The organism is Curtobacterium sp. ISL-83 (assembly GCF_018613895.1).
In the GTDB taxonomy this organism is placed as follows: domain Bacteria; phylum Actinomycetota; class Actinomycetes; order Actinomycetales; family Microbacteriaceae; genus Curtobacterium.
The window spans coordinates 56,163-110,297 of record NZ_JAGGPH010000013.1 but is presented as its reverse complement, the minus strand read 5'-3'; the positions used below and the strand labels follow the sequence as shown (position 1 = coordinate 110,297).

The window sequence follows — 54,135 nt, the reverse complement described above, 5'->3', positions numbered from 1 at the left end:
GCCGAACAGGACACCGAGGGTCTGCATCGCCTCGATGACCTCGTCCGGGTTCGGGGTGGTCACCCGGGTGTACCGGTTCGGGGCCATCTCGATCAGGCCGGCACGGGCGAGCTGACTGAGTGCCTCGCGGATCGGGGTGCGGGAGACGCCGAGCCACGCGATGAGCTCGTCGTCGTTCAGGCGCTCGCCGGGTTCGAGGGTGCCGTCCATGATCGCGTCGTGGATCTTGTGACGGACGGTGTCGCGGAGCAGCTGGTGCTCGGTCGGTGCGGTGCTGGGGACCGGCATGCGGGTTCCTCCGGGATCGTCGCGGACGGGGTGACGGGAGCGGGCGGATCGGCACCGATCAGCGCCGGTGCATGGTTCACCGTACCTGATATACGAGCGGCGTTCCGCCCGCTGCGGTCCGCCGCCAGACCGCGCGCGCTACCGGTCGACCGGTACCGCGCCGGGTACGGGTCAGCCGGGGGCGGTGGTCCTCAGCGCTCGAGACCGAGCAGCCGCAGGGTCGCCGGGTCCTCGGCGGCGTCGAACCAGCGGTCCAGCACCGAGGCGAACGGACCGGGATCGTCGGCGGCGTGGGCGAACAGCGTCATCGAGGAGCGGAGCTTCACGGCGTCGATGCCGCCGAGCAGCTCCTCGACGGAGCGGGCCGGGGCATCCCGGACGACGCCCGCTGCCTCGAGCAGCCGGGGTCCGAGCACCGGGTGGGCCAGGTAGGCGCGCGCCTCGTCGAGTCCGTCGAGGGCGTACCGGACCGCGGTGGCGCTCCGACCGAGGCCGGCTACCTGCGGGAACACGAACCACATCCAGTGCGACGTCTTCCGCCCGCGCCGGAGCTCGGCGAGCGCGTCCTCGTGCACGCGGCGCTGCGCCCGCACGAACCGTTCCAGGTCGTCGGTCACCGGACCACGTCCCCCCAGCCGTACCGGACCGTGGTGCCGTCCACGACGAGCAGCGAGTCGGGTTCCCGGTCGAAGAGCCCCGGCATGCCCACTGCGTCCGGCAGGTCGCCCCCGAGTCGCTCGAGGCGGGCACTCCGGATCGCGAGGGCCTCGTGTTGGCGCTGCCAGAACACGGTCTGCGCCAGGTGACGGGCGTGGATGCCGGCGCGGGTCGTGAGCTCGGTCGCGAGCGGGGAGTCGACCGCCTCGCCCGCGACGACGCGGACCGTGGCGTCGTGGCGGGGCCGCACCGCGCCTCCCGTCCGGCCCACCGATCCCGATGCCGGGCGTGTCCGGGCCCACCGGACCGGGTGCAGCGCGCGACTCGGCCGTCGTACCGAACGGTGCGCGACCGAGTCCCCTCGACGTCGCGAGCGGGCGTACGCGAACGTGTACGGCACGCCGAGGAGCGCGTGGGCGGCGACGATCGCCGGCACGTTCGCCGTGTCGATCGTGCGGTACGCGACTCCGTGACGGCCGCGCGCGTCGACGGTGAGGACCTCGATGGTGACCTCGGTCATCGTCCCGAGCCGACCCGCGGACGGGAACGGCGGGACGCGTGTCTCGCGGAAGACGTAGGCGGACAACCCCGCCCACGCGCTGCCGTCCACGACGTCCGGTCGCGTGCCGCGGGGGACGAGCCGTTCGAGCGAAGCCGGTTCATGCCGCCAGTGGGCGAAGACGACGTCCTCCCAGGCGTGCACGGTGACCGGACGGTGCAGCAGCGGTACGGCTGCCCGGTCGGCGGCCGACGTGGTCACGGCCTCGGAGCGTGCCGACCGACGCGCACGGCCCACCCGACGAGGGGCGCCTGCAGCGGCAGCCGGAGCACGGACACCAGACGCGCGGCGCGACCGGCCCGGGGACTGTCGAGCAGGTCACCGGCCATCTTCACGTTCGCGGGGAACACGGCGAGGAACAGCAGCGCCGCGGCCCACCCGGCCGCACGTCGTGTCGCCGGGACGGTCAGGGCCGCCGCGATGCCGAGCTCGGCAGCGCCGGACACGAGCGTCGTCAACCGGGGTGGCAGCGACCCCGGCACGATGCGGTCGTACCCGCGCGGTCGCAGGAAGTGGGTGACCCCGGCCCCGCCGAGCACCACCGCGAGCAGGGCAGCAGTGCGGTTGGCGCGTCGGGCACGTTCACGTCGTCGCATGCTCCCATCGTGCCCGCCGTCGCCCGGCTGTGCACGGAGCACGCCCAGGACGCGGGACCCGGACCGTCGACTCCGGCCGGTGCGCTCGCGTCAGCGCGAACTCAGGTGAGCGCGGTCGCGACCAGGTCGAGGACCGCCGCCGCCACCTCGGCCTTGCTGCCCGAGGTCTCCCGCACCACCTCGCCACCGGGGACCAGGACCTCGATGGCGTTCTCCTCGCGCTCGAAGCCGTGCGTCCAGCCGACGTGGTTCACGACCAGCAGGTCCGCTGGCTTCCGGGCGATCTTCGCGCGACCGAGCTCGATCCGGGCATCCCGGTCCGGCTCGGTCTCGGCGGCGAACCCGACGATGATCTGCCCGGTGCGTCGGGCGGCGACGAGCTCGGCGAGCACGTCCGGGTTGCGGACGAGTTCGAGCGTCATCGTCTCGCCCTGCGCATCCTTCTTCAGCTTCTCGGCGTGCACCTCCGCCGGCCGGTAGTCGGCGATGGCGGCGGTCATCACGACCACGTCGGCGTCGACGGCGGCCGCGTGCACGGCCTCGGCGAGTTCGAGGGCCGACCCCACCGGCACGACGGTCGCGTCGAGTCCGGCGGTGCTCGCGGCGTCGAGGTTCGCCGCGACGACGGTGACCCGGGCACCGCGGCGCACCGCGTCAGCGGCGATCGCGAGCCCCTGCCGTCCGCTCGAGCGGTTCCCGACGAACCGGACGGGGTCCACCGGTTCGCGGGTCCCGCCGGTGCTCACGACGACATGCACCCCCGCCAGGTCGCCCTGCTCCCCCCGTGCGCCGGATCCGGACGGGAGGCGCTGCTCACCTGCTGCGCGCCGGTCACGGCCCGCCGTCGGGTCGGCTCCGGCGGACCCGGGCTGGTGGCCCGGCGAGTCCAGGACCGACAGGGCTGCTTCGACGATCTCCTCGGGCTCCGCCATCCGTCCGATCCCGGCGTCGTCGCCCGTCAGCGCACCGACCACGGGGCCGACGAACCGGACGCCCCGCTGCCGGAGCGTCGCGACGTTGGCGCGGGTGGCCGGGTGCTCCCACATCTGCGGGTGCATCGCGGGCGCCACGACCACGGGCGCCTCGGTCGCGAGCAGGGTCGTGCCGAGCAGGTCACCGGCGAGGCCCGCGGCCATCTTCGCGATCGAGTCTGCGGTGGCCGGGGCGACGACCACCAGGTCCGCGCGCCGTCCGAGCGCGACGTGCCGGACCTCGGCGACGTCCTCGAACACGCTCGTCGTGACCGGGTTCCGGCTGAGCGCCTCGAGCGTTGGCAGCCCCACGAAGCGCAGGGCGCCCTCGGTCGGGACGACGTGCACGTCGTGGCCGCGCTTGACGAGGTCACGGACGACCCCCACCGCCTTGTACGCGGCGATGCCCCCGGTGATCCCGACGACGATGGTCAGACGGCGTTCTGGTGCTCGGTTCACGCCGGTCACGCTACCCGTGGCGCCGTGCGAGGATCGACGCATGTGCACCGTCGTGGTCCGCGTCGACCCCGGGGCCGAGTGGCCCGTCACCGTCCTGGCCCTCCGCGACGAGTCGCCCGAGCGTCCGTGGGACCCGCCGGCCGCGTGGTGGCCCGACCGGGACCCGACGCTCCGCGGGGTGCGTGACCGCTCGGCCGGGGGTGCGTGGCTGGCCGCGTCGGATCGTGCTGGGCTCGCCGTCGTGCTGAACCGGAGCGAGCCGGTGGCCGCACCGGACGGGACCTGGACCACGCGGGGCGTGCTGCCCCTCGACGCGGTGGCCGACGGTGTCCTGCCGAACGATGCCGCCCGGCCGACCACCCGGGGGTTCAACCTCGTGCGTGCGACGGCCGAGGGCGCGACGGTCGTGACGTGGGATGGAACAGAGGTCCGGACGACACCGCTCGGTCCCGGCGTGCACATGGTCACGCACGGTGAGCCGGACGACCCCGCTGCGCCCCGTGTCGACCGGTGGCTCGGGGCCTTCCGCGCCGTGGACGCCCCGACCGGACCGCCCGAGCTCGGCCCCTTCGACGAACTCCGGGCCGCGGACGCGGGGGACGACACCGGCGACGGGTGGAGCGGGTGGTTCGGGCTGCTCGCCGAGTCGGCCGCGCTGCCCTCCGATCACCCGGACGCGATCCTCCGCGACGCCCAGGAGGCCGAGGGACACGTCGCGACGCTGTCGATCGTCGCCGCGGCGATCGGCCCGGACCGCACGGTCCTGCAGCACGCGCGACTCACCGAACCCGGGCGCCTCGACGGCTCCGTCGAACTCCACCGGGCCTGACTGTCCGCTTTGCACCCCGAGCTGACAGCGGGGTCATAGACCCCGGACGTACGTTCGGCGTGTGAGGACGACCGCGCGGACCCTGCTGGCCTCGGCCCTGGCCGTGTGCACGGCGCTCGCCGTCGCGTCGTGCGCCGGCACCGACGCCAGCGCAGCCTCCGCTGCGGGGACCGGATCAGCGCCGAGGCCCACCGCCACGGCACGCCCCTGGGACCACGCCCGGGGAGCACGCGTCGCCCTGATCGGCGACTCGATCACCGGCGGGCACGGCCTGACGATCCAGCAGGCGTGGCCGTCCCTGCTCGCCGACGCCCAGCACTGGCAGCTGTCGAACCTGTCGTGCAACGGCGCCGGGGTCCTGACCCAGGGAGACGCCGACGACTGTGCCGGCACCTACGACGACCTGGCCGATCGCACGGTCGCGTTGCACCCCCGGGTGATCATCGTGCAGGCGAGCTCGAACGACCTCGGACAGGACGACGACGCCCTGCCCGGCGCGGTCGAGCAGCTGGTGGTCACGCTCCACCGGCAGCTGCCGCACGCCCGGATCATCGGGCTCAGTGCGATCTGGAACGAGAGCGCACCGCCCGCGCAGCTCGCGCGGATCTCCAGCGACCTGCGCTCGGCCGTCCGCCAGATCGGCGGCACCTACGTGGACATCGGGGAGCCCCTGCGCGATCACCCGACCTGGATGCAGGCGGACGACGTGCACCCGACCGCACGCGGGCAGCGTGCGATCGAGACGTCCGTGGCTGCGGCGTTCGCGCGCGACGACGTCACGTTCTGACGCGGCGCGTCCCGCGCACGCACACGCGTCCCGTGCTGACGCGACCACGTCGCGACGGGCCGCTCGTGCCGGACGCCCGCCGTGCCTCCAGGCCGACGGCCGTGCCCGGCGGCGCAGCCGGTCAGGCCGGGAGCTGCGTCCCCGTCAGGTCCTCCGCGACCGCCCAGAGCGACCGCGCCAGGTCCGCGCTGCGTGCCGACCGCGGGATCGAGGTGAGCGTCGTCGGGCCGGTCAGCCCGAACAACCCGGACGGCCCGTAGTAGGCCCCGCCCTGCGCGTTCGGACCCACGGCCGCGTACAGCAGCGGCTCCGTGCCCTGTTCGACCGCCTGGGTCCACGGCATCGCCCGCTGGTTCGCCGCGACCGGCGTCGACCGGCCGAGTGAGCGTCCGGCCGACTGCAGGTTCGTCCGCGTGTACCCCGGGTGCGCAGCCGTGCTCATGAGCGGCAGGTCGAGCTCGACGGTCAGGCGGTGCAGGTGCAGGGCGAACAGCAGGTCGGCGAGCTTCGACTGCGAGTAGGCGCGCCATGGGTTGTAGCCGTGCTCCCACTGCAGGTCGTCGAAGCGGATCCGACCGGGGACAGCCGCGATGCTCGACATCGTCGCGACGCGCGGCGTCGGCGCCTTCAGGAGCGCGGGCAGCAGCAGGTTCGTCAGGGCGAACGGGCCGAGGAAGTTCGTGCCGAACTGCAGCTCGAAGCCGTCAGCGGTCTCGAAGCGCTTCGGTGGCACCATGACGCCCGCGTTGTTCACGAGCACGTCGAGCGGCCGGTCGTCCGCGAGCACGCCGTCGGCGAAGCGGTGGACGCTCGACAGGTCGGCGAGGTCGAGCGTGCGGACCTCGACGTCGGCACCCGGGTGGGCTGCTCGGATCTCGGCTGCGGCGTCCTCGCCCTTGGCGGGCGTGCGGACGGCGAGGACCACGGAGGCGCCGGCGGCGGCCAGGCGCGTCGCCGCCTCTTTCCCGGTCCCGCTGTTGGCTCCCGTGACGACGATGCGGCGTCCGGTCTGGTCGGGGATCTTCGGCATGCGACGGACCGTACACGATCCGTCTGGTCGTGCTATATTGATGCAAACGCATGGAAATGCGATGAGCTGGAGGCACAGGATGAGCAACGCATTCGGCACCGACCGTCCCTCGGACGTCCCGCCGCCCGCACCCGAGCGCATCGGGCCGGTGCAGCTCGGACTCGACACGTTCGGCGACGTCACCGAGCGCGCCGACGGGTCGCTCCGCACCCAGGCGCAGAGCATCCGCGACATCATCGACGAAGCCGTGCTGGCCGACCAGGTGGGCATCGACTTCATCGGCATCGGCGAGCACCACCGCGCCGACTACGCCGTCACTGCTCCCGAGGTGGTGCTCGCCGCCATCGCCGCCCGCACCGAGCGCATCCGGATGGGCTCCGCGGTGACCGTGCTGTCCTCCGACGACCCGGTCCGCGTGTACGAGCGGTTCGCCAGCGTCGACGCCATCTCGAACGGGCGCGCCGAGGTCATCCTCGGTCGCGGCTCGTTCACCGAGTCCTTCCCGCTCTTCGGCTACGACCTCGCCGACTACGAGGTCCTGTTCGAGGAGAAGCTCCAGCTCTGGAACGCCCTGCGCGCCGGTGACGCCGTGACCTGGTCGGGCACGAAGCGCGCGTCGCTCATCGGCCAGGACGTCTTCCCGAAGCTCGAACACGGCGCGATCCCGACGTGGATCGGCGTCGGCGGCTCCCCGCAGTCGGTCATCCGCGCCGCGTCCTACGGGCTGCCGCTCTTCCTGGCGATCATCGGTGGCCAGCCGGCCCAGTTCGCGCCGTTCTCGCGGCTCTACCGCCAGGCGCTGACGCAGCTCGACCTCCCGCAGCAGCCGATCGCCATGCACTCGCCCGGCTTCGTCGCCGCTACCGACGAGGAAGCGGCCGAGCGCTACTGGCCGTACCACAAGGCCGTCACCGACCAGCTCGGCCGTGAGCGCGGGTGGCCGCCCCTGGACCAGGCGGGGTACCGCGCCGGGCTCTCCGCCGGCGGCTCGCTCTACGTCGGCTCGCCGGAGACCGTCGCACGGAAGATCGCGCGCAACATGCGGATCCTCGGCGTCTCGCGGTTCGACATGCGCTACGCCACCGGCCGACTGCCGCACGAGGACATGATGCGGTCGATCGAGCTGTACGGCACCGAGGTCGCGCCGCGCGTGCGCGAGCTCGTGGCGGAGCGGGTCCCGACGCCGTGACCCGGTCGGCCGGGAGGCGCGACTCGCCTTCCTGCCGTCGGCTCACGGGTGTCCCGGGTACGGTCGACGCCATGCTCCGACCGACCTCGACGACGGAACGACGCTTCCGCGGCAAGATCCTCGGCGTCGGCACGACCTCCGGGGTGCGGATCGTCGTCGGCATGTGGGAACGATCGCCCTTCGGCCCGTTCACCGACGTGTTCCTCGAGCAGCCGGACGGCACTAGTGTCCTGCTCGCACCCGACGAACTCGTCGCCGCGTACGTGTCCGGCACCTACCGGTTCGACTCCGTGGCGGTCGTCGACGTGCATGCCCGACGCACCGCCCGCGGACTGGAGCTCGACGCCGGACCGCTGCGTGCCTCCATCGCGGTCGGCGACATCTCGCCCCTCGGGCGCATCCTGCGCATCGTCCCGAAGCCCATCGCCCGGGACCCGCGCTGGTTGGCCGCCATCGACCCGGTCGCGCGGATCCTGGCACCCGGGTCGGGGACGGCCGGTTCGGCCGGGAACGGACGCCGCGAGTACTACGGCGTGACCGGGGCGCACGACGTCACGGGCGTCAGTGGCACCTGGGCGGGGGAGTCGCTCGGGTCGATCGCGCCGCTCGACCCGCCGGTCGCGTTCGGCTTCGCGTCGATGCCGCGCATCCCGCAGGTGGTCGACGTCGAGACCACGATCCGCGAACCCGCCTGAGCCGCTCACCCGCCTGACCCGCTGACCCACCCCGCCCGCGAACCCGCCCGACCCGCTGACCCGGACTCGCCAGCCCCGCGAGCCCGTCCGGCGCAGGTCCGTTCGTCCACGCCGGTCGAGCGGCCCGGACGTGCCGAGGCTGCCGGACGTGCCCAGGCTGCTGGACGCGCCCAGGCTGGAAGGGCAGACTGGCGCGAACGGTACGGCCCCGCGGGCCGCGCGTCGGTACCGGACCGCTCGTCGGTCCCCGTGGACCGCACGTCGCTGCTCGGGGGCGCAGGACGCAAAGGAGCATCATGACCGACACACTCGCCGACCAGCGCGCCGCCATCTCGGACATCGTCCACGGCGCACACACGGCACTGCTCACCACGGTGAGCGAAGACGGGCACCTGCACGCCCGGCCGCTCGCGGTGCAGGACAAGGCGTTCCACGGGACCCTCCGGTTCCTGGTGCAGGACGGTAGCGAGAAGGTCGACGACATCGCGCGCAACCCGCACGTGAACGTCGCGATCGAGTCGCAGGGCGGTTACCTGTCGATCGCGGGCACCGCCACGGTGTCGAAGGACGACAGCGTCATCGACGAGCTGTGGTCCCCGTTCGCCGAAGCGTGGTTCCCCGAGGGCCGCAGTGACCCGTCGATCCGCCTGCTCACCGTCGAGGGGGAGTCGGTCGAGTACTGGACGCAGGACACCGGCCCGGTCGGCAGCCTCGTGCAGACGCTGAAGGCCGCGATCGGCAAGCAGAGCCAGCCGGACACCGGCGACCACGGGACGCTGCAGCTGTAGGGACACCACCGGACGACACCGCGCCCGGGGACCGCCGCGATCGGCGGGACCCGGGCGCGCGTGCGACCAGGGGCCCGGTAGGGGCGTCAGGTCACGGAGGCCCGAGCAGCCACAGCACCGCGACGAGCACCGGCTGCCCGAGCACGGCGGCGGTCACGAAGACCCACCGCACCCGCGGTCGTGCCACGAGTTCCGGCGACCCGAACAGCGGCGCCAACGGCATGAGCAGGCGCGGGGTGGACGCCATCGGCAGGGACACCGCGAAGACGTAGAGCGCGTACGCGGCAGAGAACACGACGGTGGTGAACCCGAGCCGCTTCGTGGATCGCCGGAGCAGCCACACCGGGAAGGCCACGAGCATGAACAGGACGATGAGCACGCCGCCGATGCCGAGCCAGCGGCTGGCGATGAGGAACCACGGCGTCAGGGGCATGAAGTCGACCCGTCCGATGAAGTTCACCCACCAGGACATCTCGGTCTCGAGGTACGCGTTGGCGTCCCCGGTCGTGTGCGCGGCGATCAGCGGCCACGCGACACCCGCCAGGGTCATCACCGCGCCGGCGCCGAGGACGACGAGCTGTTCCCGGAGCGGGAAGACGTCCAGCGTCCGCTCGTTGCCGCGTCGGGCCCGGACCCAGCGGACCGCGGCCACCACACCGAGCACGAGGGGGATCGCGAGCGCCCCGGGGCGGGTGAAGGCCGCTGCCACCCCGAGCAGCGTCAGCAGGCCGTAGCGCCGCCGCTCGAGGGCGAGGAGTGCGCCGAACGTCAGCGCCAGGAACATGCTCTCGGCGTACCCGACCTCGAGCAGGAACGACAGCGGCCCGCACGTGAAGAAGAACACGGCCCACATCGCCGCGGCGTTGCCGGCGTGGTCGCGGACGAGCCGGTGCAGGAGGAACGCGGCGACCAGGCCGGCGAGCAGTGCGACGACCGGCGCGCCGATGTCGAACGGCAAGCCCGTGGAGACGGTGAGCATCCGGATCGTGAACGGGAACGCCGGCAGGAACGCCCAGGCGTTCTGCGCGACGTGCCCAGCGGCGTCGAGGGGCAGGACCGACGGGTAGCCGTGCAGCGAGATCTGCTCGTAGTACTGGCCGTCCCACGCCGTCAGGAAGTCGAAGAAGCCGTGGCCGTTCCCCCAGATCGCGTTGGCGGGCTGGGTGCGACCGACCAGCGGGTAGGCCAGGGCGAGCCAGAACGTCGAGACGACGCGACCGCCGGTCCAGATGAGCAGGACGGCAGCCCAAGCGGGCAGGGTCGTGACGGTGTCGAGGACACGCCGACGCCCGGTCGCGAGCGACTCGGTCAGCGTGCCGTCGAGACGGGTCACGTGAGCGCTCCGCGCAGTTCGGGTTGGGCAGACGGCACATCCCGAGGGTAGACGAGCGCGCCTGGAAACGGGCGAGGACGACCGGACGGGAGGCGCGTGCCGCGTTCTGCAGTGCACCACCGGTCCGCATCGTGGCCGGTTCCGTCCTCCGGACCCCGCCTAGCCTGGGAACCGACCACCGCCGCGACCACCACCACCCCGAGGAGCCATCTCGTGCCGAAGACCGCGATCGTCACCGACCACGCCCCGAAGCCCGCGGGCCCGTACAGCCAGGGCATCGTCGCGAACGGCTTCCTCTACACGGCGGGGTTCGGCCCGCAGGACCCCGCGACCGGCGCCATGGCCGCGGACGTCGCCGGGCAGACAGCGCAGGTCCTGGCGAACGTCGCGGCCGTCCTCGCTGAGCACGGCGCGACGCTGGACGACGTGGTCAAGTCGACCGTGCACCTCGAGCACTCGGACCGCGACTTCGCCGCGTTCAACGCCGAGTACGCGAAGCACTTCTCGGAGCCGTACCCGGTCCGCACCACCGTGCAGTCGCACCTGGCGGGGATCCTCGTCGAGATCGACGTGGTCGCGGTCCTCCCCAGCGCGTCCTGACCACTCGCACACACCGCCCGCGCGTCTGAGTGCTCCCTCAGTCCAACCGGACCGACCGACTGGTCGGCCGACGCTCGCGCCGGAGTCCGGTGCCCGGCGTCGCACCCGTCAGGGCGCCGTCACGCAGGACCGGGACACCGGCGACCAGGACGTCGTCGATCCCCACCGCCAGGCGCATGGGCGCGCGGTACGTCGATCGGGCGGCGACCGCCTCCGGGTCGACCACCACGAGGTCCGCGACGGCTCCCCGCCCGTCGAGCACGGTGCCACGGGCGCCCAGAGCGAAGCGCTCGGCGGCGTTCGTCGCCAGGTGCTCCTGCGCCTCCAGCCAGGACAACCGGCCGCCCCGCACGTACTCCTCCAGGTACCGCGCGAAGGTCCCGAACGCACGAGGGTGCGGGTGGGTGCCGACGAAGATGCCGTCCGACCCCGCCGTGTGCCCCGGGTGGCGGAACAGCGGGGCGAGCTCGTCGGCCGTCCGGGGCCGTGGGACCCGCATGATCGCCGTGACCTGCAGGTCCGAGTCGAGCAGGACGTCCAGCGCCAGGTCGACCGGGTCGGTGCCGGTCGCGGCGGCAGCGTCGGCGAGGGTCCGGCCCTGCAGCGCGTGGAACTCCGGCGCCGGCACGTGTGACAGCGTGATCTGGTCCGCCCAGCCCGTCCCGAGGTCGGCGCGCGCGAGCACCCGGTCGAGGACGGCACCCCGGACCCGCGCTCGACCCTCGTCGTCCTGCACCGCCCGCGCGAGGTCGCGGGTACCTGGGCGCGCGAGGGCGGCGGGCAGCAGCAGCATCGACAGGACGGTGCACCCGCGGGAGTACGGGTACGCGTCGAACGACAGCGGCACACCGGCGTCCCGCGCCCGGTCGAGTTCGGCGAGCGCCAGGTCGACCGGGGCGTGCAGGTGGGACACATGGGCTCGGACACCGGTCGCGCGACTGATCCGGATGATCTCGTCGATGCCCTCGGCGATGTTCGTCTCGTAGCCGCCGCGCATGTGCGAGACGTACCAGCCGCCGGCCGCGGCCACCTCGGCGCAGAGGGCCGCGAGTTCAGCGGTGTCCGCGTGCAGTCCCGGGACGTAGTCGAGCCCGGTCGCGAGCCCGACTGCTCCGTCGTCGAGCCCCTGCCGGACGAGGGCCCGCATCGCGGCGAGCTGCTCGACGGTCGCGGGCCCGGGTCCGTCGCCCATCACCTCGTGGCGCACCGTTCCCGCGGGGACCAGCGTCGCGACGTTGAGGGGTGTCGTGCCGTCGTAGGTCGCCAGCAGTGCGGCGATGCCACCGCCCCGGAACGTCGGGTGCGGGCCGTCGATCGCCGCGAACCCCGTCGCCGCGGAGGATCCGTCGCCGGGCGCAGGCCCGACGCCGTCCTGCCCGGTGATGATCGTCGTGACGCCCTGCCGCAGGAGGGCGAGCTGGACGTCCTCGTCGAACACGAGTGACCCGGCGTGCGAGTGCGCGTCGACGAACCCGGGCAGGACGAGGCGCTCGCCGCAGTCGACCACGAGCGCGTCCGCCGGGCGGTCAGTCACCCGTCCGACCGCCAGGATCGTCCCCTGGCCGACCAGGACGTCGGCCCGGACCGGCTCACCGTCCGCACCGATGACCGAGCCACCGCGGAGCACCACCGGGGGAGTCCCGGTTCCGTGCGTCGGGACGGTGGTCACGAGAGTGCGGTGACGAGGCGCGCAGCCCGGGACCGCAGGGCATCGAGGTCGCCCGAGGTGAGCGCGTCCCCGACGAGTGGTGACCCGAGTCCCACCGCGATCGCTCCGGCCGCGAGGTAGTCGGTGGCGTCGTCGATCCCGATGCCGCCGGTCGGGATCACGTCCACGAAGTCGAGCGGGGCGAGGACCTGTCGGAGGAACCCCGGGCCGCCGAGCTGCGCGGCGGGGAACACCTTCACGGCGCGGGCACCGAGTCGCCACGCGTGCACGATCTCGGTCGGGGTCGCCGCACCCGGGTACCAACCGAGACTGCGTTCGTGCGCACGTTCGCCGATCTCGGGGTCGAGGTGCGGACTCACCGCGAACGTCGCTCCCGCCGCGGCGGCCTCGTCGAGCTGCCGCGGTTCGAGCACCGTGCCGACACCCACGGTGGCGGCGGTCCCGTACCGTTCCGTCGCCCACGCGATGCCCTCCCGCCACCTCGGCGTGTTCGTGGTGATCTCGATGGCACGGACACCGGCGTCCACCAGGGTCGCGATGACGTCCTCGACGTGCGCCCCCGTCCCGCCGCGGAGGATCGCGATCGCGGGACCGGCCGCGTGCCGGTGGCGGATGGCCCCCGGGGTCGACGACGGGCCGGACGTCCGCTCGGATGCGTCGGTCGTGCCAGGAGACGCCGGGTCGGTCGAGATCGTGTGGTTCGTCATCGTGCGCTTCCTCGTGCTCGTGCTCGTGATCGGGAGGGCGGTCAGCGGTCGACGCGGTCGTGCACCGCGTGGTCGACCCGTTCCGCGTGGTCGACCCGCTCCGGGCTGTCGGTGCCGGACAGCCCCGCGGGGTCGGGGCGGTGCCAGTCGCTCGGGACCGTGCAGGCGAGGGCCCCGGCATCGGCGGCCCGGTCCAGTGCCAGCGTCGGCGCCGCCCCCGCCAGCGCGGCGGCGAGCCAGCCGGCGACGAAGGCGTCCCCGGCCCCCACGGGGTCGACGACCCGGACGGGGGTGGCTGACCGACGGAACAGGACGCCGTCGATGGAGGCGACCGCCCCCCGCGAGCCGAGCTTCACGACCGCGCGGCCCCGGGCCATCGCCGCCAACGCGTGTGCGAGGACGTCGGCGTCGTCCTCGTCGTCGCCCGGTTCGTCGCGGCCGAGCACCAGACGCGCCTCGTCGTCGCCGGCGAACACGATGTCGGAACGCCGGACCACGTCGCGGTACCGCGCGCGTGCGGTCTCCGCGTCGATGAGCTTCGGCCGGTGGTTCACGTCGAAGGACACCGGGACACCCGACTGCTCGGCGCGGTCGAGCACGGCGGTCACGGTGTCGGCGGCGCTGTCGGACAGGGCGAGCGTGATGCCGGTGACGTGCACGAGGGCCGCCGTCTCGACGACGCTCGCCGGGACGTCCTCGGGGGTGAACGCCGAGGCCGCCGATCCCCGCCGGTGGTACGTCACCCGGGTCCGGCCGTCGTCGAGCCGCTCCTTCATCATGATCCCGGTCGACCGCTCCGCATCGCGCACGGCGATGACGTCCACGCCCTCCCGCGCGACGTCGTCGAGCACCCGGTCGCCTGCCGGGTCCGTCCCGACGCGGCCCACCCAGGTGACGGGGACCCCGGCGCGGGCCAGGCCGATCGCGACGTTGCTCTCGGCGCCGCCGGTGTCGACCGTCACGGCCTCGAGGTCGGAGACCGCGCCGACCCCCTGCCCGGTGAGGAGCAGCATGGTCTCACCGATCGTCAGGACCCGCCCCGTCACCGGACGCTCCTGGCGAGGGCGAGCTGCGCCGAGGACGACCCGAGGGCGACGGAGATCTCCTGGGCGGTCCGGACGACCCCGAGCCCGAGTTCCCGCACCGCAGCCGCGGGGAACCGTGTCGCCAGGCCGGAGATGCTCATCGCGCCGACGACCTGGTTGGCGTGGTCGAGGACGGGCGCGGCGACGCACCGGATGTCAGGCTCGTTCTCACGGTCGTCGATGCCGTACCCGCGGCCGTGGGTCCGTTCGACCTCGTCCCGCCAGCGGTCGTCGTCGGTGATCGAGTGCTCCGTCATCGCGGTGGCCGGTTCGGCGAGCACGCGGTCGAGGAGCTCGGGTTCCCCGAACGCCACGATCGCTTTGCCCGACGCGGTGTTCCGCATCGGCAGGCGGTTGCCGATCCGCGACCCCATCCGGACCGTACCGCGGGTCTCGACCTTGTCGACGTACACGATGTCGGTGCCGTCCGGCACCACGAGGTGGCACGTCAGGCCGGTGCGTTCGGCGGTGCGGCGGAGGAACGGTGCGGCGGCCGAGCGGAGGTCGATGCCCTCGAGGTAGCTCTGTCCGAGCAGGAGCGCGCCGAGCCCGAGCGTGAAGCCCGCGTCCGGGGTCCGGCGCAGCAGGTCGTTCTCGACCATCGGGGCGGTGAGTCGCAGGACCGTCGACTTCGACGTGCCGAGGTCCGCCGCCAGCTCGCCGAGGGACACCGAGGGCTCGCCGTTGCGCGTGCGGTCGGCGATGCGGTCGAGCAACCGGAGCCCGCGGCGGAGGGACAGCGCGGCGTTGCGTGCCGGCATGTCCCCGGGTTCGGAGGCCGGCAGCGTCGCGCGCATCAGAACCACGTCGCGATCGTCTCGAGGACGGTGTCGTCGTCGTCGATGACGTGGACCGCCCGCCACTTGTCGAACACCGTGCAGGGGTGCGAGATCCCGAACACGACGACGTCTCCGGGCGTCAGACCGACCCGTTCCTCGTCGACCGCCAGGTAGCAGTGCTGGTCGTCCAACCGGGTGACGGTGACCGCCCCGGGCGGTGGGACGGACCCGGGGACCGGTGCCGAGCCTCCCGGCCCCGGGTCCGGCGTGTGCGCCGCCCGGCGGATCGAGCGCACGACGGGGAGTCCCTCGTCGAAGGAGATGTCCCGCTTGCCGACCGCGACCAGGGCGAGTCCGGGTTCCGGGCAGGAGGTGACGCGCCCCCAGACCTCGATCGCGGGCAGCAGTGCGCCTTCGGCCGGTCGTCGGCCGAAGGGCGTCCGTTCCGCGTAGAAGCCGTCGTCGTGGGTGAGGGAGGCGCCGGACCGCAGCACGACGTCCAGGTCGTCGGTGCGGGCGGAGACGGCGTCGGCCACGGCGTCGAACCACGCGCTGCCGCCCATGCTGAGGAGTGCACGCGGCCCGGGCACGAGCGGCCGGACGGCCACGGCGACCCGGAGCACGCCGGCCACGTAGTCCCGTGCGGCGTCCACGCCGGGCAGCCCGCCCTCGTACCCGGACACCCCGCGGAGCACGAGGCCCGCGTCGGACGCGGCCCGGGCGAGGGCTTCGGCCTGCTCGGGCGTGCGGACCCCGGTGCGCCCGCCGGGGAACCCGACCTCGACGAGCACGTGCAGGGCGCCGCCCACCGCCTGCTGTGCGGCGACGGCGGCCTCGACCCCGGCCACGGAGTCGATCCAGCACACCACGTCGGCGTCCGGGTCGAGACCGCGGCGGGTGGCGAGCCACGCGAGTCCGGCGGGGTCGAGGAGCTCGTTCGCGACGATGATCCGGTGCATGCCGTGCTCCCACGCGACCATCGCCTGCTGGACCGAGGCGACGGTCACACCCCACGCACCGGCGTCGATCTGGCGTCGGGCGAGCGCGGGGGCCATGTGCGTCTTCATGTGCGGCGCGAACAGGAAGCCCTGGCGGTCGACGTAGGCCTGCATGACCGCCGTGTTGTTCTCGAGCGCGGACTGCCGCAGCGTCATCACCGGCAGGTGCGCGTGGTCGAGCACGTGGTGCGGCGTCGGCGCGGACGGGTCCCAGGCACCCTTCGTCGTCACCGTGCCGGGAACCGCAGCGGGCACAGCGCCAGACGCGGGCACAGGGGCAGCCGCGCTCGTGCGGGTGGTCGTCATCGATCCTCCAGTCGTCGTCGCGGTGCCCCCACGTTCCCCGCCCGGGGTGTCGCGGGGCAATGCCACGGTGGCGGTCATTCTGCACTGCAGAAGCGCTGCGCGGACAGTCGTCGTCACGCGCCAGCCTCCGTCGTCGGGCGGGCATAGCATCTCCGCTGATGACGGCGACGATGACGACGAGACGACGGAGCAGCACCGCGGTGGCCGTGCTCGTCGCGGGCACCTACTTCATGGAGCTCCTGGACGGCACGATCCTGGCGACCGCCGCCCCCGCGATGGGACGGGACCTCGGCGTCGACCCGGCGGCCGTCGGCGTCACGATCACCGCGTACCTCGTCACCCTGGCCGTGTTCATCCCGGTCAGCGGCTGGCTGACCGACCGCATCGGTTCGCGGACCGTGTTCGCATCCGCGATCGCGCTGTTCACCGTGGCGTCCGCGCTGTGCGCGCTCTCCACCGGGCTCGTCGACCTGACGATCTGGCGCATCGTGCAGGGGCTCGGCGGGGCGTTGATGGTGCCCGTCGGCCGCCTCGTCGTCCTCCGGAGCGCCGGGCGCGACCAGCTCGTGACCGCCATCGCGATCCTCACCTGGCCGGCCCTCGCGGCGCCGATCATCGCGCCCTTCGTCGGCGGGGTGCTCGTCGACACCGTCGGCTGGCACTGGATCTTCCTGATCAACCTCCCGCTCGGGGTCGTCGCCTTCGTCGCCGCGCTCGTGCTCGTCCCGCAGGAGCGGGCACCGGAGCGCGTGCCGTTCGACTGGTTCGGCTCGGTGCTCGCGTGCCTCGGCCTCGGCGCGCTCGTGGTGATGGCGTCACTGCTGGCGCTCGACCGCGTCCCGATCGTCGCGGTCGTCGTCGCCGGGGTCGTCGGCGCGGTGTGCTGCTGGTCGGCCGTCCGGCACTTCCGGCGAGCCGCACACCCGATCATGGGGCTCGACGCGTTCCGGCTCGAGACCTTCCGGATCTCGCACGCCGGGGGCAGCCTGTTCCGGCTCGCCGTCTCCGCGGTGCCCTTCGTCCTGCCGCTGCTCTTCCAGGACGCCTGGGGGTGGAGCGCCGTGCTCGCTGGCTCGGCGGTGCTCTGGGTCTTCGTCGGCAACCTCGGCATCAAGCCGATGACCACGCCGTTCCTGCGGTGGTTCGGGTACCGCGCGGTCATCATCGTCGCCACGTCCGTCGCGGCACTGACGGTGGTCGCGATGGCGTTCATGACCGAGGACACCCCGTTCTGGCTGCTCGCCGTGCTGCTCGTGGTCAGCGGCGCCGCACGCTCGGTGGGGTTCACGGCCTACAACACGATCGCCTTCGCCGACGTCGAGCAGCAGGACATGACCCCGGCGAACACGCTCTCGTCGACGCTGCAGCAGACGGCCGCGGGGTTCGGCGTCGCGGTCGCCGCCGTCGTCCTGCGTGCAGCCGCCGGGCTCGGGGCGAGCGGGCCGTACCAGGTGACGTTCTGGGTGATCGCCGTGCTGCTCGCCGTCGCCTGCCTGGAAGGTCTCCTGATGAGCCGCACCGCGGGGGAGACCGTCAGACCCGCCCGACGCGTCCGCGCCTGACCGCAGCACGGCAGACCGTTCCCGCGCCCGTCACGCGCCCGAAACCCGGCGGACGCTACAGTCTCAGCAACTGCTTGCCGTGCCCGAGTACGGTTACCGCGGCAGGGTGAGCAGCAGACCAGGACGGAAGGCAGCATGGCGGTGCCAGAGCAGCACGAGACCTCCGCAGCGGACACCGCTGCACCACCGATCCCCCTCCGCGTCGTCAGCTACAACCTGCGTGAACACGCCGCGAACAGCGAGCTCGCCGCGCTGGTCGAAGCGAGCGACGCGGACGTCCTGTGCGTCCAGGAGTGCGACAGCAACGACCTCGCGCAGTCGATCGCCGGGTTGTCCCTGGCCGCCTCGACGAAGGCGAACCGACTCGGGCTCGCGATCTACAAGCGCGACGACCGCTTCGACGTGCAGGACTTCAGCATCCACTCGCTGCAGAAGTCGCTGCACGACCGTGTGCTGGCGCCCGCGCACGAGCGCCTCATCGCGATGCACCTCCATGACCACCAGGCCGACGCCGAGGTCATCGTCGCCTCGTTCCACGCCTCCCCGCTGACCGCCACCAACTCCCTGCGTCGCAAGCAGATCGAGGCCGCGCACCAGTTCGTCCGCGACCTGTCGACCGAGGCCCCCGCGATCATGGTCGGCGACTTCAACTACCCCTGGTTCCAGACGAACCTGCGGCGGAAGATCGAGCAGCACGGCTTCGCGCTGTCGCTCTCCGACCAGCCCACCTACCTGCGGTACCGGAAGTTCACCGGGCACTTCGACTTCGCGACGAGCGTCGGACTGCACATCGCCGGCGTCGAGACCCTGCCCGCGGGCATCTCCGACCACCGGCCGATCCTGGTGCGCGCGCACTACGAGCACCCGGGCGCGACCGGCGCCGTCGAGACCGTGGACGTGCCCGCCGCCTGACCTCGCGTCCCCGACGCGCCAGGGCGACCGACTGGAGGCCCGGTGCCGGTCCCGTGGACCGGCACCGGGCCTCCCGTGCGTCGCAGACTGCACCACGTGCGTCAGCGACGGAGCGTCGCCCTGGCGAGTCGGTTGCCGATGAACTGGCCGAGCTGCACGATGACGACGATCACGGCGACCGAGACGTACACGATCCACCAGTCGTAGCGCTGCGACCCGTAGGTGATCGCGTACTCGCCCAGGCCGCCGCCACCGATCAGCGCGCCCTGTGCGGTCATGTCGACGATGCCGACGTAGATGAACGTGTAGCCGAGGATGAGCGGACCGAGGCCCTCGGGGATGAGCACCGTGAGCAGGATGCCCATCGGGTGCGCACCCGACGCCCGTGCCGCCTCGACCACACCGGGGTCGACCGAGAGCAGGTTCTGCTCGACGATCCTCGCGACCGCGAAGGACGCGGCCAGCGAGATCGCGAACGTCACCGCCGGGACGCCGATCGTCGTCTGCACGACCACCCGTGACAGCGGGGCGATCGCGGCCAGGAAGATCACGAACGGGATCGGGCGGACAAGGTTCACGACGACGTTCAGGATCGTGTACCCGGTCCGGCTGCCGAGCAGGTTGCCCGGACGGGTCGCGTAGAGCGCGAGGCCGAGCGCGAGCCCGATGACCCCTGCGATCACGAGGGAGACGAGCGACATCACGATGGTGTCGCGGATCGAGGAGACGAAGACGTCGAACGTGTCGATCACGCTCTGGAAGGTGTTGTTCACGCGGCGGCCTCCTCGTCCACGGTGATGCCGGCGGTCCGGAGCGCCACGAGCGCGCGGTCGATCGACGGACCGTCCGCGGCCGTGAGCTCGTAGGTGAGCGAACCGATGCGGCGTTCCCGGATCTCGCCGACACCGCCGAACACCAGCTCGGCGGCGATGTCGTGATCTCGCCAGACCCGGTCGATGCGGTTCTGCAGGCCCTGCTCGTCGGTGATCTGCACGGTGACGATCCGTCCGGGGTGGTGCTCACGGAGTCGGGAGAGCTGTTCGGCGGACGGGCGATCGTGCAGCGCGGTCCGGACGAAGCGTTGGGCGGCGTCGGTCTGCGGGGCGGAGAAGACCTCGTAGACGCCACCCACCTCGACGACCCGGCCCTGCTCCATCACGGCCACACGGTCGGCGATCTGCCGGACGGCGTCCATCTCGTGGGTGATCACGACGATGGTGACGCCGAGTTCGCGGTTGACGCGGCGGAGGAGCGCGAGCACCTCGGCGGTCGTGTCCGGGTCGAGCGCACTGGTCGCCTCGTCGGCGAGCAGCAGCTCCGGGTTCGTCGCGAGGGCACGCGCGATCCCGACGCGCTGCTTCTGGCCACCGGAGAGCTGCTCCGGGTAGGCGTGGGCACGCTCGAGCAGGCCGACGAAGTCCAGGAGTTCCGCCACGCGGCGGTCCCGTTCGTCCTTCGGGACACCAGCGACCTTGAGCGGGTACGCCACGTTGCCGGCGATCGTCCGCGACCGGAACAGGTTGAACTGCTGGAAGATCATGCCGATCTTCCGACGCGCCTGACGGCGATCCCGCTCGGGGATCGCCGTCAGGTCCTGGCCGGCGACCGTCACGTTGCCGGAGCTCGGGAGCTCCAGGGCGTTGACGAGCCGGACCAGGGTGGACTTGCCGGCACCGGAGTACCCGATGACCCCGAGGACCTCGCCACGGTGCACGTCCAGGGAGACGTCCTCGACGGCCACCACGGTCTCGCCGGTGTCGGCGCGGCGGTAGTGCTTCGAGACGCCGCGGAGTTCGACGAGGGCGCTCACGCCTTCTTGGCCGCCTTCGCGTCCTGCTCGACCTTCGCGAGCTCGCTCTGCAGCGTCGACGCGCTCACGTTGCGGGACACCGCCTGCGGGAGGTCCTTCTTGAAGACCTTCTGGACCGAGGAGTCCTGGAAGAGCTTGGCGAGGGCCAGGTACGTCGTGTTGTCCTTGTCCGCCTTGCGGACGGCGAACACATTGACGTAGGGGGCTGCGCTCGCGCTCGCGGGGTCGTCCTGGTAGATCGCGTCCGAGATCGGCAGGCCGGCGGCGGTGGCGAAGTTGTTGTTCACGACGGCGGCGTCGACCGAGCCCTGCTGCAGGGCGTTCGCGGTCTGGGAGGCGTCGAGCGGCTGGACGTCGACCTTGTGCGTGACGATGTCGTCCGTCGTGGCGAACGCCGAGCCACCGTCCTTCAGGGTGACCAGCTTCGCCGCCTGCAGGATGAGCAGCGCGCGGGCCTCGTTGATCGCGTCGTTCGGGACCGCGACCTTCGCGCCGCTCGGCAGCGCGGAGGTCTTGTGGTACTTCGTCGAGTAGAGCGGCAGCGGGTAGACCGCCGTCGACCCGATCGGCTGCAGGGAGTCACCCGCGGTGACGTTGTAGTCGGCGAGGTACTGGATGTGCTGGAACTGGTTGATGTCCAGCGTGCCGTCCTTGAGTGCCGGGTTCGGCAGCGAGTAGTCCGAGAAGTTCGTCAGCTTGACGGTGACGTTGAGCTTCTCCTTCGCGAGCTTCGTGTACGTGGCCCAGTACGACAGGGACTTGTCCGCGACGCCGATCGTGACCGTCTTCGGGCTGCCGCTGCCGGCGCCGGGAGCAGCGCCGTCCGAGCTGCCGGAGCGGACCGCCCCGACGATGACGGCGACGACGATCGCCACGACGACGACCGCGGCGGCGATGATCCAGCCGATCGGACGCTTGCCCTTCGGCTTCTCGGGCAGTGCGGGTGCTGCGGACATGGTGGAACTCCTCGGGACCGTGCTGTGCTGTGGGGCACCGCGGTCGTCCGCGGCGTGGAGTCGAGTGTGTCGGGCCACCCGACACGGTGCGAGTTGCGTTCCGCCGTGTTACATCGGTCGCACGGCACCGCTTGGTTGACTCGGGTGGTGCGCAGCATCGAACTCGTCCTCGACCCAGCGTCGGACGCCGCGGTCCGGTCGGCCTGGTCCGCCCTGGTCGACGCGGACCTGCCGAGTCTCGGCCGATCGGGGACGAACAGCCCGCACGTGACGCTCGCCGCCGGGCCGGAGCTGCCCGTGCCGGCGGCGACCCCGGTGCTGTTGCCGTCGACCATCCGGCTCGGCGGGGTCCTGCTGTTCGACGCCGGAGCCGGGCGGCACGTCCTGGTCCGCGCCGTGGTCGTCGACCGGGCGCTCGCCGCCTTCCACGAGGCCGTGCACGCGGTGGCTCCGGGAGGACTCGAGACCTCGCTGCCCGGCCGGTGGTCACCGCACGTGACGCTCGCCCGCCGGGTCCGCGACGAGGACCTGCCCCGAGCGCTCGCGGCGCTCGCCGTCGCACCGCTGCCCGAACTGCTCGCCGTCGGCGGGGTGCGCCACTGGGACGGGGAGACGAAGACCGTCACTGCGCTCGCGTGACCGGTCTGTGGGAGGGGAGGCGTGCCTCCAATCCGGACCGTCCGTCTGGCTCCGTCGGCCCGCACCGGTCCTGGTCAGACGCCGAGGACGCGCTCGCCGAAGGCGGACGCGAACTTCCGCTCCGGGTCGCGGCGTGCGACCAGCGCGCGGAACGCGGGCAGCTCCGGGTAGAGCGCGTCGATCGCCCCGACGTCGAGCGAGCTCATCTTGCCCCAGTGGGGGCGGCCGCCGAAGGGAGCGAGTCGGGCTTCGAGGTCGGGCAGGAGTGCCGCGACCTCGACCGGGTGCTTCCGCCACGTGAAGGCGATGCAGAGGACGTCCTCGCCCTGGGTGGGGCTGAGCCAGAACGGGTCCGCGGCCATGGTCCGGAGCTCGGACACGTGCAGGTGCGGCTGGATCCGGTCGGCCATCCCGCGGAGCGCGTCGAGCGCCGCCGCAGCGTGCCGGAGCGGGACGAAGTGCTCGCTCTGCACCTCGGAGCCGACGGAGGGCGTGCCACCGATGGGGAAGTGCGGCAGCCGGTCCCACCACGGCCCGACCGAGCCGTCACGCGCGGTGTGGTGGTGGTCTCCCGGGACGCCGGGGAGCCGCGGTGCCCCGAGCACGTCGTCCGGCACGTCCACGTCCGCAGCTCCGTCCGGGACGCGCGACTTGACGAGGACCTCGCGGACGGTGTCGCCGAAGTCGGTGAAGGCCCCCACGGAGTACCCGGCGGCGAAGGCCGTCGCCGCGTCGTCAGCGAACCTGCGCCACGGGATCGGCCCGTAGCTGTCCTGCCGCATCCGGTACGACGGCTGGACGTCGACCGTGACCCGGGTGACGATGCCGAGCAGCCCGAGGTGCAGGACCGCCCCGAGGTGGTCGGCATCGCCACGCCGGATCGTGGACGTCTCGCCGTCCGGGCCGAGTACCTCGAGCGCGGTGACGGCGGTGCTCAACGAGCCCAGGGCCGTGCCGGAGCCGTGGGTCCCCGTGGCGATCGCACCACCGATGGAGATGTGCGGCAGGGAGCCCGTGTTGTGCAGGGCGACCCCGGCGGCGTCGAGGTCCGGGGCCACCAGGCCGTAGCGGGTCCCCGCGCCCATGGTCGCGGTGCGCCGGTCATCGGCCACCACGAGGTCCGTGGGGATCCCCGTCAGGTCGAGCAGGACGCCGGGGGTGTCGGCGACGTCGTTGAAGGAGTGCCGGGTGCCGAGGCCGTGCACGCGGGGGGAATGGGCGACGAGGTCGGCGGCCTCGTCGATCGACCGGGGGCGGACGACCTGCTCGGCGGTGTACGTGACGGTGCCGGACCAGTTCAGTTCGCTCTCCGTCGATCGCATGGGGCCCACGATGCCACGTTCGGGTGACCGCTAGTCGTCGGTGTGGAGGTCTGCTCCTCGGAGCCCAGCGACGGCTTGGATCGCGAGTCGTGTGCCGGCGACGCCGATGACCGCGGCGAGGACGAGCGCGAGGGCCGGGTCAAGCCAGAAGGTGCCGCCCGTGACGCAGATGAGGATCCCGGCGACGAGCACCCCAGCTGCCGCCGCGGCGTCTCCGAGGGTGTCGACGAGGACGGACTTCATGTGGAGGTCCTCGCGATGCGCCGACAGCCCGAGCACGAGGGCGCCAGCGACCATCACGACCACGGTGATCAGCGCGATCACGGCCATCGGCAGTCCGAGCACCGCTGGAGCGCCGCGTCGGAGCCGCAGGAACGCTTCGACCGCGACGGTGACGGCCACGGCGATGAGCAGGGTGGCGTTGAGCAGGGCGACGACCGCGATCGGGCGCTTCGCGCCCGGCCGGTGAGGGTCGCGGTCACGGAGGCTCACCGCGATCAGCCCGAGGACCAGGGCGACCGAGTCGGCGAGGGTGTCCCCGGCCGCTGCCAGGACGCCCACCGAGTCGGCAGTGATCCCGACGGTGACGAGGCCCCCGATCAGGGCGAGGTTCATGGCGAGCACGACCGCCAACCGGCGACGCTGGCTGTGGCGCGGAGGCGCCGAGGACGTGTGCTCCGCGGTTTCACGATCGGTGGGGCGCACCGCGGATCAGTGACGCGTGGATCGGGCGTCGCTCGTCGGGGTGTCGCTCGGCTGGGCGTCTGGTTTCCCGAACCGGAGGCGGAGGGCACGGCCCTTCTGCACGGCGGCCCGTTCCTGCTCGTGTCGCTTCACCGTGGCACGGTCGTCGCGCACGGGCAGCTGGAGTTGCTCCTCGGCAGCGATGCCCGACTGCAGCTCTCGTCCCCGCTCGGCCTCGGAGTCGAACTCCGCACCGAACAGGACGGCCAGGTTGATGATCCACAACCACAGGAGGCCGACGATCACCCCACCGATCGCACCGTACGTCTTGTTGTAGTGCGAGAAGTTCGCCACGTAGAAGCTGAACGCGAGCGAGGCGAGTGCCATCAGGACCAGGGCGATGACCGCGCCGAGGCTGATCCAACTGAACTTCGGCAGCTTCACGTTGGGCGTCGCGTAGTACAGCAGCGCGAGCATCACGACGGCCAGCACGACGAGGACGGGCCAGCGGGCGATGTTCCACACCGTCACCGCCTGGTGGCCGAGGCCGATCGCACCGCCGATCGTCTCTGCGATGGGTCCCGCCACGACGAGGAGCAGGCCCATGAGCGCGACGAGGACCAGGAGGCACACCGTGGTGATGAGCATGATCGGGAAGTAGGTCCAGATCGGGCGGCCCTCTTCGACCTCGTAGATCCGGTTCATCGCCCGGGAGAGCGCGCGCACGTACCCCGACGCCGACCACACCGCGACGGCGAGCCCCACGATCAGGGCGATCCCCGCGCTCGGCGACGCGACGAGTGTCTCGATCGGACCCTTCAGCGTCGCGTCGGCCCCGGGCGCCACCGTGTCGGCGATGTTGAGGAGCGCCGAGGTCGTGCTCTTCGCCTGCCCGACCAGGCCCAGGAGCGCGACGAGGGCCAGCAGCGCGGGGAACACCGACAACACCGCGTGGTACGTCAGGACGGCCGCGAGGTCGGTGCACGTGTCCCAGATGAACTCCTTCCACGCCTTCCCGAGCGTGTACCGCCAGGTGGGGCGTTTGAGGTCGGTCGGGCTCTCGACCGCGCCGTCGTCGCCGGGGCCGTTCCCGCCCGCGCGCGCTGGTGTCGTGGTGCTCACGACCGGTCACCCGTGGTTCGGCACGCTCGGCCGGGCCGGAGTCGTTTTGTCCGCATGAGAGGTTCATACACACTCGGCGAACCCAGGGCACACAGATGTCCGCAGGAGGACCGGTTGCCCCCAGCCCCGGTCGGACGCGGACCGAGACAGCCCGGTCAGGCCTGCGAGGTGAACTCGATCTCAGGAGGTGCACCATCGGCGAGGAGGAAGTAGCCCAGGAACACGACGTCCTCAGCCGAGGTGTCGAACTTCGACACGACGACCCCGGCGGGCTCGTAGAACACGTCGCCTGCGCGGAGCGTGGTCGCTGTCCCGTCGCCGATCTGGAACGTGACCGATCCCTTCTCGATCGTCCCGAAGACCGGCCCGTTGTGGATGTGCGCGCCGCCCGTGGTGCCGGCCGCGATCGAGATTCGTCGCACCTCGACGTGTGCGACGTCCATGCCGCCACCGAGCGGTTGATCGAGAAGCGTCGAACGCGTGATCGGCGATGCAGTCATCTCCGCAGCCTGCCATGGTCGACCAACCTTCCGCGGGACCGCTGCGACGCGAAGCGGGCGCAGCGGACGTGACCGTCCGATGCAGCGTCGGGGTCAGATCACGTGTCGAGCCAGGTCTGGAGCTGTTCGCGGATCCGGCTGAGGTCCGCATTGGTGGGGCCGATCAACGGCGACTGCTGCGGATCGAAGGCGTTGACGAGCGTCTCACGAGGGATCCCGTCCGAGTCCCGCCAGTCGATCGACGGGAATCGGTGGACCGTCATGATGCGGTGGCGCGGGATCCGCGTCGAGAAGAGGTAGTCCCGCACGACCAAGGCATCGCCCCACAGCTCGATGCGCGCACGCACCCCGCGAACCAAGACGAGCACCGCGGTGGCCACCAACGCCGCACTCACTGGCCAGAGGGTTCGGGCCGCGAGGAGCACTGTGACAGCGACCGCAACTGCGACCGCCGAGGCGACCTGCAGCAGGAGCCGAGCACGGGGCGGAACCAGGATGATCTGGGGACGCGGGACATCGGTCACGGAGACAACCATGCAGGACGGAGCAGCAGCACGCACATCTCAGCGGCCGCGTTCGGGAGGCAGGCGGGGTATCGAGCAGCGCCGGGTGCCGGGACCGTCCCTTGGCAGATCGGCCACCGGCCTGTTGCGCTGCTTGCGCCCGGCCGCTCTACCGCAGGCCCTGGGGCGGCGCTGTTGCGCCGTCCTTCGGGGCGGTGCTCCGCCGCGCAGCTCGGCGCAGCACGGTGATCGCAGCGCCTCCGGCGAGCGTGGTGACCACCCCGAGCGCCATCCCGCTGGTCGAGCCCGCCCCGTAGTTCGACCACGGCAAGCCCAGCGCCCACTGGGCCACGGGGCCGAGGACGAGAAGCACGCCGGCCGGGCCGGCCACGACCAGCAGTGCCCGCGAAGCGCTCCAGGTGGGGTGCAGCAACACGACGATCCCGGCCACGGCTGCGACCGCCAACGCGCCGTAGATCCATGACGAGCCCGACATCCTCCAGCCGTCATGCGCGAACCAGTCCTGGACCCCGCGAACAGTCCGTGCCCACGCGTGGCGCCCCGAGCTGTTGTGCGTCGAGGAGATGATCGGCAACGGCCACCCGATGACGGCGAGGAGACCGGCTACCGCACCCACGACTCCGAGCAGCACCATCCACACGCGCGGCCCGACGACGGGCTCCACGTCGAAGTCCGAAATGCTCATCTGGCGCAGGTTACCGGGCGGGGGAACGAAGCGTCACGGCACCTCGGCCCGACGCAGAGGGAACGCTGTCCCGATGACCGATCGTCCACCGGAGACGAGCGACTCCACAGCGGCGATTGGTGCTCGAGGTGGCGGGGCGGGAGCGTTAGCGTTCCGGCATGAATTGGACGCAGGAGCGTTGGTCGGGTCGGACGCAGTGGCCGCTTGCTGTCGCCGCGACGGCGTTCCTCGCCGCGTACGCGGTCGAGGTGCTCGCAGATCCACGGGGTGGGTTGCTGCTGGTGTGTGAGTTGGTGATCAACATCACGTGGGTGATGTTCATCGTCGACTACGTCGTCATGCTCATGCTCGCGGAGCAGCGTGGGCGGTGGTTCGTGCGGCACCTCTTGGACCTCGCCGCGATCGCGCTGCCGTTCCTCCGTCCGTTGCGGTTGCTTCGTCTCGTGCAGCTGTTCCAGGCCTTGCATCGCAGTGGCGGCGCCGCGGTGCGTGGTCGGGTGTCGGTGTACGTGGTGGTCACGACGGTGTTGCTGGTGTTCGTGTCGGCGCTTGCGATGTACGACGTCGAACGGCACGCGCCGGGAGCGACGATCGTGTCCTTCGGGGACGCCCTCTGGTGGGCGCTCGTCACGATCACCACCGTCGGCTACGGCGACCTCACACCCGTCAGTGTGGAGGGGCGATTCATCGCCGCGGGCGTGATGATCAGCGGGATCGCGCTGCTCGGTGTGGTGACGGCGACGATCGCGAGTTGGATCATCGACCAGGTCGGTCGCCGTGAGGACGACGCGCAGACCGCGACACGACGCGAGCTCCGAGAACTCACTGCCGAGATCCACGCGCTCCGCGATGAACTCGAACGCCGCTCCGTGCGCGAGGACTGACCCGATCGCGAACTCACGCAGCAAGCTCGTGTCTGGTCGAGAGTGGATCGCCGATCGCGATGCTTCGCTGTGATACTTGGACATGCTCGAGTTGGTGAGACCGCAGGTCGGGATGTACGAGGCGTGGTCCGAAGCCCACGAAGAGTGGGGGCCGGGCCCGCACGAGGACGGGTTCGGGATCACCGAAAACGACGACCTCGGCAACGAGGACGATTTCCGAATCTGGGTGGGCCGGCTGAACGCCCGGCCGGGGGCGCTCTGGTGGGTCGTCGAGGACGGGCGCGTCCTCGGTGGGATCGCACTTCGCGCGCCGGGCGATGCGAGCGTGCAGCGGTTTGGTCACGTCGGGTACGGGATTCGTCCATCCGCACGCGGTCGTGGCGTGGCGACGTGGGCGCTCGGCCAGGTGCTTGCGCACGCATCCCGCGTCGGCATCGACCCGGTCCTGGTTGTCTGCCGCGATGACAACGCCCCCTCGATCGCGACGTTGGAGCACTACGACGCCACCCTCCTGTCGACCGAGCTCCGCGGGGGCGTTGAGCTGCGCCGATACGGCATCTCCAAGTCGCATCGGCGTCCCGGAGAGCGATAGGCCATACAGATGCTCCTTGGACACGTACCAGGCCGAGAAGACCACCTCGACGAGCCCGACCCCGACCAGCGCCCAGAGCTCAGAGCTCAGGGGCGTTCTCGTCCGTGGCTCGTCCCGTTAGGGTCCAGTCATGACCCGGCGTGACCATCTGACCTCTCGACTCGTGCTGGCCGCTGCCCTGGCAGTGATGGTCGTCGGCATCGTCATCCTCGCTGTTGCTGCGTCACGACCTGTGTCCTCCGGATGGTTCGCCTACGCGCCTCTTTCCGGCACGACCTTCACGGCAGCGGGTGTGCACGTCCTCTCGACCGCGAGCCTCGTCGGCGCAGGAGTGGTCGTCGTCGGATTGCTCTTGCTGGCGGGTTGGCTCGGGTATCGACAGGGTGCGCGCCGGAGGTCCTGAGGGCCGCTCCTGGAGGCGATCGCCCCTGCACAGCGATGCGCCGGGAGCGAGCATGTCCTTGTGTTCAGCGGTGCGTGCCGGCCGTGGGTTGCGCTACTTCTGCGAAGTCGCGGAGGACATCGTCCAGCCGATCCCGGCCCATGAGCGTGATCCCGCCGAATCGCCTCCGGAGCGCAAACCGAAGTTGATGTCCCTCCCCGAGGTTGAGGACCGCCACGGCGATGACTGCTCGTCCTTGCGGCATCAGGTCGGTGGAGGTCGAGACCACTCGCTCCCACGGAACGGTGAGCACCGGGACGACCGATTGCGGCTGCCACAACTCCATGCCGTGCTCGTCGACTGCCCAGACGACTGATCGTGGTGTCGGGGCGGACGGGCTGAGCGCACGAAGGCTCCGCAGGAGCGTGTGGTTGCTGACCGCGCCAGGGAGTGCAAGTGCGCGTGGTCGGTGCGTCTGGACGAGCGCGAGCGTTGCTCGGTCACGGCGGGCGATGCCGATGATCAGCGGCGCTCCGATGCACCCTGCGACTCCAGCGGTGATGCCGTACATCAGGCAGATCACAGCCCAGTCCGGGATGTCGTTCGGGCCTGGTCCGGTGAATGCGCCCCACGCTCCTGCCAGCAATGCAGCCACCCCGGTCACCGCGAGCACCACGAACACGACGTCCGTGTGCACCGCCCTGCTCGGCACGATGGCCCCGCCCCGTTGCTGTGTCATTGCCCCTCCCAGTGCCGTCGGAAGTCTCGCACATGGTTTCGCGCGCAAGGCGCGACGGTCGGGCCGATGGTCGGCCTCTCGCGTGCTCTGTGCCGCTGCACTTCCCTCGTCGGCGACCACGAGGAGCGGTCAGAGCGACGCGAGCTCGTCGAACGCCGCACGAGTCTCGGCGCCGAGATGCTCGGGACTCGTCGCCCGACGTCGGGCTGTCTGGTAGCAGGCCAGCGCGACCTGGCTGGCGAACACGGCCGTGGACGCTGTCGTTCCCCGTTCCACGAGGAGCATCGTGAACCGCTCGGCGATCAGCTGCGTCTTGAAGGCATCGTGGGCGCGCAGTTCGGGGTGCTTGTCCACCAACTCGTAGTGGAGGGCGTAACCGGCGATGTCGGCAGCCGCGTGGTCGCAAAGGGCGACGACGATGGTTCGGAGCTGCGCGACGGCCTCGGCTGCGGTACCGGCCGCGCCGACGGGCTCGTCCGCCGCCACTCGGGTGATCCGGTCGAGCATCTCCTCCTCGTGGGCGAAGACGACCTCGGCCTTGTCGCCGAAGTACCGGAAGAACGTGGTGCGCCCAACGTCAGCTCGAGCGGCGATGTCCGTGACGGAGACGTCGTCGTAGCCCTTCGCGGCGAACAGCTCGTCAGCGGCGTCGATGATGCGCTGCTGGACGAGACGTCGCTTCCGCTCTCGGAGCGTCTCACCATCCGGAATGCTCTGCGACACGGACTGAGCCTACCGCTGTCGGAACTCCGCCCCGACTGGTACTGAGTGTGTTACGGTACCGAGTACCAAAACCGAGAGGGACAGCGCATGCTCACCACCCAGGACCGTCTCGACATCAGCGAGACTCTTGCGCTCTACGCTGCCATCGTGGACACGAACCAGCTCGATCGGCTGGACGACCTGTTCGAAGCGGATGCGGTCTACGACATGACCGCCACCGCGAGCGGCATCGGAGCCATCGAGGGGATCGAGGCGATCCGCGCCGCAGCGGGGCGGCTGGCGGCAAGTGAGCACGCACCACTTGCCCACTTCGTCACGAACATCATCGCGACGAGCGACGGTGACGCTCGTGCGACGGCACAGTCCCGAGGGCTGATGATCATGGCCGACGGCTCGATCCAGGCCGTGTCCCACGATGACGAGCTTCGACGCCGTGACGGGCGGTGGCGCATCGGTCGTCGGGTCATCACGCCACTCGGAGTGCCCACAGCCGGAGCGGTGGACCACCGGTGACCTCGTCGACGCCCACGCTGACTGCCCACCGAGGAACGGAACCGTCATGACCGAGGCACTCGCCGTCACCCGCGTCACGCACAGCTGTCACCTGATCGAGATCGGAGGACTCATGGTCCTCACCGACCCGTGGTTCTCGGAGAAGGCCTTCTACCACCCAGGTGAACCGATCGCCTTCCGACCAGAGGACCTGCCACACCTCGACGCCGTCGTGATCAGCCACGAGCACTACGACCACTGCGACCTCGATGCGTTCCAGCGGTACCCCGACAAGGACGTCCCGATGATCGTCGCGGGCCCCGTCGTCGAGAAGGCGCGGAAGGCCGGCTTCACGAACGTAACCCCGCTCGAGGCGTGGGAGGCCACGCGTGTCGGAGACCTTACGTTCCACGCTGCCCCCGGTGAACACGGCGTGCACGAGGTCACGTACGTCATCGCGGGCGGCGGTCGCAGCGTGTACTTCGCCGGCGACACGCTCCTCACCCCGGAGCTGCGAACGCTGACCGATCGATTCGGTCCCCTCGACCTGACACTGCTGCCGGTGAACGGCCTCCACATCCGCGTGGCGGGGAACAAGCAGGTCGTCATGAACGCCGAGGAGGCCGCGGAGCTCACGGCGGTCCTCCGCCCGAAGCTGGCGATCCCGCAGCACTACGCGTTCACGGCCGGTCCGATCGGTGACCGCTTCATCCTGAAGAGCGACCGGGACCCGACGATCTACGTCGAGGCGGCTCGGCGGCTCGTCCCGGAGGTCCCCGTCCGCGTGATCGCACCGGGAGAGCGCGTGGTCATTCCCGTCTGAACGCCCACGGCCCCCTGAACCGTCGCGGCCTGGCACGAGCCGAGCCGAGTCGTCCGGTGCCGAGCCTTGCCGTCCCGACCGGGGGCGGGTCAGCCGAGCTGTGCGACGAGGGCGACGGTGAAGAGCACGAACCCGACACCGGCCGCCGTGGAGCGGAGCACGTCGATCCGTTCCCACTTCCGGACGGTCTGCTTCCAGTTCGCCGGCGGCGCGGCCGGGTCCCAGTCGTTGACGCCGATGTTGATCGGCACCGTCCCGAGGAACGACGCCAGGACGAACACCACCAGGGAGACCATCCCCCCGATCCGCCACGGCGACCAGTCGGCCACGACGACCGCGATCGAGGCCAGGACGGCGGAGACGATGAGGATCGGGACGACGACCTTGAGGGTCTTGACCAGCGCGATCCGCGTCCGGACGTGCACGTCGTCGGGCAGTCTCGAGATGGCCCGCTGGACGCCCCACCGGACGATGAACTCCTCGCCTGCCAGCAGCCCGACCAGGACAAGCTGGACGACGAGCAACACGTTCATCGCGCGGCTCGGACTTCGCGGACGAGCGCGCGGGCCGCGCGGTGGGCAGCGGCGACGATGTGGGCGTCCGCGGCGTCCCCGGAGTCCCCGGCGTCCGGGGCGTGCGCAGCGGCCTGGACCGCGGCGTTGATGCTCAGGATCGCCATCCGCACCAGCAGTGCGTCCTCGGGGCCGAGGGCCGGCGGCAGTCCCACGAGCTCGTCCGCGAACGCCCGCAGCGAGCCACCGATCCGGTTCCCGTTCGCGTCGGAGAGCGTCCGGGTGAGCAGGGGGTTGGCGTTCATGAAGCGCGTTGCTCGGAGCTTCTCGACGGTGAAGGTCCCGACCCACCGCAGCACCGCGTCCTCGAGCAGCTCCGGCGTCTGCGGTTGCTCCCGGAGCCAGGCGAGCAGGTGCTCGACCTCGGTCCCACGGTCGTCGAACAACGACTGCAGGATCGCTTCCTTGCTCGGGAAGTAGTAGTAGAGCGAGGCCTTGTTGATGCCGACCGCTTCCGCGATCTCGCGCAGCGACGTCGCCTCGTACCCCTGCCTGGTGAACAGGTCGAGTGCGACCTGTTGGACGCGCTCCCGTGTTGCGGTCCCTCGCTGCGTCATTCCGTGCCTCCTGCGATCGTCGGTCGAGAGGCAGTCTACCTACCGTTTGGTAGGTAACGCGAGAGGTCTCGCGGATCTCCCTACCGAGCGGGACCAGTCGGCGCGACGAAGATGCAGAACGGGTGCCCTGCAGGGTCCCGGAAGACGACGAGCGGTTCGTCCTCGTCGTCCGAGCGGTCCAGCAGCTCCTCCGCGCCGAGATCCCGGGCGCGCGCTCGCTGCCGCTCGAGCGCAGCGGCGGACTCGACGGTCAGGTCAAGGTGGAGCATCTGCGGCGGGGTACCGGTCGGCCACCGCGGTTCCGGCATGTCGGGTGCGAGCTGGAACGCCAGGCGCCGGGTGCCGTCGTCATCGGTGAGGACCAGCCAGTCGGGTTCCGCCACCTCGGTCGGATCGGGCGCATCGCCGTCCCGGTACCGGAGGCCCAGGAGCCTCCGGTAGAACTCCGCGAGCGCTCGCGGCGCTGGTGTGTCCAGGACGGTCTGCAGCAGACGCGGGACGTCAGGGGATGCGGGCATGCCCTTGTCTACCGCCCGAGGAGTCGTGCCGCCGAGGGGTCCAGCCGTGGTGCGTCAGTGCATCGAGGGCGCGGCCGCGCCCTCTGGTGCGTCGGGGCGGCGCACCATCGACGACGCGACGATCCCGAAGAGCGAGATCACCGCGCCCCACAGGAACGCCGAGTGCACGCCGGCTGCGGTCGCGGCGGCCACACTGGAGGCGCGCCCACCGGTGGCAGCGGCGGTCGCGCCGATCGTCAGGAGCGTGACGAACAGGGCGGTGCCGGCAGCGCCGGCGAGCTGCTGCGCCGTCCCGAGGACCGCGCTGCCGTGCGAGTACAGCCGAGGTGGCAGGCCGCCGAGTGCCGCGGTGAACAGCGGGGTGAAGGTGAGCGCGAGCCCGATGCTCAGCACGACGTGGGCGACGAGTACGAACCACACGCTCGTGTGGACGGTGATCGTGGAGAGCGCCCAGAGCACGGCGCTGACGAGGATCGAGCCCGGGATGAGCAGCAGGCGTGGCCCGCGGCGGTCGTAGATCCGGCCGACGACCGGGGACAGCAGGCCCATGATCAGGCCACCGGGCAGCAACAGCAGCCCGACGTTCAGGACTTCCAGCCCGAGGACCCGCTCCAGGTAGATCGGCAACAGGATGAGCGTGCCGAACATGGCCATGAAGCTGATGCCCATGGCGACGATCGGGATCGTGAAGCCGCGGGTCTGGAACGTGCGGAGGTCGAGCAGTGCCCGATCGCCCCGCTGCAGTCGGGTCTGCCGGACGATGAACACGGCGAGGGCGACCACGCCGACGACGAGCGAGGTCACCGGGACGGCCGGTCCGGTCGTGGCGATCTCGGCGATGCTCGACAGGCCGTAGACGATCCCGCCGAACGCGAAGGCGGAGAGCACCACGGACAGCACGTCGATCGGCGCCTTCCGCGGCGTCGAGACGTTGCGGACCTTCACCATGCCGAGCACCAGCGCGGCCAGTGCGATGGGCAGCACGAACCCGAACAACCAGCGCCACGAGAACGCGTTGAGGATGAGACCTGAGATCGTCGGGCCGATCGCGGGTGCGACCGAGATGACGATCGAGATGTTGCCCATGATGCGGCCGCGGTGCGCGGGCTCGATCAGCGTCAGGACGGTGGTCATCAGCAGCGGCATCATGATCGCCGTGCCGCTGGCCTGCACGATCCGGCCGACGAGCAGCACGATGAAGCCCGGCGCGAGCACGGCGATCAGTGTGCCGGCGGAGAACAGGCTCATGGCCCAGACGAACACCGGCCGGGTGTTGAACCGCTGCAGCAGGAACCCGGTGATCGGGATGACCACGGCCATGGTCAGCAGGAAGCCGGTGGTGAGCCACTGCCCGGTGGCCGCGCTGATGTGCAGGTCGTCCATCAGCCGGGGCAGCGCGACGCCCATGATCGTCTCGTTGAGGATCACGACGAACGCGGAGACGAGCAGGAGCCCGATCACCAGTCGTGTCTCGGCGGGGGAGGGCTGGGTCGCGCTCCCGGTCCGGGGTGCGGCGGCGACGGACTGGGTCATGGGGGCTCCCGGGAGGTGGCGACGTGCTCGGAGGTCTGGTGCGCGGGACCCGCGGACACTGAGGTGTGCGGAGCGCATCCAGGGCAACGGCCTGAGTGGATTCGATTATTCCGCCCCGCCCGGACAACGCGCCAGAGTCGGCTCAGTGCAGGATCGCGAACCCCTCGACGTCCCCGTGCGGCACGACCGGTCGCATCGAGACGTCCGTGACCGTCGCCGAGGGCGGCCCCGTGCGGATGAACTCCATGAGCGCGTCGACCGCGGCGGAGGGGCCCTCGGCCTCCACCTCGACGGTGCCGTCGAACAGGTTGCGTGCGTACCCCGTGAGCTCCAGCCCGTCGGCCTTCCTGGCGGTCCAGTACCGGAAGCCGACCCCCTGGACCGTTCCCGACACGACGGCGTGCATCCTCGTCACCGTTGTCATGTCGCTCAATGTAGGCGCGGCCCGCACCGGCCAGTTTTCGGCGCTGTTTCCGTCTCGTGAAACCCGGTGATAGTGTCATCCCAACCCGAACACTTCGAGTCACCATGACACTTACTGACGAACTCCCCATCCGCGTCGCGGTCTCCACCGTGATCGTCGCGCTGCGCCCGCACCCGGACACCGGTGCGCCCGCGCTGTGGATGCCCCTGGTCCGACGGGTCGCCGAGCCGTACGAGGGATCGTGGGCGCTGCCCGGCGGGTGGGTCCGCCCGGACGAGGGGCTCGAGGACTCGGCGGCCGCCCGACTGCTCGAGACGACGAACGTCCAGCCGCGCTACCTCGAGCAGTTGTACGCGTTCGGGGACGTCGACCGCTCCTCGACCCGGGTCGTCTCGATCGTCTACTGGGCCCTCGTTCACCCGGACGAAGCCAGCTCGGTCCCCGACGACTGGAACGTCCGCTGGTTCCTCGCCGACGAGCACCCGCCCCTGGCCTTCGACCACGACCGCATCGTCGAGTACGCGCTCTGGCGCCTGCGCAACAAGATGTCGTACTCCCGCATCGCCCAGGCGTTCCTGGGGGACCGCTTCACCCTCGCCGAACTCCGCGGCGTGTACGAGGCCGTGCTGGGCCGCACGCTCGACCCGGCGAACTTCCGACGGCAGATCGCACAGTCCGACGCCGTCCTGCCCACCGACGAGACCACGAGCGGGGACCGCCACCGGCCGGCCCGGCTCTACCGCTCGAACCCCGACCTGGCGTACGCCGACAACGGCCCGCTCACCCCCGCCCACCCCGCGTCCGGCGCGGGCCTGCCCACCCGATAGGAACCACCGTGTCCATCGCGACGACCATCGAGCTCATCTCCAACGGCGCTGCCGCCGGCAGCACCTGCACGCCGGACCTCGCCGTGCCCACCTGGGACTTCGACGCCCGCCCCGGCTACGGCCCCGGCTCGTCCATGTCGGACGTCATCCCGACGAGTGCCCCGCGGCAGGGCGTGCTCCCCGACGAGTACAAGACGGCTTCGGTGGACGAGCTCCACGCGCGCATCGAACGGGCGAAGGCGACGCTGGGGGACCGCGTGGTCGTCCTCGGGCACTTCTACCAGCGCGACGAGGTCGTCCGGCACGCCGACTTCCTCGGCGACTCGTTCCAGCTCGCCAACGCCGCCCTCACGAAGCCCGACGCCGAGGCGATCGTGTTCTGCGGCGTCCACTTCATGGCCGAGACCGCTGACATCCTGGCGCGTGACGAGCAACGGGTCATCCTGCCGAACCTGGCCGCCGGGTGCTCGATGGCCGACATGGCGGACATCGACAGCGTCGAGGCGGCCTGGGCCGAACTCGCCGCGCTCTACGGCACCGAGCCGGACGCCGACGGCCGCGTCCCGGTCATCCCCGTGACCTACATGAACTCCGCCGCCGACCTCAAGGCGTTCTGCGGGCGGAACGGCGGGATCGTCTGCACGTCGTCGAACGCGGCCACCGTCCTCGAGTGGGCGTTCGAGCGCGGGCAGCGCGTGCTGTTCTTCCCCGACCAGCACCTCGGTCGGAACACCGCGAAGGCCATGGGCATCAGCACGGACCTGATGCCGATGTGGAACCCGCGGCTGGCCGGGGGCGGCAACACCGCCGCGGAACTCGGCGCTGCCAAGGTCATCCTGTGGAACGGGTTCTGCTCGGTGCACCGCCGCTTCACCGTCGACCAGATCGAGCAGGCCCGCCGCGAGCACCCCGGCGTGCAGGTCATCGTGCACCCCGAGTGCCCGATGGCCGTGGTGGACGCCGCTGACGTGGCGGGGAGCACCGACCTGATCCGGAAGACCATCGCCGCCGCGACCGAACCGACGACCTTCGCGATCGGCACCGAGATCAACATGGTCAACCGGCTCGCCGCCGAGTACCCGCAGCACACGATCTTCTGCCTGGACCCCGTCGTCTGCCCGTGCTCCACGATGTACCGGATCCACCCGGGCTACCTCGCGTGGGTGCTCGAGGCCCTGGTGCAGGGGGAGGTCCTCAACGAGATCGTCGTGCCCGCCGACGTGCAGGCCGACGCCAAGGTCGCCCTCGAGCGCATGCTCGCCGCGAAGCCCCGGCCGCTCGCAGCCACCGGCCGCTGATGCACGTCGTCGTCGTGGGGTCCGGGATCGCCGGGCTGACCGCCGCCATCCGCGCGAGCGCCCGGCACGACGTCACGCTGGTGACGAAGGGGGCGCTCGCCGACGGGGCGACCCGGTACGCCCAGGGCGGGATCGCCGTCGCGCTCGGGGCCGACGACAGCGCCGCACTGCACGTCGCCGACACCCACGTCGCCGGGGCCGGGAGCGCCGACGCCCGAGCGGTGGAGCTCCTCTGCACGGACGGCCCGGCGCGGGTGCGGGACCTGCTCGCGCTCGGCGTCCCGTTCGACCGCACCACCGACCCGCGCAGCATCGACCAGTACGGCGACGACCTCGCCCGTGGTCGCGAGGCCGCGCACAGCCGGTGGCGTGTCGTGCACGCCGCGGGGGACGCCACGGGAGCCGCGATCGAGCGCACCCTCGTCGACGCCCTGCACCGCCGGCACGTGACGATCCTCGAGCGCACCTGCCTGACCGACCTCGTCGTCCGGGACGGGGCGGTCGTGGGGGTCGACGTGCTCGACCTGCTCGGCGAACCGCAGCGCATCGACGCGGACGCGGTGCTCCTCGCATCGGGGGGCGCCGGACACTTGTACCGCGAGACGACGAACCCCCTGGTCGCGACCGGTGACGGTGCGGCCGCGGCCTGGCGAGCGGGTGCCGTCCTGGCCGACCTGGAGTTCGTGCAGTTCCACCCGACGCGTCTGGCCGTCCCCGGTGGCGGGCTGCTGTCCGAGGCGGTCCGCGGCGAGGGAGCCGTGCTCCGTGACCGACTCGGCCGCCGGTTCATGCCGGCCGTACACCCCGACGCCGAGCTCGCACCGCGGGACGTCGTCGCCCGGGGGATCGCGCGCGCGATGCGGGAACAGGACGGCGAGCCGGTGCTCCTCGACGCCACCGGACTCGACCCGGCGTTCCTGGTCGGCCGGTTTCCGGGGCTGACCCGGGCGACGCGGGCCGCCGGCTTCGACTGGACCCGTGAGGGCGTCCCCGTCGCCCCGGCCGCGCACTACACGATGGGTGGGGTCGCGACCGACGCGGAGGGGCGGGCCAGCCTGCCCGGGCTGTTCGCCATCGGGGAGGCCGCGTGCACCGGCGTCCACGGCGCGAACCGGCTGGCGTCGAACTCGCTGCTCGAGGGGCTCGTCTTCGCGATCCGCGCAGCGGACGCGCTGGACACGCCCCGGCCGGCCCGCCTGCGGCTGCGCGGTGACGTGGACCTCGCCGTGACGGCGGTGCCGGTCCCCGGGGAGCCGGGTCGTGCCTCCAGGCCGCCCGTCGCGACGAACGCGACCCACCAGGCGGACCGGCCGGGAGGCGCGGATCACCGCACCCGGACCTCGCCCGTCCGCCAGGCGGTCCAGTCCGTCATGACCGACCGGGTGGGCCTGCTGCGCGACGCCACGGGCCTGGCGGACGCCCGACGGGCCCTCGACGCACTCGCCGTGCCCGAGCCGCACACCGTGCACGACCACGAGGACCGCGCCCTGTTCGACCTGGCCCGGCTGGTCGTCCTCGCCGCCGACACCCGCACGGAGTCCCGTGGCGCCCACGCTCGCACCGACCACCCGACCACCGACCCCGGAGCACCCGCCTCCTACGCGTGGGTCGCCCAGCACGCCCCCGTCTCCCAGGAGGTACCCGCATGACCACCGATCCCGGAACCATCCCGCCGCACGCCCTCCGCCGCGTGATCGAGACCGCGCTCGAGGAGGACGCGCCCTGGGGCGACGTCACGAGCGAGACGCTCATCCCCGCCGAGGCGACGGCCACCGCCACGCTGACCGCCCGCGAGGCCGGTGTGCTCAGCGGCGTCGACGTCTTCGTCGCGGCCATGCACGCCGTGGACGCGTCGATCGGCGCCGTCGTGCACGTCGCCGACGGCAGCCGGTTCGAGCCGGGCGAGGTCCTCGCGACGGTGACCGGCCCCGCCCGGTCGGTGCTCCGTGCCGAGCGCGTCGGCCTCAACCTCGTGCAGCGCCTGTCGGGCATCGCGACGGCCGCCGCCCGCTACGTCGCCGCGGTCGACGGCACCGCGGCCCGCATCGTCGACACGCGGAAGACCACCCCGGGTCTCCGTGCGCTCGAGCGGTACGCCGTGCGGTGCGGCGGCGGTCACAACCACCGGAACTCGTTGTCCGACGCGGTCCTCGCCAAGGACAACCACCTCGCGGTCCTCCTCGCGGCCGGGGTCCCGATCGGCACCGCGATCCGCGACGCCCGTGACCGACTCGGTCACACCGTGCACGTCGAGGTCGAGGTGGACCGCATCGACCAGATCGAACCGGTCGTGTCCGCCGGCGTCGACACGATCATGCTCGACAACTTCACCCCGGAGCAGCTGGTCGAAGGGGTCCGCGTGGTGGCCGGCCGGGCGCTGGTCGAGGCCTCGGGCGGCGTGTCCCTCGAGACCGTGGCCGCGATCGCCGCGACGGGCGTGGACGTCATCTCCGTCGGGGCGCTGACCCACTCGGCCCGGGCCCTCGACCTCGGACTCGACATCGACGTCGCGGTCTGAGCCCGTGTTCTACCTCGACCGCGCGGCGACGACGCCGGTCCGCCGCGAGGTTCTCGAGGCGATGTGGCCGTACCTGACCGGCACGTTCGGCAACCCCTCGTCGACGCACGGGGTGGGGGACGCGGCCGCGCGGGGCCTCACCGCTGCACGGGCCGACGTGGCGCGGGCGCTCGGGTGCCGCCCGGGTGAGGTCGTGTTCACCGCCGGGGGCACCGAGGGCGCGAACACCGCCGTCAAGGGCATCGCGCTCGCCGCACCCCGCGGTCGCCACGTCGTGACGAGCGCGATCGAGCACGAGGCCGTGCTCGAGAGCTGCCGGTACCTCGAGCGGTTCCACGGGTTCACGGTCACGGTGCTCCCGGTCGACGCCGAAGGACGGATCGCGCCCGAGGTCCTCGCGGACGCGCTCCGGCCGGACACGACCCTGGTGTCGATCGCGCACGCGGACAACGAGATCGGGACCGTGCAGGACATCCCCGCGCTCGCGGCCGTCGCGCACGCGGTCGGCGCACGGTTCCACACCGACGCGGTGCAGTCGGCTCCGTGGCTGCCCGTCGGGCTCGACGTGCTCGGGGTCGACGCGGTGTCGTTGTCCGGGCACAAGGCCGGCGCCCCGAAGGGGACCGGCGTGCTGGCCGTCCGCTCAGGTGTGCCGCTCGAACCACTGGTCCACGGCGGCGGGCAGGAACGCGGTCGGCGATCGGGGACCGAGGACGTCGCCGGAGCGGTGGCGGTCGCGACGGCCCTGGTGCTGTCGGCCCGGGACCGTCCTGCTGCCGCGGCGGCCGCGACGGCGACGCGCGACGCCGTGCTCGACGGGGTGCTCGCGGCGGTCCCCGGCGCGGTCGTGACGGGGTCCCGCGCCCACCGGCTGCCCGGGCACGCGTCGTTCTGCTTCCCGGGCGTGCACGGCGAGACCGTGCTGCTCGAACTCGAACAGCGGGACGTCGTGTCCTCGTCGGGGAGCGCGTGCGCGGCGGGGAGCACCGAGGCATCGCACGTCCTCACCGCGCTCGGACTGTCGCCGGAGGTCGCTGCGTCCGCGGTGCGCCTGACCTTCGACGCCTCGTTGGAGCCCGCGGACGTGCCCCTCGTCGTCCGCTCCGTGGCGGACGCGGTGGCGACGGTCGTGCGGCTCGGGAGCGCCTGACACGACTGTTTCCCGGGGGACGGGGTGTACTAGACGTTCTACTCCATGAGTGGGGGCGTGTCCCCCCTTTTGCGGACCAGCGTCGTCCGGAAGAGTGTCCACATGGCAAACGTGATGACGACCCGGATCCGACAGGAGGACCGGTTCCGTGCGGTCCAGCTCCTGCCGGCCCCCGCGACCGTCCTCGCGCTCGTCCTGGCCGCGCAGCACGACCTCGGCTCCGCCCCCCTCGGGCTGATCGCCGTCGTCGGAGCACTCGCGACGATCGGGAGCGCCCTGCTCCCGATGGTCCACCCGGCGGCCGACCGAGCACCGTTGCGCGCCACCGACTCCCCGTCGATGCCCGCGCCGGCTGAATCGGACCGGTACCGAGAGGACACCGAACACCCTTGAGGACCAGCACCGCCGACTCCGACCCCACGGAGACGCGGTGCGCTCAGCCGGATGCCTCCCTGAATCGGCATCCGGCTGCGGGACACGATGTTCCCCTGTCGTCGTGTTCCGCAGAACCCGCGATCCGTCGTGGGCGCGGACCCCGCTACCCCTGAGCGGTGTCCAACCCCTGGTGCCCACGACGGACCGCGGCCTGCGTGACCCCTGGACCGCGGCCTGTGTCACCCGCGGACGGTGAGCTGCGTCACTCTCCGGTGGCCCGGCGTTCCACGAGCGCGGACCGGTAGAGCTCGCGGAGTGCGCCCCGCCCGCCGGTCCGGACGGCCTGCCGCTGTCGTTGCGCGCCCGTGCCCTCGAGCCGGATCCGCGCGACCACCCGGTGCACGGCCTCCCGGTCACCGTTCGCGGTGAGGGCGTCGTCGACCGCGGCGAGGAGCGCGTCCACCACGTCGTCGGCGGGGTGCATCAGTCCGTCGCGCGGGTCGAGCAGCGTCCCGCCGACCCCGTCCCGGGCCGCGTGCCAGAGCGCGGCGTCGAGCAGTTCGGGCGGGACCTCGAGCGGTGCCCGTCCGTCCCGGGCGTCCTGCACCGCCGTGTCCACCAGCGCGCGGACGAGTGCGGCGTACAGGAGCGTCGAGTCGACGTCGAGCTGCGCGTCGGCCAGGCGCACCTCGACGGTCGGGTGGAACTCCGCCAGGCGCGCGACCCACCACACCATCTTCGTGTCGGAGATGCCCCCGATCCCGACGAGCCGGTCGATCCGGTCGCGGTAGTCGCCGGCGTCCCGGAAGACCGGCGGTGCACCCACCGTCGTCCACCGACGCATGTGCACGGCCCGCCACGAGGCGAACCCGGTGTCGGCACCGCGCCAGTACGGCGAGTTCCCGAGGAGTGCGAGCAGCGGCGGCAACCATGCCCGGAGGCCGTTCAACGCGATGATCCCCTCGTCGGGGGAGTCGATGCCGACATGCACGTGGGTCCCGCTGATCAGGTGGTCGGTCACCAGCCCGCGGAAGTCGTCCTGCACCCGGTGGTACCGGGGATCGGACGTGATCGCGGGCCAGCCGTCGGTCATGAACGGTGTCCCCACGGACGCCACGACCACGCCGTGCGCCTCGGCCGCCCGTGCCAACCGCGACCGGAAGGTGGCGAGGTCCGCCGCCGCTTCGGACAGGCGGCGGAACACCGGCGTCGAACGCTCGATCTGCGCCTCGAGGAACTCGTGCGCGACGAACGCGCTGGTCCGCCCGACCCCGGCGAACTCGTCACGGACGCGCGCGCCGACGGGAGCCGGTGTCAGGGCATCACCGTGCAGGAAGAAGTACTCCTCCTCGACCCCGAAGGTCCGGGGACCGGCGGTCATCCGGCCGACCCCGCGGGAGCGGCGGACGGGGCGGCGGTGCCGGGCCAGACGTAGTCCAGGTCGTCGGGGACGTCCGGGAAGAGCGGCCGGTAGTGCTCTGGTGCCTTCTGCACGAGCTTCGACCGGTGCGAGCGGTGCACCGCCTCGTCGTGGTTCCACGCGGGCACCGGGAAGTCACCGCGCTCGTAGGCCGCGAGGTCCTCGGGGACCCGGCCGAGGTCGAGCAGGGTCTTCGCCAGGCACGTGTCCGCGTACCCGCGGGCGGTCCACGCCCGACAGGTCGCGTCCTGGTACGCCATCAGCGCCGCCCGGTAGCCGCGCCACATCGCGACCACCGGATGGTGCTGCCAGCCGTAGTCGGGCAGGGTCAGGGCGCGCATCACCTGGAGCGTCTCGACACGTTGCTTCCCGAGTCGCCGGTCGTCGAGGACCTCGGCGGAGGCGCGGAAGTCCGCGTACGGCAGGAACGTCTGCATGCGCCGGACGGTACCCGGAAGCGCTGGACGGCGGACACCGGCCCCTCCACGCGCACGGAGCGCCCGACACAAGTCGTCACAACCCGGCGGCCGGTCCGAGCCGCGTGTGAGCATCGTCGGCATGAGCGGAGAACTCGTCGTCGGTGTCAGTGGCAGCCCGTCCGACCCGTCGCGGACGTCCACCCTCGTCGCCGCGACCGTCGCCCGGCTGGCGGAGGACCTGCCCGGCGCGCGCACCGAGACGGTCGAGATCGGGCCGCTCTTGGCCGACCTCGGTGCCGCACCGACCCGCGAGCAGATGTCCGACCGCACCCGACGCGCCCTCGAGACCGTCGAGGCCGCGGACGTGCTCGTCGTCGGGAGCCCCGCGTTCCGTGCCGCGTACTCCGGTGCCTTCAAGCTCTTCTTCGACTGGGTCGGGCAGTACGACCTCGTCGACACCCCGGTGCTGCTGACGGCGACCGGGGGGAGCGACCGGCACGCGCTGCTCGTCGAGCACCAGATGCGGCCGCTGTTCGGGTTCTTCCAGTCGACCACGCTGCCCCTCGGCGTCTTCGGGAACGAGCGCGACTTCACCAAGCACGACGGCGGGTACGACATCGCCAGCGTCGACCTCGAACTCCGCATCGACCAGGCGGTCCGACGCGCCATCCCGCTCATCCGCGGCGGGTTCGCGACGGCCGATGCGGCCGACGTCCGCCGTCCTGCGGACTTCTGAGCCGACCACACGGCGGACGGGAGGCGCGGTGCGAGTCCGCCCCGCGCCTCCCGTCCGTGTCGGGCCGGGTGCTGGCGCTGCGGCTGACGCTGGACGGTGCGGGCGCTGGTGCTGGTGGGTCAGGCGACCAGGGTCGCGACGTGTGCGACGGCGAGTCGGTAGCCGTCGGCGCCCGCGCCGGCGATCACCGCGGTGGCGGCCGTGGCGACGTGGTCGACGTGGCGGAACGGTTCGCGCTTCCACGTGTTCGAGAGGTGCACCTCGACCACGGGGACCGTCAGCGCCTCGACGGCGTCGTGCAGCGCGACGGAGGTGTGCGCGTAGGCCGCGGGGTTGATCACGACTGCCGCGAAGTCGTCGAGCGCCTCGTGCAGCCACTCGACGAGCTCGCCCTCGCGGTTCGTCTGCCGGAAGTCGACGCCGAGCCCGTGCACCGCCGCCTCGGCACGGACGACCTCCTCGACACCGGCCAGCGTCACGGTGCCGTACTGGGCCGGGTCGCGACGGCCGAGGATGTCCAGGTTCGGGCCGTTGAGGACGAGGATGCGCGGCTGCTCGGTCATGCGCCAGAGCCTATCGGCGGTGACGACGACCACCGCCGACGGGGCCGTCCGGGTCCCCGCCGACGACGATGCATGTCGACGCTATGTGAACGGTCACAATAGGCGAACCTGCCGATCAGCGCAAAAGTTGCAGAATGCACGCTGAGGTGTAGTGTCCCCCGTTGGACCGGGCACCGATGCCCGGAGCAACCCGACACGCAGGGTCCGGTCCGACACGATCGGCCGCGCCCTGTGCGGGGCAGCGATGCCCCGCACGCGCATCACACCGACGTGGAGTTGACATGGTTCTCGCGGCAGCGAACAACGGGATCCGGCTCGATCTGGGCTGGGTCGACTACTTGATGATCATCGTGTACTTCGCGGTGGTCATCGGCATCGGGTTCACCGCCCGACGGCAGGTCCGGACGAGCATGGACTTCTTCCTGTCCGGCCGGTCGATGCCGGCGTGGATCACGGGCCTGGCGTTCGTGTCCGCGAACCTCGGCGCGACCGAGATCCTCGGCATGGCGGCGAACGGTGCCCAGATCGGCATGGCGACGCTGCACTACTACCTCATCGGTGCCGTGCCGGCGATGGTGTTCCTCGGCCTCGTGATGATGCCCTTCTACTACGGGGCGAAGGTCCGGAGCGTCCCAGAGTTCATGCTCCGTCGGTTCGGGAAGGCGCCGCACCTGGTGAACTCCCTGGCGTTCGCGGTGTCGAACGTGCTCATCGCGGGCATCAACCTCTACGCGATGGCCATCGTCATCGAGGCGATGCTCGGCTGGCCGGAGTGGCTCGCGATCATCGTCTCCGCCGGCTTCGTGCTCGCCTACATCACCCTCGGCGGCCTCTCCAGCGCCATCTACAACGAGGTCATGCAGTTCTTCGTGATCATCGCCGGCCTCGTCCCGCTGACCATCGTCGGGCTCCACCGCGTCGGCGGCTGGGGCGGACTCACCGACGCGATCAAGAAGACCCAGGGCGTGCAGCACCTGCAGGCCTGGGCCGGCACCGGGATCGGCCACGTCACGAACCCGATCGGCGCGAACTGGCTGGCCATCGTGCTCGGCCTCGGCTTCGTGCTCTCGTTCGGCTACTGGACGACCAACTTCACCGAGGTGCAGCGCGCGTTCTCGGCCAAGAACATGTCCGCCGCCCGCCGCACCCCGCTCATCGCCGCGATCCCGAAGCTCTTCATCCCGTTCATCGTCGTCATCCCCGGTCTGATCGCCGCGGCCGTGGTGGGCAACCAGTTCGCCTCGGGTGCGCTCGACTACAACGACGCCATCCCGAAGCTCATCCAGATGTACCTGCCGACCGGTGTGCTCGGCGTCGCGGTCACCGGGCTCCTCGCCTCGTTCATGGCGGGCATGGCGGCCAACGTCTCGAGCTTCAACACCGTCTTCACGTACGACATCTGGCAGCGCTACGTGAAGCCGAACATGCCCGACCTGCACTACCTGAAGACCGGCCGGTGGGTCACCGTCGTCGGCGTCGTGATCGGCGTCGGCACGGCGTTCCTCGCCGCCCAGGCCGGCAACATCATGACCTACATGCAGACGCTGTTCTCGTTCTTCAACGCGCCGCTGTTCGCCGTGTTCATCCTCGGACTGCTCTGGAAGCGGATGACCACCCAGGGTGCGCTCTGGGGGTACGTCCTCGGCATCATCGCGCCGACGGTGACCTGGATCAGCTACCTCGTCAACCCGAAGCTGTTCTCGACCGCCACGGCCGAGACGATGTACGGCGCGATCATCTCGTTCGTCACCGTGCTCGTCGTGGGCGTCGTCGTGTCGATGTTCACCACGCCGAAGGACGTGAAGGAGCTCGGCGGCCTGGTCTACGGCGTCGGCAAGATCGACATGCACGCCGGAGCCGTCGCCACGGACACCGCCTGGTACCGCTCGCCGGCGCTGCTCGGGACGGTGGCCCTCGTGCTGTGCGTCGCCCTGTACCTGCCGTTCCTCTGATCGAGCACCTGAGAAGGAGAAGAACCATGCGTGACATCACCAACCCGGGCTCGACGGACTCCGGCCCCACGACCTCCGGCCCCACGGCCTCCGGCCGCACGGCCTCCGGCCCCACGACCTCCGGCACGATGACCGAGGAGCAGAAGGCAGCACTCGTCCGGTCCACCCGCCGACTCGACCTGCGCCGGATCCTCGGTGGCCTGTTCGTGGTCTACGGCATCATCACGACGATCGTCGGGATCGTGCACTGGGACACCGACCCGCAGAAGACCGGCGGCATCCACATCAACCTGTGGGTGGGGCTCTCGATGCTCGCCGCGGGCCTGCTGTTCTTCCTCTGGGACCGGCTCAACCCGGTCCCGGCCGAGGACATCATCGGCCAGGCCGAGGCGCAGGAGCAGCAGCGCGCAGCCGGTGAGGGCCGCGACCTCGCCTGAATCGTGCTGATGGACGGGAGGCTCCGGCTGGGGAGCCTCCCGTCCGTTCTGCGTTGACCGCAACATGCGGGCATGGCTTCCGTCAGTGCACGGGTCGAGCCAGTTGACGCTGCTGCCGAAGCCGTCTAACATTGATATGTCGATCAGGTGCTCTTGGTCGGAAGTGATCCCCGGATGTCCTGCAGCCAGCGCGGGCCCGGGGATTTGCGCGTCTCGACCACTCTCACGAGACGAGGACCGGGTGATCGAGCCCGAAGGTCGTCGGGATGCCTGCGACGTGCGCACCGCAAGCGATGTCGGCGAGGGCGAGCAGCGGTTCGTCCGACGCCGCATGGTGTTCGAAGCGGACGAGGCGCCCGATCCCTCGGTCGCGGAGCGCGTTGAACATCGCTCGGTCATCGCGATCGCGGGCGGAGCCGCGGGTCTCGAGGACGACGTGGTGGACGTCGCGCAGCTCGAGTTCGTGCACGAGTCGTTCGAGGCAGCGGCGGCGTCGCCGCTCGCATCGGCAGGGAGCGCCCTCGTAGCGGATCACGAGGACGGACGCCGCGTGGCGGAGCAGGTCGAGCCAGGAGAGCCGCTGACTCGGCAGCGCTTCGTACCAGTGGAGCTTCCGCATGCGTCGGGGCGTCGCGGATCGGATCTCGTCACGCGCGGATTCACGAACCGCATCGCGGACCACGACGGCGGCCAGGACGTAGACGGTGGTGTCGCGTCCGCCCCCGGGTTCTGACTCGTCGATGTAGGCGCGGTGCACCATGTCAGCATATTGCGTGTCAGCCGCGGGAACGAGCGCTGGTTGCGCTCGCGCCCAGGAGCGGCCAGGTTGGTCACGACGAAAGGACCCCGCTCATGGACACGATGGTCTTCATCAACCTGCCCGTCACCGACCTCGACCGGTCGAAGGCGTTCTACGAGGCGCTCGGCTACTCGATCAACCCGGCGTTCACCGACGAGACCGCCGCGTGCGTCGTGATCAGCGACACGATCTCCCTCATGATCCTGACCCGACCGAAGTTCGCCGAGTTCACGGACAAGGCGATCGCGGACGTCGGCACGATCGAGGTGATCAACTCCCTGGGCGTCGCGTCGAAGGACGAGGTGCACCGTCTCGCGGACGCCGCCGTCGCCGCGGGCGCCACCGAGGACCGCGAGCCGGTCGACCTCGGGTTCATGTTCCAGCGCGCCTTCGACGACCCGGACGGGCACCGCTGGGAGCTCGTGTGGATGGACCCGCAGGCTGCTCAGGACGGGCCACCGGCCGAGTAGTGCCCGACGGTGCCACGTGCAGTGGTGTCGGAAGGAGCGGTGTCGGCCGCGGACGGCAGGATGGAGACATGAGCGCTGAGCCCGCCGTACCGCCGACCGACCTCGTGGTGGGGGAGGACGGGCTGCCGCGTCCGGTGTGGGCCTCGACCGACGCGATGCTCCGCGATTACTACGACACCGAGTGGGGCATGCCGGTCCGCGACGAGCGCGGCGTGTTCGAACGGTTGTCGCTCGAGGCGTTCCAGTCCGGGCTGTCCTGGCGCACGATCCTCGCCAAGCGGCCGGCGTTCCGTGCGGCCTTCGCGGACTTCGACCCGGACACGGTCGCCGCCTTCGGCGACGACGACGTCGCGCGGCTGATGGCCGACGCCGGGATCGTCCGGAACCGGGCCAAGATCCTTGCGACGATCACGAACGCGAACGCGACGATCGCGCTCCGGGCGGACGGCGGCCTGGCGTCCTTCGTGTGGTCGTTCCGGCCGACCGCGACGCCGGCGCCGGTGACGGCGGCCGACGTGCCCACGACGTCGGACGAGTCGATCGCGCTGTCGAAGGCGCTCCGGAAGCGGGGCTTCGCGTTCGTGGGCCCGACCACGATGCACGCTCTGATGGAGGCGCTCGGCATCGTCGACACCCACCTGGTCGGCAGTCACCGTCGCGGGACCTCCGGCGTCTGGAACTGACGATCCGGGCCGATCGCCGTGGGTGCCATCCGCCCGCGGTCACGGCAAGTGTCGCGGCGACCGCGGCGCCGGGGCTATCGTCGCGGCATGAGCACGGAGAACCCGCGGGTCATGCCGGTCCATCCCGTGGACGCGCAGGTGGTCGAGGTCCCGGTGACGAGCGACCGCCCGGAACCTGAGGCACGCGTCGAGGATGCCGCGCTGCCGCAGCACGACCCGGGCGAGTTCCGGATCGCCTTCCTGCTGTTCCCCGACCTGACCCTGCTCGACCTCACCGGTCCGGCGCAGGTTCTCACCCGGGTGCCGGGAGCACGGGTGGAGTACGTCGCCGCGACGCTCGACCCCGTGCCGGACGACTGCGGGCTCGACGTCGTCCCGACCACCACGATCGCCGATGCGACCCCGGCGGACGTGCTCGTCGTGCCCGGGGGAGACGGGGCGTTCGACGCGATGCTCGACCCGGAGGTGATCGCCTTCGTCCGTCGCGAGGCTGCTCGGGCAACGTGGGTCACGTCGGTGTGCACCGGGGCGTTCGTGCTCGGTGCGGCCGGGCTGCTCGCGGGCAAACGGGCGACCACGCACTGGGCGTCCCGGCCGATGCTCGCCGCGTTCGGAGCAGACCCGGTCGATGACCGCATCGTCGACGACGGGTCGGTCGTCACCGCAGCCGGGGTGAGCGCCGGCATCGACATGGCGCTGTGGCTCGCGGCGGAACTCGTCGGTCAGCCGGCGGCCGAGGCGATCCAGCTCCAGATCGAGTACGACCCGCACCCGCCGTTCGACGCCGGGTCAGCCGTCCGCGCGGACACCAGGGTCGTCACCGCCGCGCGTGCTGCCGCCGAGGACGCCCGCGGTGAACGCGTGGCGCGTGCCGCTGCGTCCGTGATCCGCTGACCCGGGAAGTGGTGCCCTGACCCGGGAGGAGGACCGCTCTGGTCAGCGGTTGCCCTTCGACCCGCGCGACGGCTTGCCCTTGGTCTTCCCGATGCCCGGGCCCCGGCCACGACCGGTGGACGGCGCCTTGCCGTTCGCCTGGCGGTTGCCGCCCTTCTTGCCGCCGCCCTGCTTCGCGGCGGTGGCCTTGCCGCCGGCAGTGCCCGCCTTCGCTCCCTTGCCGCCGGTCCCGGAACCGGACCGCGAGGGGCGGGTGGTGGCCTCCGCCTCCGTGTCGGCCGACTGGTCCTGCGGTCGACGCGAGCTGTTCGCGGTGCGCCCGCGGACCACACCGATGAACTCCTCGGTGGTCTCGGTCGCGTCGTCGTCCCGCCACACGAGCGCCACCCGGGTGCCGGGGGAGCCGACGAGCGCGCGCGCGACCAGGTCCTTGCGGCTCGCCGCACGGAAGAGTGACTGGGGGAGCACGGCGACCCCGACGTTGGCCTCGACGAGGTCGAGCACCGCGTCCACGTCGGCCGGCACCGGGCCGGAGTCGAGCACGTCGAGTTCGGCGAGGTCCGCCTCGGTGACGTCGTCGCGTTCTGCGAGCGGGGCGTCCTTCGGCATCGCGACCACGGCCGTCTCGGTCCAGAGCGGGATCGCGTGCAGGGCGTCCGACACGGGAAGCCGAGCGAACACCATGTCGGCGTCGCCCGCGAGGACCTCGTCGACCTGGTCGTGGCCGATCGGACGGACGAGGAGCTCGACGTCGGGGTGGCGGTCGCGCCACACGCGCACCCACTTCGCGGGCGACACCCCCGGAACGAAGGCGATGGTGAGTGCCGCGGTCATGCAGACGAGCATACGGGCCGTACCCTTGTCGGTATGGCGCAGGAACAGACCATGAAGCCCGAGACGGCCGCGAAGAAGCTCGGCATCCTGCTGGCGGCCGCACCGGAGTCCTTCCGGAACGAGCCGATCAGCCGGACCGCGTTCGACGAACTCCGCACGGAGCCGCCGGCGTGGCTCGAGGACCTCCGACGCGACGGCCCGCATCCGCGCCCCGTCGTGGCGCAGAAGCTCGGCGTGTCGATCTCCGGGCTCCTCCGCGCGGGCGTCGACGATGCGCTGACCACCGAGCAGATCAAGTCGCTGCTGCAGGAGAAGCCCGAGTGGCTGGTCCGCGAGCGCGCCACCCAGGCAGCGGTGCACGCCGAGAACGCCCGGGTGAAGCAGGAGCGCGCCGCGAAGGCAGCCGCGCAGGACTGACCTCCGCGCCACGCCGCCCGCTCATGACCGCCGTGCACGAGACCGTCGCCGACGCGATGCTGGTCGTGCCGCAGTTCGCGTCGGTCTGTTGCATCGTCGGGGAGCGGTACCGGCCGCGGCCCGGTGTGATCGTCCCCGCGACGGTGATGCTCGTCGCGATGCTGCTGCCGGTCGTGCACGCGGGCGCGGTGTGGACCCTTTTCGCTGCCACGCTCCTGCTGCTCCTCGCGCCCCTGCCCGTGATGCGGCGTCGACGGCCAGACGGTCGTCGGGCGGAACCGATGGACGTCCACCGGGCCCTCTCGGCGGTGGTGATGGCGGGGATGCTCCTGATGGGCCACGCCACCGGGATCGCGGACGGCCACGCCGGGCACGGCATCGCACTCTCCGCGGTCCTCGGGGTCGGTGTGATCGGCTACTGCGCCTTCAGCGGGTGGCTGCTCCGCTTCGAGTGGGCGCGTGAGGACCGGCGTGCGGTCCGGAGCGGCGAGGTCTTCGCGATGACGGTCGCCATCGTCGGCATGACCCTGGCGATGTAGACGTACCGACGCGGTGGCGGACGTACCGACGCGGTGGCGGACGCACCGACGCGGTACCGTCGAGGCGTGTCCGACCGTGCCGCTCGTCTCTCCGACCCCGCGCCGCGCCTCGACGAGGTCGACGAGCGCATCCTCTGGACGCTCGCCGCGGACGCCAGGATCCCGAACAACCGACTCGCCACAGCGGTCGGCATCGCGCCGTCCACCTGCCTGACGCGGGTCCGTGCGCTCGAGGACGCCGGCGTGATCCGCGGCTACCGGGCCGACGTCGACGTGGCCCGGCTGGGCTTCTCGATCGAGGCGATGGTGTCCGTCCGCGTGCACGCCGCCGCGCGGCACGAACTCCGGGAGTTCGCCAAGCGGCTCCTCCGGGTGCCCGTCGTGCAGGACGTGTCCTTCCTCGCCGGGGACAAGGACTTCCTGGTGCACATCGCGTGCACCTCGACCGAGCAGTTGCGCGACTTCGTGGCCGACGAGCTCAGCGGGGACCCGTCGGTCGCGACGACGCAGACGAACATCGTCTTCGAGCGCCTGGTCGCCCAGCGGTCCGACCAGGCCCGGTCGTTCGACGAACTCCGACGCTGGCACGCCTGACCGAGCCGCCGCACGCCCGACCGCGGCGCAGCACGCCAGGGTGGAGCACGCCCGACCGCGGCGCAGCACGCCTGACCCGGGCGCAGCCGTCTGCGCGCCGCCGGCCCCGCGTCGCCGCCCCGGCCCGAGGGCTCAGCGCCGCCGCGTCATCGGCACGTGTCGGATGCCGTCCTCGAAGAACTCGTCCCCGGACCGCACGAAGCCGAACCGGCCGTACCAGTGCTCGAGGTGCGCCTGCGCCGCGAGCGCGATCGACGCGGTCCGCGAGTCCGCGATCGCCGCCTCGATCAGCTGCCCGGCGAGCCCCTGGCCGCGTGCCCGCTCGGCGGTCGCGACCCGGCCGATCCGCTCGGTGCCGTCCGGCTCGCGCAGGAACCGGAGGGTCGCGTCCACGCTGCCCTGCCCCATCCAGTACTGCACCGTCCCGGGTTCGAGGTCGCGCCCGTCCATGTCCGGGTAGGCGCACGCCTGCTCGACGACGAAGACGTCCTGCCGCAGTCGGAGGATCTCGTGCAGAGTCACGATGTCCAGGTTGCGGGTCGGAGCGCTGAAGATCGAAGCCACGGACGGCCTTTCCTGACGTTTTTTCGACGAACCAGATGCGGAATCGCGCGGACGGGCGTACCGTGCCGGTCAACCACTCTATGTGCGCAACCGAGATCAGGAGGTGAGCGCATGGAACCGACGCTTCGTGCACCCTTCTGCGCGGTCCTCCGGTACGCCCTCGCGGGCGTCGGGATCGCGGTCGCATTAGTCGTCATGGCCCTCCTGCTCGGCGCGCGCCCGGCCGCTGCCGCGGAGTCCGCACCGGCGACGCACGGCGTGGTCGGGAGCGTCGTCGGCGGGGTGCGCGACACCGTGCACGCGACGTCCTCGGCCGTCGGCTCGACGGTCGGCACCGCGGTCGCACCGGTCCGGGAGGTCGTCGCACCGTCGCCGGCCGCTCCGGCTCCCACGGTGCCGAGCCGCCCGGCTCCGTCCCGTCCCGCGCCCGTCACGCCGGCGCCGTCGAGCCCTGCTCCGGCGCCGAAGCCCGCGGCGCCGAAGCCCGCTGCGCCGCACGTCCCCGCTCTCCCTGCTCGTCCGGCAGCGCCCGCTCCCAGCGTGACCAGCCCGGTGACCGCGGCCGTCGCGCACGTGGTGAGCAGTGCCTCCCGGCCGGTGACCCACGCCGTCTCGACCGTGGTCCGACCCGTCTCCAGCACCATCGGATCGGTGGCTGGCGCGCGGCCCGTCACGAGCGTCGTCGGCACGGTCGACGGTGTCGTCGGCGGCCTGCCGATCGTCGGCACCGTGCTCGGGAACGACACCGTCGGGACCGTGACGGGGCCGGTCGCCGGCGTCGTGGACGACGTCCTCGGTGACGTCGGCACGGTCGTCGGATCCCTCCCCGGCACCGTGGACGGCGCACTGCCGCCGGTGGTCGGGATCCTGCCTGGAGGCTCGGTGCCCGTTCTCGGCCCCCCCGTCGGTCCGGTGCTCGGTTCCGTCCCCGACGGGCCGTCGACCGTCGCAGTCGACCCGGCCGGGTCGCGACCCGGCGCGGTGCGCACTGCGACCGTCGCCGCTCTCGGCGTGGCCGCCAGCGGCCGCCCCGTTGCGGACCGCGCGCGGGTCGACGGCGCGGTCGCCGCCTCCACCGCGTTCGGCGTCCGGCTGACCGGCGGAGCCGGTGGAACGGCCACGCTCGGCGGGCCCGCACTCGCCGTCCCCGTCGGCCAGCACGGCGTGCCGGCCCCGCTCGAGGGTCCGGTCGCCGGAACGCTCGGCGGGACCGCGAGCGCCGGGACGAGCGGCTCCGCCGCGGTCGGCATCGTCGGTGGCGCCGACGACCAGTTCTCCCTCGCCGCGGGGTCTCGCGGCACGGTCGGCGACGACGCGGTCCCCGCGTCGGTCGTCGGCGAGCACGACGTCGCACCTGACTGAGATC

At 71.8% G+C, this 54,135-nt stretch carries 64 protein-coding genes (1 of these 64 cut by a window edge); 30 read left to right on the top strand and 34 right to left on the bottom strand.

Annotated elements, in window-relative coordinates; all coding sequences use genetic code 11:
* The 5 genes from J7E22_RS13180 to J7E22_RS13160 all read right to left on the bottom strand — a co-directional run.
* Window positions 1-288, bottom strand: the 5' end (the start) of a protein-coding gene (locus J7E22_RS13180) for a GntR family transcriptional regulator (RefSeq protein WP_214982273.1). 363 nt of this gene lie to the left of the window's left edge; the window shows 288 of its 651 coding nt (coding positions 1-288); the start codon lies at window positions 286-288; the stop codon falls past the left edge of the window.
* A 191-nt stretch (window positions 289-479) separates the two neighbouring features.
* A complete protein-coding gene (locus tag J7E22_RS13175) occupies window positions 480-905 on the bottom strand; it encodes a DUF1810 domain-containing protein (protein WP_214982272.1) in 426 nt (141 codons plus the stop codon).
* Entirely contained in the window at window positions 902-1,705 is an 804-nt protein-coding gene (locus J7E22_RS13170; RefSeq protein ID WP_214982271.1) for a DUF2071 domain-containing protein, read from the bottom strand. The genes J7E22_RS13175 and J7E22_RS13170 overlap by 4 nt, the downstream gene beginning before the upstream one ends.
* Window positions 1,702-2,100 (bottom strand): hypothetical protein, encoded by a 399-nt coding sequence (locus J7E22_RS13165; RefSeq protein ID WP_214982270.1) that lies wholly within the window; start codon window positions 2,098-2,100, stop codon window positions 1,702-1,704. The genes J7E22_RS13170 and J7E22_RS13165 overlap by 4 nt, the downstream gene beginning before the upstream one ends.
* Window positions 2,101-2,201: 101 nt before the next feature.
* Window positions 2,202-3,506: a phosphopantothenate--cysteine ligase family flavoprotein gene (locus tag J7E22_RS13160; protein ID WP_214982467.1), complete on the bottom strand. Its 1,305-nt coding sequence runs from the start codon at window positions 3,504-3,506 to the stop codon at window positions 2,202-2,204.
* Between the two features lie 64 nt (window positions 3,507-3,570).
* On the opposite strand from J7E22_RS13160, the gene J7E22_RS13155 reads away from it, so the two are divergent.
* The gene (locus J7E22_RS13155; protein WP_214982269.1) at window positions 3,571-4,359 is read left to right on the top strand and encodes an NRDE family protein; all 789 of its coding nucleotides are present in this window, start codon (window positions 3,571-3,573) and stop codon (window positions 4,357-4,359) included.
* Between the two features lie 61 nt (window positions 4,360-4,420).
* Complete coding sequence (locus J7E22_RS13150; protein WP_214982268.1) at window positions 4,421-5,146, top strand: SGNH/GDSL hydrolase family protein; 726 nt, start codon at window positions 4,421-4,423, stop codon at window positions 5,144-5,146.
* A 121-nt stretch (window positions 5,147-5,267) separates the two neighbouring features.
* On the opposite strand, the gene J7E22_RS13145 is transcribed toward J7E22_RS13150, so the two are convergent.
* Entirely contained in the window at window positions 5,268-6,176 is a 909-nt protein-coding gene (locus tag J7E22_RS13145; RefSeq protein ID WP_214982267.1) for an SDR family oxidoreductase, read from the bottom strand.
* Between the two features lie 79 nt (window positions 6,177-6,255).
* Between J7E22_RS13145 and J7E22_RS13140 the strand changes: the two genes are divergently transcribed.
* From J7E22_RS13140 to J7E22_RS13130, 3 genes are all read left to right on the top strand, one after another.
* Window positions 6,256-7,365: an LLM class flavin-dependent oxidoreductase gene (locus J7E22_RS13140; RefSeq protein WP_251009113.1), complete on the top strand. Its 1,110-nt coding sequence runs from the start codon at window positions 6,256-6,258 to the stop codon at window positions 7,363-7,365.
* Between the two features lie 71 nt (window positions 7,366-7,436).
* Entirely contained in the window at window positions 7,437-8,060 is a 624-nt protein-coding gene (locus J7E22_RS13135; RefSeq protein ID WP_214982266.1) for a hypothetical protein, read from the top strand.
* A 296-nt stretch (window positions 8,061-8,356) separates the two neighbouring features.
* Complete coding sequence (locus J7E22_RS13130) at window positions 8,357-8,848, top strand: pyridoxamine 5'-phosphate oxidase family protein (protein ID WP_214982265.1); 492 nt, start codon at window positions 8,357-8,359, stop codon at window positions 8,846-8,848.
* 91 nt (window positions 8,849-8,939) lie between these two features.
* Here the strand turns inward: J7E22_RS13130 and J7E22_RS13125 are convergent, their stop codons facing one another.
* On the bottom strand, window positions 8,940-10,181 hold the full coding sequence (locus J7E22_RS13125; protein WP_214982264.1) for a hypothetical protein: 1,242 nt from the start codon (window positions 10,179-10,181) through the stop codon (window positions 8,940-8,942).
* Between the two features lie 213 nt (window positions 10,182-10,394).
* Between J7E22_RS13125 and J7E22_RS13120 the strand changes: the two genes are divergently transcribed.
* The gene (locus J7E22_RS13120; protein WP_214982263.1) at window positions 10,395-10,781 is read left to right on the top strand and encodes a RidA family protein; all 387 of its coding nucleotides are present in this window, start codon (window positions 10,395-10,397) and stop codon (window positions 10,779-10,781) included.
* A gap of 37 nt (window positions 10,782-10,818) precedes the next feature.
* Here J7E22_RS13120 and J7E22_RS13115 read toward each other — a convergent pair whose 3' ends face one another.
* Genes J7E22_RS13115 through J7E22_RS13095 form a run of 5 tightly spaced genes read right to left on the bottom strand, consistent with a single transcriptional unit; the run spans window position 10,819 to window position 16,325 of the window.
* On the bottom strand, window positions 10,819-12,450 hold the full coding sequence (locus J7E22_RS13115; protein WP_308159253.1) for an amidohydrolase family protein: 1,632 nt from the start codon (window positions 12,448-12,450) through the stop codon (window positions 10,819-10,821).
* Complete coding sequence (locus tag J7E22_RS13110; protein WP_214982262.1) at window positions 12,447-13,157, bottom strand: bifunctional 4-hydroxy-2-oxoglutarate aldolase/2-dehydro-3-deoxy-phosphogluconate aldolase; 711 nt, start codon at window positions 13,155-13,157, stop codon at window positions 12,447-12,449. Before J7E22_RS13110 ends, J7E22_RS13115 begins: the two co-directional genes overlap by 4 nt.
* A gap of 41 nt (window positions 13,158-13,198) precedes the next feature.
* The gene (locus J7E22_RS13105) at window positions 13,199-14,203 is read right to left on the bottom strand and encodes a sugar kinase (protein WP_214982261.1); all 1,005 of its coding nucleotides are present in this window, start codon (window positions 14,201-14,203) and stop codon (window positions 13,199-13,201) included.
* Window positions 14,200-15,039 carry an IclR family transcriptional regulator gene (locus J7E22_RS13100; protein WP_251009142.1) on the bottom strand — a complete coding sequence of 280 codons (840 nt, stop codon included), beginning with the start codon at window positions 15,037-15,039 and terminating at the stop codon, window positions 14,200-14,202. The genes J7E22_RS13105 and J7E22_RS13100 overlap by 4 nt, the downstream gene beginning before the upstream one ends.
* Window positions 15,039-16,325, bottom strand: a complete 1,287-nt coding sequence (locus tag J7E22_RS13095) for an alanine racemase (protein ID WP_214982259.1) — start codon at window positions 16,323-16,325, stop codon at window positions 15,039-15,041. The genes J7E22_RS13100 and J7E22_RS13095 overlap by 1 nt, the downstream gene beginning before the upstream one ends.
* A gap of 158 nt (window positions 16,326-16,483) precedes the next feature.
* Here J7E22_RS13095 and J7E22_RS13090 point away from each other — a divergent pair, with 158 nt between their 5' ends.
* Window positions 16,484-17,887 carry an MFS transporter gene (locus J7E22_RS13090; protein ID WP_214982258.1) on the top strand — a complete coding sequence of 468 codons (1,404 nt, stop codon included), beginning with the start codon at window positions 16,484-16,486 and terminating at the stop codon, window positions 17,885-17,887.
* 135 nt (window positions 17,888-18,022) lie between these two features.
* On the top strand, window positions 18,023-18,799 hold the full coding sequence (locus tag J7E22_RS13085; protein WP_214982257.1) for an endonuclease/exonuclease/phosphatase family protein: 777 nt from the start codon (window positions 18,023-18,025) through the stop codon (window positions 18,797-18,799).
* 101 nt (window positions 18,800-18,900) lie between these two features.
* Here the strand turns inward: J7E22_RS13085 and J7E22_RS13080 are convergent, their stop codons facing one another.
* Genes J7E22_RS13080 through J7E22_RS13070 form a run of 3 tightly spaced genes read right to left on the bottom strand, consistent with a single transcriptional unit; the run spans window position 18,901 to window position 21,565 of the window.
* Entirely contained in the window at window positions 18,901-19,572 is a 672-nt protein-coding gene (locus J7E22_RS13080) for an ABC transporter permease subunit (protein ID WP_308159252.1), read from the bottom strand.
* On the bottom strand, window positions 19,569-20,609 hold the full coding sequence (locus J7E22_RS13075; protein WP_214982256.1) for a methionine ABC transporter ATP-binding protein: 1,041 nt from the start codon (window positions 20,607-20,609) through the stop codon (window positions 19,569-19,571). Before J7E22_RS13075 ends, J7E22_RS13080 begins: the two co-directional genes overlap by 4 nt.
* Window positions 20,606-21,565 carry a MetQ/NlpA family ABC transporter substrate-binding protein gene (locus tag J7E22_RS13070; RefSeq protein WP_214982254.1) on the bottom strand — a complete coding sequence of 320 codons (960 nt, stop codon included), beginning with the start codon at window positions 21,563-21,565 and terminating at the stop codon, window positions 20,606-20,608. Before J7E22_RS13070 ends, J7E22_RS13075 begins: the two co-directional genes overlap by 4 nt.
* 147 nt (window positions 21,566-21,712) lie before the next feature.
* Between J7E22_RS13070 and J7E22_RS13065 the strand changes: the two genes are divergently transcribed.
* The gene (locus J7E22_RS13065; RefSeq protein ID WP_251009112.1) at window positions 21,713-22,204 is read left to right on the top strand and encodes a 2'-5' RNA ligase family protein; all 492 of its coding nucleotides are present in this window, start codon (window positions 21,713-21,715) and stop codon (window positions 22,202-22,204) included.
* Window positions 22,205-22,278: 74 nt separating this feature from the next.
* Here the strand turns inward: J7E22_RS13065 and J7E22_RS13060 are convergent, their stop codons facing one another.
* From J7E22_RS13060 to J7E22_RS13035, 6 genes are all read right to left on the bottom strand, one after another.
* Window positions 22,279-23,526 carry an FAD-binding protein gene (locus J7E22_RS13060; RefSeq protein ID WP_214982250.1) on the bottom strand — a complete coding sequence of 416 codons (1,248 nt, stop codon included), beginning with the start codon at window positions 23,524-23,526 and terminating at the stop codon, window positions 22,279-22,281.
* Between the two features lie 30 nt (window positions 23,527-23,556).
* On the bottom strand, window positions 23,557-24,159 hold the full coding sequence (locus tag J7E22_RS13055; protein WP_214982248.1) for a cation diffusion facilitator family transporter: 603 nt from the start codon (window positions 24,157-24,159) through the stop codon (window positions 23,557-23,559).
* 78 nt (window positions 24,160-24,237) lie between these two features.
* Window positions 24,238-25,332: a YihY/virulence factor BrkB family protein gene (locus J7E22_RS13050; protein WP_214982246.1), complete on the bottom strand. Its 1,095-nt coding sequence runs from the start codon at window positions 25,330-25,332 to the stop codon at window positions 24,238-24,240.
* A 155-nt stretch (window positions 25,333-25,487) separates the two neighbouring features.
* Complete coding sequence (locus J7E22_RS13045) at window positions 25,488-25,832, bottom strand: cupin domain-containing protein (protein WP_214982244.1); 345 nt, start codon at window positions 25,830-25,832, stop codon at window positions 25,488-25,490.
* Window positions 25,833-25,930: 98 nt separating this feature from the next.
* Window positions 25,931-26,356 (bottom strand): hypothetical protein, encoded by a 426-nt coding sequence (locus J7E22_RS13040; RefSeq protein ID WP_214982242.1) that lies wholly within the window; start codon window positions 26,354-26,356, stop codon window positions 25,931-25,933.
* 148 nt (window positions 26,357-26,504) lie between these two features.
* On the bottom strand, window positions 26,505-27,041 hold the full coding sequence (locus J7E22_RS13035) for a hypothetical protein (protein WP_214982240.1): 537 nt from the start codon (window positions 27,039-27,041) through the stop codon (window positions 26,505-26,507).
* A 158-nt stretch (window positions 27,042-27,199) separates the two neighbouring features.
* On the opposite strand from J7E22_RS13035, the gene J7E22_RS13030 reads away from it, so the two are divergent.
* From J7E22_RS13030 to J7E22_RS13020, 3 genes are all read left to right on the top strand, one after another.
* Entirely contained in the window at window positions 27,200-27,925 is a 726-nt protein-coding gene (locus J7E22_RS13030) for a potassium channel family protein (RefSeq protein WP_214982239.1), read from the top strand.
* Between the two features lie 82 nt (window positions 27,926-28,007).
* Window positions 28,008-28,517, top strand: a complete 510-nt coding sequence (locus J7E22_RS13025) for a GNAT family N-acetyltransferase (RefSeq protein ID WP_251009139.1) — start codon at window positions 28,008-28,010, stop codon at window positions 28,515-28,517.
* Window positions 28,518-28,647: 130 nt separating this feature from the next.
* Window positions 28,648-28,920, top strand: coding sequence for a cbb3-type cytochrome c oxidase subunit I (locus J7E22_RS13020; RefSeq protein WP_214982235.1), 273 nt, complete (start codon window positions 28,648-28,650; stop codon window positions 28,918-28,920).
* A gap of 64 nt (window positions 28,921-28,984) precedes the next feature.
* Here J7E22_RS13020 and J7E22_RS13015 read toward each other — a convergent pair whose 3' ends face one another.
* Together J7E22_RS13015 and J7E22_RS13010 are read right to left on the bottom strand one after the other, a co-directional pair.
* Window positions 28,985-29,638: a hypothetical protein gene (locus J7E22_RS13015; protein WP_214982234.1), complete on the bottom strand. Its 654-nt coding sequence runs from the start codon at window positions 29,636-29,638 to the stop codon at window positions 28,985-28,987.
* 129 nt (window positions 29,639-29,767) lie between these two features.
* A complete protein-coding gene (locus J7E22_RS13010; RefSeq protein ID WP_214982231.1) occupies window positions 29,768-30,361 on the bottom strand; it encodes a TetR/AcrR family transcriptional regulator in 594 nt (197 codons plus the stop codon).
* Between the two features lie 87 nt (window positions 30,362-30,448).
* Here J7E22_RS13010 and J7E22_RS13005 point away from each other — a divergent pair, with 87 nt between their 5' ends.
* A complete protein-coding gene (locus J7E22_RS13005; RefSeq protein WP_214982229.1) occupies window positions 30,449-30,874 on the top strand; it encodes a nuclear transport factor 2 family protein in 426 nt (141 codons plus the stop codon).
* A 46-nt stretch (window positions 30,875-30,920) separates the two neighbouring features.
* Window positions 30,921-31,676: an MBL fold metallo-hydrolase gene (locus tag J7E22_RS13000; RefSeq protein ID WP_214982227.1), complete on the top strand. Its 756-nt coding sequence runs from the start codon at window positions 30,921-30,923 to the stop codon at window positions 31,674-31,676.
* Between the two features lie 89 nt (window positions 31,677-31,765).
* Here the strand turns inward: J7E22_RS13000 and J7E22_RS12995 are convergent, their stop codons facing one another.
* From J7E22_RS12995 to J7E22_RS12975, 5 genes are all read right to left on the bottom strand, one after another.
* On the bottom strand, window positions 31,766-32,209 hold the full coding sequence (locus J7E22_RS12995; protein ID WP_214982226.1) for an anthrone oxygenase family protein: 444 nt from the start codon (window positions 32,207-32,209) through the stop codon (window positions 31,766-31,768).
* Complete coding sequence (locus tag J7E22_RS17995; protein WP_214982224.1) at window positions 32,206-32,805, bottom strand: TetR/AcrR family transcriptional regulator; 600 nt, start codon at window positions 32,803-32,805, stop codon at window positions 32,206-32,208. The genes J7E22_RS12995 and J7E22_RS17995 overlap by 4 nt, the downstream gene beginning before the upstream one ends.
* 80 nt (window positions 32,806-32,885) lie before the next feature.
* Window positions 32,886-33,323 (bottom strand): VOC family protein, encoded by a 438-nt coding sequence (locus J7E22_RS12985; protein WP_214982223.1) that lies wholly within the window; start codon window positions 33,321-33,323, stop codon window positions 32,886-32,888.
* A gap of 54 nt (window positions 33,324-33,377) precedes the next feature.
* Entirely contained in the window at window positions 33,378-34,856 is a 1,479-nt protein-coding gene (locus J7E22_RS12980; RefSeq protein ID WP_214982222.1) for an MDR family MFS transporter, read from the bottom strand.
* Window positions 34,857-34,998: 142 nt separating this feature from the next.
* The gene (locus J7E22_RS12975; protein ID WP_251009111.1) at window positions 34,999-35,280 is read right to left on the bottom strand and encodes an acylphosphatase; all 282 of its coding nucleotides are present in this window, start codon (window positions 35,278-35,280) and stop codon (window positions 34,999-35,001) included.
* A gap of 104 nt (window positions 35,281-35,384) precedes the next feature.
* On the opposite strand from J7E22_RS12975, the gene J7E22_RS12970 reads away from it, so the two are divergent.
* From J7E22_RS12970 to J7E22_RS12945, 6 genes are all read left to right on the top strand, one after another.
* Window positions 35,385-36,107 (top strand): NUDIX domain-containing protein, encoded by a 723-nt coding sequence (locus J7E22_RS12970; RefSeq protein ID WP_214982220.1) that lies wholly within the window; start codon window positions 35,385-35,387, stop codon window positions 36,105-36,107.
* 8 nt (window positions 36,108-36,115) lie between these two features.
* Window positions 36,116-37,405: a quinolinate synthase NadA gene (gene nadA / locus J7E22_RS12965; protein ID WP_214982218.1), complete on the top strand. Its 1,290-nt coding sequence runs from the start codon at window positions 36,116-36,118 to the stop codon at window positions 37,403-37,405.
* Window positions 37,405-39,054, top strand: coding sequence for an L-aspartate oxidase (locus J7E22_RS12960; RefSeq protein ID WP_214982216.1), 1,650 nt, complete (start codon window positions 37,405-37,407; stop codon window positions 39,052-39,054). The genes nadA and J7E22_RS12960 overlap by 1 nt, the downstream gene beginning before the upstream one ends.
* The gene (gene nadC, locus J7E22_RS12955) at window positions 39,051-39,923 is read left to right on the top strand and encodes a carboxylating nicotinate-nucleotide diphosphorylase (protein WP_214982214.1); all 873 of its coding nucleotides are present in this window, start codon (window positions 39,051-39,053) and stop codon (window positions 39,921-39,923) included. Before J7E22_RS12960 ends, nadC begins: the two co-directional genes overlap by 4 nt.
* Window positions 39,924-39,927: 4 nt before the next feature.
* Complete coding sequence (locus tag J7E22_RS12950; protein WP_214982212.1) at window positions 39,928-41,073, top strand: cysteine desulfurase family protein; 1,146 nt, start codon at window positions 39,928-39,930, stop codon at window positions 41,071-41,073.
* 102 nt (window positions 41,074-41,175) lie between these two features.
* Window positions 41,176-41,466 carry a hypothetical protein gene (locus J7E22_RS12945; RefSeq protein WP_214982210.1) on the top strand — a complete coding sequence of 97 codons (291 nt, stop codon included), beginning with the start codon at window positions 41,176-41,178 and terminating at the stop codon, window positions 41,464-41,466.
* Window positions 41,467-41,710: 244 nt separating this feature from the next.
* On the opposite strand, the gene J7E22_RS12940 is transcribed toward J7E22_RS12945, so the two are convergent.
* Both J7E22_RS12940 and J7E22_RS12935 read right to left on the bottom strand, forming a co-directional pair.
* Window positions 41,711-42,829 (bottom strand): glutamate--cysteine ligase, encoded by a 1,119-nt coding sequence (locus J7E22_RS12940; RefSeq protein ID WP_214982208.1) that lies wholly within the window; start codon window positions 42,827-42,829, stop codon window positions 41,711-41,713.
* The gene (locus J7E22_RS12935) at window positions 42,826-43,305 is read right to left on the bottom strand and encodes an MSMEG_6728 family protein (RefSeq protein ID WP_214982207.1); all 480 of its coding nucleotides are present in this window, start codon (window positions 43,303-43,305) and stop codon (window positions 42,826-42,828) included. Before J7E22_RS12935 ends, J7E22_RS12940 begins: the two co-directional genes overlap by 4 nt.
* Before the next feature lie 121 nt (window positions 43,306-43,426).
* Here J7E22_RS12935 and J7E22_RS12930 point away from each other — a divergent pair, with 121 nt between their 5' ends.
* Complete coding sequence (locus J7E22_RS12930; protein ID WP_214982205.1) at window positions 43,427-44,023, top strand: NAD(P)H-dependent oxidoreductase; 597 nt, start codon at window positions 43,427-43,429, stop codon at window positions 44,021-44,023.
* A gap of 119 nt (window positions 44,024-44,142) precedes the next feature.
* On the opposite strand, the gene aroQ is transcribed toward J7E22_RS12930, so the two are convergent.
* A complete protein-coding gene (gene aroQ / locus J7E22_RS12925) occupies window positions 44,143-44,586 on the bottom strand; it encodes a type II 3-dehydroquinate dehydratase (protein ID WP_214982203.1) in 444 nt (147 codons plus the stop codon).
* Between the two features lie 281 nt (window positions 44,587-44,867).
* Here aroQ and J7E22_RS12920 point away from each other — a divergent pair, with 281 nt between their 5' ends.
* Together J7E22_RS12920 and J7E22_RS12915 are read left to right on the top strand one after the other, a co-directional pair.
* Window positions 44,868-46,538 (top strand): sodium:solute symporter family protein, encoded by a 1,671-nt coding sequence (locus tag J7E22_RS12920; protein ID WP_214982201.1) that lies wholly within the window; start codon window positions 44,868-44,870, stop codon window positions 46,536-46,538.
* 26 nt (window positions 46,539-46,564) lie between these two features.
* Window positions 46,565-46,975 carry a hypothetical protein gene (locus J7E22_RS12915; protein ID WP_214982200.1) on the top strand — a complete coding sequence of 137 codons (411 nt, stop codon included), beginning with the start codon at window positions 46,565-46,567 and terminating at the stop codon, window positions 46,973-46,975.
* 223 nt (window positions 46,976-47,198) lie between these two features.
* Here the strand turns inward: J7E22_RS12915 and J7E22_RS12910 are convergent, their stop codons facing one another.
* The gene (locus tag J7E22_RS12910; protein WP_214982199.1) at window positions 47,199-47,735 is read right to left on the bottom strand and encodes a DUF3800 domain-containing protein; all 537 of its coding nucleotides are present in this window, start codon (window positions 47,733-47,735) and stop codon (window positions 47,199-47,201) included.
* 92 nt (window positions 47,736-47,827) lie between these two features.
* On the opposite strand from J7E22_RS12910, the gene J7E22_RS12905 reads away from it, so the two are divergent.
* The 3 genes from J7E22_RS12905 (at window position 47,828) to J7E22_RS12895 (ending at window position 49,821) form a co-directional block, all read left to right on the top strand.
* The gene (locus J7E22_RS12905) at window positions 47,828-48,244 is read left to right on the top strand and encodes a VOC family protein (RefSeq protein ID WP_214982197.1); all 417 of its coding nucleotides are present in this window, start codon (window positions 47,828-47,830) and stop codon (window positions 48,242-48,244) included.
* Between the two features lie 68 nt (window positions 48,245-48,312).
* Window positions 48,313-48,927, top strand: coding sequence for a DNA-3-methyladenine glycosylase I (locus J7E22_RS12900; RefSeq protein WP_214982196.1), 615 nt, complete (start codon window positions 48,313-48,315; stop codon window positions 48,925-48,927).
* Between the two features lie 87 nt (window positions 48,928-49,014).
* Window positions 49,015-49,821, top strand: a complete 807-nt coding sequence (locus J7E22_RS12895; protein ID WP_251009110.1) for a DJ-1/PfpI family protein — start codon at window positions 49,015-49,017, stop codon at window positions 49,819-49,821.
* 42 nt (window positions 49,822-49,863) lie between these two features.
* Here the strand turns inward: J7E22_RS12895 and J7E22_RS12890 are convergent, their stop codons facing one another.
* A complete protein-coding gene (locus J7E22_RS12890) occupies window positions 49,864-50,655 on the bottom strand; it encodes a LysR family transcriptional regulator substrate-binding protein (protein ID WP_214982194.1) in 792 nt (263 codons plus the stop codon).
* A gap of 33 nt (window positions 50,656-50,688) precedes the next feature.
* On the opposite strand from J7E22_RS12890, the gene J7E22_RS12885 reads away from it, so the two are divergent.
* From J7E22_RS12885 to J7E22_RS18285, 3 genes are all read left to right on the top strand, one after another.
* On the top strand, window positions 50,689-51,072 hold the full coding sequence (locus J7E22_RS12885) for a DUF5997 family protein (RefSeq protein WP_214982192.1): 384 nt from the start codon (window positions 50,689-50,691) through the stop codon (window positions 51,070-51,072).
* 23 nt (window positions 51,073-51,095) lie between these two features.
* On the top strand, window positions 51,096-51,611 hold the full coding sequence (locus J7E22_RS12880) for a hypothetical protein (protein ID WP_214982191.1): 516 nt from the start codon (window positions 51,096-51,098) through the stop codon (window positions 51,609-51,611).
* A 66-nt stretch (window positions 51,612-51,677) separates the two neighbouring features.
* Window positions 51,678-52,205: an Lrp/AsnC family transcriptional regulator gene (locus J7E22_RS18285; protein WP_214982189.1), complete on the top strand. Its 528-nt coding sequence runs from the start codon at window positions 51,678-51,680 to the stop codon at window positions 52,203-52,205.
* Window positions 52,206-52,337: 132 nt separating this feature from the next.
* Here J7E22_RS18285 and J7E22_RS12870 read toward each other — a convergent pair whose 3' ends face one another.
* Window positions 52,338-52,769, bottom strand: coding sequence for a GNAT family N-acetyltransferase (locus J7E22_RS12870; RefSeq protein ID WP_214982187.1), 432 nt, complete (start codon window positions 52,767-52,769; stop codon window positions 52,338-52,340).
* Window positions 52,770-52,880: 111 nt separating this feature from the next.
* On the opposite strand from J7E22_RS12870, the gene J7E22_RS12865 reads away from it, so the two are divergent.
* Window positions 52,881-54,131, top strand: a complete 1,251-nt coding sequence (locus J7E22_RS12865; RefSeq protein WP_214982185.1) for a hypothetical protein — start codon at window positions 52,881-52,883, stop codon at window positions 54,129-54,131.
* Window positions 54,132-54,135 lie beyond the last annotated feature (4 nt).

Coding starts and splice junctions, on each gene's coding strand:
- J7E22_RS13045 (WP_214982244.1), bottom strand. CDS start 25,832: ATGACTGCATCGCCGATCACGCGTTCGACGCTTCTCGATCAACCGCTC.
- J7E22_RS12930 (WP_214982205.1), top strand. CDS start 43,427: ATGAGCGGAGAACTCGTCGTCGGTGTCAGTGGCAGCCCGTCCGACCCG.
- J7E22_RS13020 (WP_214982235.1), top strand. CDS start 28,648: ATGACCCGGCGTGACCATCTGACCTCTCGACTCGTGCTGGCCGCTGCC.
- J7E22_RS12905 (WP_214982197.1), top strand. CDS start 47,828: ATGGACACGATGGTCTTCATCAACCTGCCCGTCACCGACCTCGACCGG.
- J7E22_RS12880 (WP_214982191.1), top strand. CDS start 51,096: ATGACCGCCGTGCACGAGACCGTCGCCGACGCGATGCTGGTCGTGCCG.
- J7E22_RS13110 (WP_214982262.1), bottom strand. CDS start 13,157: ATGACGAACCACACGATCTCGACCGACCCGGCGTCTCCTGGCACGACC.
- J7E22_RS13030 (WP_214982239.1), top strand. CDS start 27,200: ATGAATTGGACGCAGGAGCGTTGGTCGGGTCGGACGCAGTGGCCGCTT.
- J7E22_RS13155 (WP_214982269.1), top strand. CDS start 3,571: ATGTGCACCGTCGTGGTCCGCGTCGACCCCGGGGCCGAGTGGCCCGTC.
- J7E22_RS13140 (WP_251009113.1), top strand. CDS start 6,256: ATGAGCAACGCATTCGGCACCGACCGTCCCTCGGACGTCCCGCCGCCC.
- J7E22_RS12885 (WP_214982192.1), top strand. CDS start 50,689: ATGGCGCAGGAACAGACCATGAAGCCCGAGACGGCCGCGAAGAAGCTC.
- J7E22_RS12865 (WP_214982185.1), top strand. CDS start 52,881: ATGGAACCGACGCTTCGTGCACCCTTCTGCGCGGTCCTCCGGTACGCC.
- J7E22_RS13145 (WP_214982267.1), bottom strand. CDS start 6,176: ATGCCGAAGATCCCCGACCAGACCGGACGCCGCATCGTCGTCACGGGA.
- J7E22_RS13000 (WP_214982227.1), top strand. CDS start 30,921: ATGACCGAGGCACTCGCCGTCACCCGCGTCACGCACAGCTGTCACCTG.
- J7E22_RS13025 (WP_251009139.1), top strand. CDS start 28,008: ATGCTCGAGTTGGTGAGACCGCAGGTCGGGATGTACGAGGCGTGGTCC.
- J7E22_RS13100 (WP_251009142.1), bottom strand. CDS start 15,039: ATGCGCGCGACGCTGCCGGCCTCCGAACCCGGGGACATGCCGGCACGC.
- J7E22_RS13085 (WP_214982257.1), top strand. CDS start 18,023: ATGGCGGTGCCAGAGCAGCACGAGACCTCCGCAGCGGACACCGCTGCA.
- J7E22_RS13130 (WP_214982265.1), top strand. CDS start 8,357: ATGACCGACACACTCGCCGACCAGCGCGCCGCCATCTCGGACATCGTC.
- J7E22_RS13135 (WP_214982266.1), top strand. CDS start 7,437: ATGCTCCGACCGACCTCGACGACGGAACGACGCTTCCGCGGCAAGATC.
- J7E22_RS12890 (WP_214982194.1), bottom strand. CDS start 50,655: ATGACCGCGGCACTCACCATCGCCTTCGTTCCGGGGGTGTCGCCCGCG.
- J7E22_RS13015 (WP_214982234.1), bottom strand. CDS start 29,638: ATGACACAGCAACGGGGCGGGGCCATCGTGCCGAGCAGGGCGGTGCAC.
- J7E22_RS12945 (WP_214982210.1), top strand. CDS start 41,176: ATGGCAAACGTGATGACGACCCGGATCCGACAGGAGGACCGGTTCCGT.
- J7E22_RS12980 (WP_214982222.1), bottom strand. CDS start 34,856: ATGACCCAGTCCGTCGCCGCCGCACCCCGGACCGGGAGCGCGACCCAG.
- J7E22_RS12975 (WP_251009111.1), bottom strand. CDS start 35,280: ATGACAACGGTGACGAGGATGCACGCCGTCGTGTCGGGAACGGTCCAG.
- J7E22_RS13165 (WP_214982270.1), bottom strand. CDS start 2,100: ATGCGACGACGTGAACGTGCCCGACGCGCCAACCGCACTGCTGCCCTG.
- J7E22_RS12985 (WP_214982223.1), bottom strand. CDS start 33,323: ATGCCCGCATCCCCTGACGTCCCGCGTCTGCTGCAGACCGTCCTGGAC.
- J7E22_RS13095 (WP_214982259.1), bottom strand. CDS start 16,325: ATGACGACCACCCGCACGAGCGCGGCTGCCCCTGTGCCCGCGTCTGGC.
- J7E22_RS12940 (WP_214982208.1), bottom strand. CDS start 42,829: ATGACCGCCGGTCCCCGGACCTTCGGGGTCGAGGAGGAGTACTTCTTC.
- J7E22_RS12900 (WP_214982196.1), top strand. CDS start 48,313: ATGAGCGCTGAGCCCGCCGTACCGCCGACCGACCTCGTGGTGGGGGAG.
- J7E22_RS13060 (WP_214982250.1), bottom strand. CDS start 23,526: ATGCGATCGACGGAGAGCGAACTGAACTGGTCCGGCACCGTCACGTAC.
- J7E22_RS12960 (WP_214982216.1), top strand. CDS start 37,405: ATGCACGTCGTCGTCGTGGGGTCCGGGATCGCCGGGCTGACCGCCGCC.
- J7E22_RS13035 (WP_214982240.1), bottom strand. CDS start 27,041: ATGAGCATTTCGGACTTCGACGTGGAGCCCGTCGTCGGGCCGCGCGTG.
- J7E22_RS13005 (WP_214982229.1), top strand. CDS start 30,449: ATGCTCACCACCCAGGACCGTCTCGACATCAGCGAGACTCTTGCGCTC.
- J7E22_RS12915 (WP_214982200.1), top strand. CDS start 46,565: ATGCGTGACATCACCAACCCGGGCTCGACGGACTCCGGCCCCACGACC.
- J7E22_RS12895 (WP_251009110.1), top strand. CDS start 49,015: ATGAGCACGGAGAACCCGCGGGTCATGCCGGTCCATCCCGTGGACGCG.
- J7E22_RS17995 (WP_214982224.1), bottom strand. CDS start 32,805: ATGACGCAGCGAGGGACCGCAACACGGGAGCGCGTCCAACAGGTCGCA.
- J7E22_RS13070 (WP_214982254.1), bottom strand. CDS start 21,565: ATGTCCGCAGCACCCGCACTGCCCGAGAAGCCGAAGGGCAAGCGTCCG.
- J7E22_RS12920 (WP_214982201.1), top strand. CDS start 44,868: ATGGTTCTCGCGGCAGCGAACAACGGGATCCGGCTCGATCTGGGCTGG.
- J7E22_RS12935 (WP_214982207.1), bottom strand. CDS start 43,305: ATGCAGACGTTCCTGCCGTACGCGGACTTCCGCGCCTCCGCCGAGGTC.
- J7E22_RS13090 (WP_214982258.1), top strand. CDS start 16,484: ATGACGGCGACGATGACGACGAGACGACGGAGCAGCACCGCGGTGGCC.
- aroQ (WP_214982203.1), bottom strand. CDS start 44,586: ATGACCGAGCAGCCGCGCATCCTCGTCCTCAACGGCCCGAACCTGGAC.
- J7E22_RS12910 (WP_214982199.1), bottom strand. CDS start 47,735: ATGGTGCACCGCGCCTACATCGACGAGTCAGAACCCGGGGGCGGACGC.
- J7E22_RS12970 (WP_214982220.1), top strand. CDS start 35,385: ATGACACTTACTGACGAACTCCCCATCCGCGTCGCGGTCTCCACCGTG.
- J7E22_RS12995 (WP_214982226.1), bottom strand. CDS start 32,209: ATGAACGTGTTGCTCGTCGTCCAGCTTGTCCTGGTCGGGCTGCTGGCA.
- nadC (WP_214982214.1), top strand. CDS start 39,051: ATGACCACCGATCCCGGAACCATCCCGCCGCACGCCCTCCGCCGCGTG.